We start from the raw sequence: 56859 nt of genomic DNA on the forward strand, positions 1-56859 counted from the left end.
TGGCCGACAATCTCTTCGGCTACATAGCCTTTGGCGCGCTGGGCGCCGGCGTTCCAGTTCACGACGTTGCCGTCGATATCCAGCATATAGATGGCGTAATCGGTGACGCCCTCCACCAGCAGACGGAAGCGCGCCTCCTGTTCCCGCTCTTTGCGCTGCTGCTCCTGCTGCCGGGTACAGTCGCGGCAGACCACAGCGAAGCCCACCAGCTGCGCCACATCATTGCGGATAGGATAGATCACCACATGCGCCCAGAAGGTGCTGCCATCTTTACGGCAGCGCCAGCCTTCGTAATCATAACGTCCTACGGTGGCGGCAATATCGAGTTCCCGCTGCGGCAGACCGCGACGACGATCCTCTTCGTTGTAAAACACGGCGGCATGCTGACCCATAATTTCTTCTGGCCTGTAACCCAGAACGTTCAGCCCGCCTTCATTCCAGCTGGCGACGGTTCCGTCCGGTTTGAGCATGGCGATCGCGTAGTCGATCACGCTTTGTACCAGCATGCGATAGATGACATCAGAGTTATTATCCATTGTTATTTGCCTGCTGCTCGGTAGCCTGGTCATGGCTTAGGAATGTTCTTAATACATCTGCGGAGACTACAGCGGAAATGGGCTGTGAAGACAAGTGTATTAAGAAGAATAACTAATCTTAACAGGGGAGTTATCGGCAGCGGCGAGCAAATGTTCAATGGTGTCGCGATCGGGGCGAGCGCGCGCGCCTAAGGCGCAGAGCGGGATTGCGGGAAGGGGGGGAAAAGCGCGAGACGGGCTCGCGCATCGTTATTCAGCAGCGTGTCTGAAGCACCTTCCCTTATGGCTGCGGCTGCATGGCGGCAATCGGCTGCCAGATTTCTGTCAGTGCGCCCTCTTTACCGGTGAAGGGATCCTGGGTCGGCAGAGGCACTTTTTTCACCTGCTCCTGCGCCATTTTCAGTTTCGCTGGCTCATCGCGCAGTGTCTCGGGCGACATGCCACGCGGATAGGCTCCGACCACCATAAAGTCTTCACTGGCGCTGACCTGCCGGTGGCCGACGCCCGCCGGGATCAGCACCGCATCGCCGGCGCGCAGCGTCACCATCCGGCCACTGTCACCGCCAAACAGCACTTCCGCCCAGCCTTCAGCCACACCCAGCAGCTCATGGGTGTTGGGGTGGTAGTGGGTGTAAGGGAAAATCGGATAGCGCCAGGCGGGTGGCCAGCCGTTTTCTTCGAAGGTTTTCTCAAACCATGCGGCGATCTCCTCCTCTTCCGGCACCACGCGTGGCCAGATAATCAGAGGTAACGGGTTATTCGGCACGCCGCCCGACGGAATGGCGAGCATCAGGTGCTGAGGATTGTCAGACGCCCCGGCCGAAAAGGTGCCGGCGGCAAAAGACATCATCAATAACAGACTGGAGGATGGGGTACGCATGCAGGTTCTCCGCTTTTTTTATCAGTGTGGCAAACCTGCGCCACAATGCAATGTGCGCCAGGCGACAGAATTGAGATAATTGACTGATATTGCTGACTAAAGCCAAATGCGGCGTTAACTACAGGGTGTTCCCCGCCCTGCACCACCACGGGAAGCGGTTCTGACTACGGTAAAATGTTGCAAAATGTCAGGCCGCCCGGAGCAGGACGCCGGTCACGGTTCAACTGTTATATAAAAATCGCACAGATCTGTTTCTGATATCCTTGACTGTTATCTGTTCTAATCGCTAGCAGATCACAGAGAGGTAACCAATGGACGCTATTAAACAAATCCTGATTGACGAGATCGCCACGCTTAACCGCGAAGAACGTCGCGACAATTTGCCGCGCTTCAGCCTCTCGTTTCTGAAAAACCATCCCGGCCTCTGGGCGGTGATGTACCTGTGCTATGGCCTGTGCGTTGCGCTGATTTTCACGACCGAGATGCTTGGCTGGCCCGCCTTCTGGTTTGCGACCATCTTTGTCCTCGTGATGAGCCTGCTGATGCTGATGGACATCAACCCGAAATATCGCTTTGAGGATATCGACGCCCTCGATCTGCGCGTCTGCTACAACGGCGAGTGGTATTACATTCAGCCGGTGCGCGAGCAGGCCGTTTCGCAGATTCTGTCGCTGCCCGAGACGCCGGAACGGGTGAAGAGCGGCATCCAGCGCCTGCTGTCGCAAAAAGGCGAAGTCGATTTTTATGATGTCTACTACCTGACCTGGGGCCATCAGGAAGCGGCGCGGGTTTAATCTGCCCCGCTTTCCGCCATTAACCGACCCAGCGTTTCGATTGCCGCCTCGGCCCGGCTGTCCCACGGCCAGGCGGTATTCAGCCTGAAGCAGTGACTGAACTGCTCGCCTGCCGAAAATAACTGTCCCGGTGCAATACTGATCCCCTGCGCCAGCGCGCGCTGATAAAGCCGGGTGGTATTGATCCGTTCAGGCAGCGTCACCCAGAGAAAATAACCGCCGAGCGCCTCGCTGAGTGTGGCCTGAGGTGGCAGCACCTTCAGGAGCGCCTGGCGCACCATCTGCTGTCGCTTCGCCAGGATCTGCCGCAGGCGCTTCAGGTGGGTGTCATAACGCCGTGTCGCCAGAAAATCCGCCAGCGCCAGCTGCATGGGCGCGCTGGTCGAGAGCGTGCTCATCAGTTGCAGCCGCTGAATGCGCTGCGCATGCTGTCCCGCCGCCACCCAGCCAACGCGAAATCCCGCCACCAGCGATTTTGAAAATGACCCACAGTGCAGCACGTTGCCCTGACGATCCCAGGCTTTGGCCGGCAGCGGTGCGACATCGCCTGTCCAGAGTTCGGCATAGACATCATCTTCAATCATCGGCACCTGATAGCGCGCCAGCAGCGCCACCAGTTGCTGTTTGCGTTCCGGGGTCAGGGTGACGCTGAGCGGGTTCTGCAGGGTGGTCATCAGCCAGCAGGCTTTAACCGGCCAGCGCTGCAGCGCCTCCTCCAGCTGGGCGAGATCGATGCCCTGTTTTGCATCCACCGGGATCGCCAGCGCTTTCAGCTTGAGCCGCTCAATCGCCTGCAGCGCGCCATAAAAACCGGGATGCTCAATCACCACGTAATCGCCCGGCTCGGTGAGGGATTGCAGGCTGAGATTCAGCGCCTCCAGCGCTCCGCTGGTGATGACAATTTCATCCGGTGACAGCGTGATGCCCTGACGCGCATAGCGCTGCGCCAGCAGCTGTCGCAGCGTGGCGTTACCGGGCGGCAGGTTATGCAGCGCATCGGTTGGCGTGAGGTGATGGGAGACATTCGCCAGCGAGCGCATCAGCTGACGCTGCGGAAACAGCGCGGGGTCGGGAAAGGCGGAGCCAAACGGCACAATCGCCGGATCGCGCGTTGCCTGCAGCACATCAAACACAAAGTCGTTGATATCCACCTGCTCGCTGATCGCCACGCTCATGGGCGCGGGTGCCAGCGCGCGGGGCGCGACGTAGTATCCCGACTGGGGACGGGAGACGATCCAGCCCTGGCTCTCCAGCAGCTCATAGGCGTGCAGCACCGTCATCAGGCTGACGCCCTGCTGCGCCACCTGCTGGCGCAATGAGGGTAAGCGTGTGCCCGGCAGCCAGATGCCGGCCTCTATCTGCTGCTGAATCTCATCCATCAATCGCTGGTATTTCGCCACGGCTCATCTCTCCTTGTCTGACCGCGTGACTTTACCACGCGCGGCGGCCAATGACAGGCGGCATGAACCGCTTAAACAGCCCCATTGCACTGACGCAACGCGCACGGGACGCTTTTTCAGCCCCGACGCGCGCGTCAGACCGCTGCCACCTCTGGCGTCAGCGGCCGATCGACATCCGCAATCAGGCCCGTGCTGGCCACCGTTTCTTCAGTTTCTGCCGCGACAAAGTCGGTCAGCTCCGGTACCCGCTCCGGCGGAACCGGCTTGCCCAGCAGATAGCCCTGCAGCGTATTGCAGCCCAGGCTGGTCAGAAATGCCTGCTGTTCGGCGGTCTCTACCCCTTCAGCCACCACTTTAAGTTGCAGCGACTGCGCCAGCGCCACGATGGCCGACACGATGGTGGCATCCTCTTTCTGATGCTGCAGCTCGTTCACAAAGGCCCGGTCGATCTTCAGTTCGCTGGCCGGTAATCGCTTCAGATAGAGCAGGCTGGAGTAGCCGGTGCCGAAATCATCAATCGAGGCTTTCACGCCCAGCCGGGTCAGCTCGGTCAGGATACGCACGCTCTCATCGGGATCGCGCATTGCGGTGGTCTCTGTCACCTCCAGGGTCAGCAGCTCGGCCGGAATCTGATGTTTTGCCAGCGCCTCAACCACCGTCTCCACCAGATTCGACTGCTCAAACTGCAACGCCGAGAGGTTAACCGCCACCGACCAGTGCGGGTGCCCCTGCAGATGCCACTGGCGCAGCTGGCGGCAGGCTTCCTGAATCACCCAGTTGCCGATATTAACAATCATCCCGGTCTTTTCCGCCATCGGCAGGAATTTATCGGGCGACAGCAGGCCATGCTGCGGATGCTGCCAGCGCAGCAGCGCCTCAAAACCGAGGATCGGACCACGCGGGGCGCAGAATTTTGGCTGGTAGAAGAGGCGCAGCTCATCATTATCCAGCGCCTGCCAGAGATCGTTATTCAGCTGCAGCTGACTCTGTGCCTGAATATTCATGGAGGGCTGAAAGAAGGTATACCCGTTGCGGCCATTATTTTTGGTGTGGTACATCGCCGCATCCGCATTGAACATCAGCTCCCGCTCATCCACTCCGTCGCCGGGATAGACGGCAATTCCGAGACTCAGGGAAACCACCAGTTCATAGCGGGAGATATCAAACGGGCGATCCACCGCTTTGACCAGCTTATCGGCGACGGCCGCGGCATCATTGGGATCGTCAATCTCCACCAGCAGCACGAACTCATCGCCGCCAAGCCGCGCCAGCGTGTAGTAGCCGGTCATCTGCTGGCTCATTCTCTCGGTTACGCCAACCAGCAGACTGTCACCAATATGGTGACCAAAGGCGTCGTTAACCGCCTTGAAGCCATCCAGATCCATAAACATCAGGGCGAACTGCGTCTGTTCACGGTTCGCTTTGTTGATCGCCTGCTCCAGCCGATCTTCCAGCAGGATGCGGTTTGGCAGCCGCGTCAGGTTATCGTGCAGCGCCAGCTGGGCCAGCTCGCGATTCGCCTCCGCCAGAGAGCTGGCGAGAATCGAGGTGCGCGCCTGCATCCGCGCATCCAGCATGGAGACCAGCAGGGTAATCCCCAGGATAGAGAGGGTGACCACGGTGACCAGAATCGCCAGCCAGTTGCTGTTGACGCCCTGCCCCACCGAATGACTGTGCGCGGGAAACTCGGCGGCCATCATGCCGGTGTAGTGCATGCCTGCAATGGCAAACCCCATCACCACTGCGGCGCCAATCCGCAGCAGCGTGACCCGGCTGGTCTGCCCTTCGCGCAGGTTAAAGGCGAGCCACAGCGCCGCGCCAGAGGCCGCCAGGGCGATGATTACCGACAGCCCCACCCAGCCCCACTGCCAGACGATACCGGGCGAGAACATCAGGGCCGCCATGCCGGTGTAGTGCATCGCCACCACGCCGCTGCCGAGGATCAGCGCGCCGCCCGCCAGCCGCGGCCAGGGCAGATCGCTATGGCAGACCAGCCACAGCGCAAATATCGACGCACACACCGCGATGGCGGCAGAGAGCGCGGTCAGTGAGGCGTTGTAGCTCATCACCATATCCATGTTCATCGACAGCATGCCGATAAAGTGCATCGCCCAGATGCCGATCCCCATGGAAAAACCGCCGCCGAACAGCCAGACCAGCGCGACTTTGCCGGTCGAATGCACCACCCGCCCTGCCATATCCAGCGCGGTAAACGAAGCCAGCATCGCGACCAGAATCGAGACGATAACAATAAAAGAGTCGTATGAGGTCACTAACATAGTGCATTCCCGCAAAAAGCCGTGCTTGTGGTTAGACAGAGGAGAGTGTTCTTTTTGTTATCGGCACCGCCTGGCGGTTAATGAGCCGCGCAGGCTGCGTGCTTTCACTTACTCTGATTGCTGAAAACTATCGTGACGTTCAGCCGGAGAGTGACGCCACCGGCTGTCGCCGTGAGGCGAAACGGAACGCGTCAACCCGATCCGCCGGGGTCGGTTTACCCAGCAGATACCCCTGCAGGGCATCAAAGCCTAAGCTGGTGAGTAAATGCTGCTGCTCTTCGGTTTCCACCCCTTCCGCCACCATCCGCAGGTTGAGACTCTGCGCCAGCGTCAGCATGGCGCTGACCACCGTTGCATCTTCACTGCCGGGCCGCAGGCAGTTGATAAAGCTGCGGTCGATTTTGAGTTCGCAGGCATCCAGATCTTTGAGATGCAGCAGGTTGGCATAGCCGATGCCAAAATTATCAATGGCGACGCTGATACCCGCCTGCTGCAGTTCGCGGATGCGCTGCTGGCTGAACAGCGGGTCGCGCATGGCTATCGTTTCGGTGATCTCCAGCATCAGCGCGCTGGCTGGCAGCTGGAAGTGCGCCAGCGTCCGGGTCAGCGTGGTCAGTAGATCGCGCTGATGAAACTGCAGGGCGGAGAGGTTCACCGACACCGTCCAGTCACTGTGGCCCTGATTGTGCCAGCTTCTCAGCTGGCGGCAGGTCTCCTCGATCACCCAGTTGCCAAGCGCGACGATCTGTCCGGTCTTTTCGGCGCGCGGCAGAAACAGCTCCGGCGTCAGTAACCCGCGCAGCGGATGCTGCCAGCGCAGCAGCGCCTCGAATCCCAGTAACAGGGTGCCGCCGGAACTGAATTTGGGCTGATAGAACAGGCGCATCTGCTGGCGCTCTATCGCCTCCCACAGATCGTTCGCCAGCTCCAGCTGATGCTGGGTCGCATCGCTCATCGCCGGTTCAAACAGGCACCAGCCATTGCGCCCGTTGTGTTTGGTGTGATACATCGCCGCATCCGCATTGAACAGCAGCTCATGCCGGTTTCGGCCGTGCAGCGGAAAGATTGCAATGCCGGCGCTGAGTGACACGTGCAGCACATAGCGGTCAAGTTCAAAGGGGGTGCTGATCACCTTAACCAGCTTTTGCGCCAGCTGACGGGCTGGCGTGATATCCAGCGCCTCTGCCATCAGCACAAACTCATCGCCGCCCAGACGCACCAGCAGCATCGTGGTCGTGAGCTGGCTGCGCAGCCGCTCCGCGACCGCGACCAGCAGGCGGTCACCGACGTGATGTCCCCAGGTGTCATTCACCGCTTTGAAGCCATCCAGATCCATATAGAACACGGCAAAGCGGCTCTCCTGCAGCATCGCCTGTTTAATCGCCAGATCGAGCTGCTGCTCCAGCATGACCCGGTTCGGCAGCGCGGTCAGGTTGTCGTGCATCGCCAGCTGGCGCAGCTCCTGGTTGGCACGATTGAGCCGCGCCGCCAGCCGTGCCGCGCGCAGCTGAGCGTCCAGCATGGAACTCAGCAGCGTGACGCTCAGAATAAGCAGGGTGATCAGCGTTACCCATACCGCCAGCCCCGGATTGCTGAGGCCATGCGGCTGCATGGTGCTGCTCGGGCTGAACCGTGCGGCGGCCATGCCCACGTAGTGCATACCGGCGATGGCGATGCCCATCACCAGGGAGGCCAGGCTGCGCATCAGCAGCAGATGCTGCTCCCCCTGGCGCAGATGAAACGCCAGCCACAACGCCAGCGCAGAGGCCACAAAGGCGATCAGCACAGAGAGGGCAACCAGCAGAGGATTCCAGTCAGGCCCCGGTTCAATCAGCAGCGCAGACATGCCGAGATAGTGCATGACCACCACCCCCGCGCCCAGGATCAGACTGCCGCGCAGCAGCCGGAAACGGGTGAGATGTACGCCTCCCACCGTCTGTCCGAAAGCCAGCATGGCGGCCAGAATCGCTACCAGCAGCGAGCCTGCCGTCAGCGGCACGTCATAGCGCATCGTCATCGGCATCATCATCGCCAGCATGCCGATAAAGTGCATGGCCCAGATGCCAATTCCCATGGCGGTGCCGCCGACCAGCAGCCAGAATCGGGCAGGCCAGCCCTGTGAAACCGCCACCCGTCCGGCGGTATCCAGGGCTGTAAAGGAGGCAACAAACGCCACGATCAGCGAAATGCCGATCAGGACGTTATCCCAGGTGATATGCAGCATGTGCCACTCCTCACCACCCGTGCTGAACGGGTGCTGTGTAAAGTCTGATAAGTCATCTGAAAACCCCCGCGGGGGTAAAAGTTATTTAATGCCGGTATTTCGCCAGGAATTATTTCCGGCAAAACCCGCCCGCCAGCGCTGGAGAACGATGCGCAGCATCCTGTTCCCGCATCCGCTAAGCGAGCCGGTAAATCGTTATTATGTCTGATTGATACAGCAACATATTACCGAAGCGGAAAGCCTGTACGCGAGGAAAAAAGCAGGGATTTCTGCTTTCCCGTTACGCTTACACGCCTTGCTATTACTGGGTTATCGGCTGAAGTGACCATTAGATTAGTGAAAAATAATCAGGAGCACTTCGCCAGACGCGTTAACTGTTCTATAGTAAGTAAAACTGATATAAATCAGCACCCTTAAGTCTGAGATTTTTCTTAATACAGCCCCGTTGCGGGCACTGCTTTATTTATTTTTTATTTTTGGGCCGAATCATTAATTAATACCAGGTGAAAAAGCACTGACTCCTGATAATCCGTAAGGAAATATTATGAAACTCAAGCTTTTTCTGTGTGCTGCTGCGGGATTAACGCTGTCACTTCCGACCTTAACCCAGGCGGCAACCACCTCCGGGACCATCAATGCCACCCTCACGCTGACCACCGGTTGCCTGGTCAACGGTCAGTCCGCCACGGCAGGCGTTAACTTCGGTACGCTGAACTTTGGTAGCAGCGCCGCCACCTTTGATACGCTGAACGCCACCCTGGTGGGCGCCGCCGGTAACGGCATCTACGTGCGCTGCACCACCGGTCAGGACTATAACGTGGTGGTGACCAGCAGCAACGCGGCGCCAGCGACTATCTATGGCACCGCCTCTGCGTCACCGCGCTATTTGCTGCTGGGATCGAACAATGCGCAGGGCATCGCCTATACCCTCTACAGCGATGCCTCCTTCACTACCGCGATCGCCAACAATACGCCGATTGCCGCCAGCGGCACCAACGATCCGACGCTGGGCACCAACTACGCCATCTATGGCCGGGTGGTCGGCGGCGGCTTTAACCCGCTGATTCCGGCCGGAACCTACACCGATACCATTAACGTCGCCGTGAATTATTAACTGCAGCCGCAGGTCAATGAGGGTGGTTCTCTGGCGATCCTGCCTGATGATCGCACGTGCTTTGCCTCTGCTGACAGGGAGCGTCAGCGCCTGGGGGCTGCCCACCAGCACCTTTCAGGTCTCCGCATCGATTGTGGCAGGCTGCGTGATATCCGGTACCAATACCGGCGTTTTCGGCACGCTCAATTTCGGCACGCAGTCTGGCGTGGCGGCAGCGACCGTTAACGCCAGCTTTCTGCAGAGCACGACCATCAATCTCGCCTGCACACCCGGCACCACGCTGAGCATGAGCATCAATCAGGGCAACAACTACACCACCACCCGCAACCTGAAGCTGCCCAATTTCAGCAATACCGTTCCCTATACGCTCTTTAGCAATGCCAGCCGCACCACGGTGATCCCGGTCAACCAGGCCGTGCCGCTGAGCTACAGCAATGCCGGTAACATTACGCTGCCGATCTATGGCCAGCTGCAACTTCCCGGCACCGCGCGCGCCGGCGTTTATACCGACACGCTGACCGTCACCCTGAGCTGGTGAGGCGATAAAAAACAAGGATATGATCATGAAGTCACTGTGCGCTCTGCTGCTGCTGAGCCTCACCCTGCTCTCTCCGGCCTTCGCCGCTAACTCGGTGATGATCTGGCCCATCGATCCCGCCATTAATCCTGACGAGAAAGCCAGCGAACTCTGGCTGGAAAATCGCGGTAACAGCACCACGCTGATGCAGATCCGCGTCTTCAGCTGGCAGCAGGTCAGCGGCAAGGAGCAGTATCAGACTCAGCAGCAGGTGGTAGCCAGCCCGCCGATGGTGCGGATGGAGCCGGGCCAGAAGCAGCTGGTCAGGCTGATTAAACAGACGCCGCCTGCGGCCGGTAAAGAGCTGGCCTATCGGGTGGTGCTGGATGAGATCCCGGCGCCGCGCAATCCCGGTGAGAATCAGGCCGGGCTGACGTTTCAGATGCGCTATTCCGTGCCGTTGTTTGTCTATGGCACCGGGCTGAACACCGACAGCGCCCGGCCGGAGTTGCGCTGGCAGCAGGTAAGCGACGGCGGCAAGCGCTGGCTTCAGCTGACTAACAGTGGCAGCGGCCACGCCCGGCTGAGCAATGTCACGATTGGCGGTCGCCGGCTGGGGGAAGGATTGTATGGCTATGTGCTGGCGGACAGCATGCATCGCTGGCCGCTCACCTCCCCGGTCAGCGGCGAGCTGAGCGCTGAGGTCAACAAGCGCCCGTGGCGCAGCGCGGCTCAGAAGTAAGTGCTGAATGAGACGCTACCCGCTTCATCCCTGTGCGCTGGCGGTTGCCAGCCTCTGCTACGCCTGCTCGCCGGATAGCGTGCTGGCGGAGACTTACTCCTCCCTGCCACCGCCGCCGAGCCTGCAGTCCCGCGACAGCGGCCAGCAATATATGCTGGAGCTGGTGGTGAATCAGCAGGCAGAGGGCAATATCGTACCGGCAGAGCAGCGCGACGGTCACTTCTGGCTGCGCAGTGGCGATCTGCAGCGTGCCGGTCTGCCGCGGGAAAAGCTGGGCCAGCAGCCGCAGGTCGATGTCAGCAGCCTGCCTCTGGTCAGGGTGGATTATGATGCTGCGCGGCAGCGGCTGCTGCTGACCGTGCCGCCAGAGTGGCTGCCCGGCCAGGTGATTGGCGAGGCGAAAAACGGGCCGCGCTATCCGGGACGGACCAGCAGCGGCGCGCTGCTTAACTACGATCTTTACGCCAGCCGCACCGACAACAGCGGCGCCCGCCTCTCCGCCTGGAATGAGCTGAGGCTGTTCGGGGAGGCCGGGCACCTCTCCAGCAACGGTGTCTGGCAGCAGCAGCTGGAAGGCAGTTCCTCTTATCAGGATGATGGCTACATCCGCTACGACACCTGGTGGAGCAACGAAGATGAAAATGCGGCGGTGAGCTGGCGGGTCGGGGATCTGGTCAGCGACTCGCTCGCCTGGGGCAGCAGCGTGCGGCTCGGCGGCATCCGCATCGGTCGCGACTTCAGCATCCGGCCCGATCTGGTCACCTACCCGCTGCCCGCCTTTTCCGGCCAGGCCGCCGTTCCCTCCACCGTGGATCTGTTTATTAATGGCTATCGCTCCAGCCAGGCGAACGTGCAGCCTGGCCCCTGGTCGCTGACCAATGTCCCGTTCGTCAACGGCGCGGGTGATGCGGTGATCACCACCACCGATGCAACAGGCCGACGCGTCACCACGACCATGCCCTTTTACGTCTCCAGTAACCTGCTGAAAGCGGGACTGTCGGATTACGCCTTTTCCGCCGGGGCGATCCGCGAGAACTACGGCATTAAAAATTTCGATTACGGACAGGCCGCTGCCAGCGGCGCGTATCGTTATGGCATGACCGACTGGCTGACGCTGGAGAGCCAGGCCGAGGGCAGTGAAAACCTGGCAATGGGCGGGCTGGGCGGCCAGCTGCGCGTCGGCAGCTGGGGGGTGGTAAACGGCGCGGTGGCGCAGAGTCAGCTGGATGGCGAGCGCGGCGGGCAATACAGCTGGGGCTATCAGTACAACAACCGCTGGTTCAATTTCGGCACGCAGCAGACCCGGCGCAGCCGCGACTTTGGCAACCTGGCGCTGGTCGGCAGCCGTGCCGGAAGTCAGGCAGATAGCCGCTACGCGCTGTCGCGCCGCAGTGCGCAGTACAGCGCCAGCGTCTCACTGAACCGTTTTGGCAGCGTCGGCGCCGCCTTTATTGATATTACCGACGGTCAGGGCGACCGCACCCGCCTGTGGAATCTCTCGTGGAGTAAAAACCTGTGGGGCAACAGCAGCCTCTATGTCTCCGCCAGCCGCGATCAGCAGGAGAAGAGCTGGACCGGCGCGATCTCGCTGGTGATCCCCTTTGGCGAACAGGGCAGCGCCGCCATCAGCACCGAACGCGACCGGCGCGGCCGCAACAGCCAGCGCGTCTACGCCTCACGCGCCATGCCCAGCGACGGCGGATTCGCCTGGGATGCCTCCTGGGCGAATCAGAGCGGTGACAGCGGCGACTACCGTCAGGGCAGCCTGCGCTACCGCAACAACCAGGTTGACGCCTCGGGAGGCTTTTATGGCGACGATGACAACCTCACGCAGTGGGCCGATCTCTCCGGCGCGCTGGTGCTGATGGACAACAGCGTCTTTGCCGCCAACGCCATCAACGACGCCTTTGTGCTGGTGAAAACCCGCTACCCCGACGTCAACGTCCGCTACGAGAATCAGTCGATGGGACGAACCAACCAGCAGGGCTATCTGCTGGTGCCCACCATCAGCAGCTACTACCCGGCTAAATATGATATCGACACCCTGGATCTGCCCGCCGATATGACCACGCCGCAGGTTGAGCAGCGCGTTGCCGTCCGGCGTCAGAGTGGCTATCTGCTCAACTTCCCGGTGGAGAAGCTGCGATCGGCCAGCGTGATTCTGGTCGATGCGCAGGGTCAGCCACTGCCGGTTTCAAGCCAGGTCGTGCGGCCCGATCATCCCACGGAGTATGTGGGCTGGGATGGGATTGTCTGGATGGAGGCGCTGACGGTCAGCAATCCGATCGCGGTGGTCACGCCCGACGGCCGCCGCTGTGAAACCGAACTGCACATCGCCAGCGGTCAGCCGCAGGCGCTGAAAACCTATGGCCCGCTGACCTGTCCGCTGCCTGAACCGGCCGCGGGCAGCGCCGCCACGCCCGCTGATACTTTCTCTTCCGGAGCGCGACCATGATAAAAATTGTGCTGAAATGGCTGATCCCTGCGGGCCTGCTGCTCTGTCTGCCGTCACTGGGTTATGCTGCCTGTACCCTTCCCGCCTCCACCGCCAGCTTCGGCTCCCTCACGACATTTGTGGCGAATACCACCGTGAACGCCACCACCACCAACGCCAACGTCAACTGTGGCTCGGGCAGCGCGCTCTCGCTGCTGGGTAATAACCAGATTACGTTTCAGCTGACCGGTGCGACAAACGTCAGCGGCACGCGCGGCACCCTGAAACGCAGCGGTGACACCGGCAGCGATAATGTGCCGGTGCGGCTCTGCACCGACAGCGCCTGCGCCAGTGAACTGACGATTGGCGGTGCGGCCTACGTCTACGGGTCACAGACGCTGGTCAATCTGGCGGGGGTGCTGGGCAGCCTCAACTTCGCCATCCCGGTTTACCTGCGCACCGTTCCCGGTCAGGTGGTGGCCGCTGGCACCTATCAGGTGACGCTGAACATGGCCGTGACGTATCGCGTCTGTACCAGTGTCAGCGTGGGAAACGTCTGCTTAAGCGAACAGAACGGCAGTGGCGTGATCCCGATAACCGTGACCGCTACGCTCACCAATGACTGCACCACCATTACCTCGCCCAACATCAGCTTCGGCAGCGCGCCGCTGGTCGGCAGCTTCTCTGCGGTGTCGCAGACCATCAATGTGCTGTGCAGCAAAGGCAGCACCTATACGGTTGGCCTGAGTAACGGCAGCTATCCGGTGAGCAGCGTGAGAAATATGGCGAGCGGAACGAATCGTCTGAGCTATGAGATCTACAAAGGCACGACCAGCAATCGCTGGGGAACCTCAGGGACGGAGCGCTGGAGCAGCACGACCTCGACCGCGGTCTCTGCGGATGGACTGACGCGCGGCTTTAACTACACCGCGCGCATCCTGACGACGCAGGCCACGCCGCCCGCCGGAAACTACAGCGACAGCGTGGTGGTCGATTTAGCCTTTTAGAGCGAGGCGCTGACCGGCGTACCGCTGTGGCGCAGCTGATACTGCTTCACCATCCGGCCAATCAGCAGGGTGCCGATCAGCCCGCAGATAGCCGCAAAGGTCAGCCAGACGCCCGGCATCGCCTTATCGCCGGTGGCGTGGATCAGGTAGCTGGAGATGGCAGGGGTAAAGCCGCCAAACAGCGCCGTCGCCAGGCTGTACGCCATGGAGAAACCGGCCGCGCGCACCTCAGCAGGCATGATCTCTGCCAGATAGACTACCATCGCCCCGTTGTAGCTGGCATAGAGAAACGACAGCCACAGCTCTGCTTCCAGCAGATGGGCGAAGCTGGCTGAGCCGACCAGCCAGTGCAGCACCGGCCAGGTGGTGACAATCATCAGCAGGGTACAGGCGATCAGCAGCGGACGACGCCCGATGCGGTCCGACAGCGCGCCCATCAGCGGCAGCCAGAAGAGATTGGAGACGCCGACGCAGAGCGTCACCATGAACGCCTGCTTATCACTCATCATCAGCACGGTTTTGCCAAAGGTCGGGGTAAAGGCGGTGATCATGTAGAACATCACCGTAGTAGTGACCACCATCAGCATCCCTGCCAGCACCAGCGCCCAGTTGCTGGCGACCGAGCGCATGATCTCCGTCATGCGCGGATGATGCTTGCGTTTGCTGAACGCTTCAGTCTCTTCCAGCGTGCGGCGGATATAAAACAGGAACGGCACAATCAGACAGCCCACCACAAACGGGATACGCCAGCCCCACTCCGTCACCGCCTCTTTCGCCAGCAGATGGTTCAGCATCAGACCCAGCAGAGCGGCGAAGATCACCGCAATCTGCTGACTGCCCGACTGCCAGCTGACGAAAAAGCCTTTACGCCCTTTCGGCGCCACTTCGGCCAGGTAGACCGACACGCCCCCCAGCTCAACGCCTGCGGAGAAGCCCTGCAGCAGGCGTCCCAGCAGGATCAGAATCGGCGCCGCAGCGCCCAGCGTGGCGTAACCCGGCACCAGCGCGATAGTCAGGGTGCCAATCGCCATCAGGCCCAGCGTCAGCAGCAGGCCTTTGCGGCGACCATGATGGTCGATGTACGCGCCCAGAATAATCGCCCCCAGCGGGCGCATCAGAAAGCCTGCGCCAAAGGTCATCAGGGTCAGCATCAGGGAAGCGAACGGGTCATCGCCGGGGAAGAAGGTTTTAGCAATGGCCGTGGCGTAGTAGCCAAAGACCATGAAATCGTACATCTCCAGGAAGTTACCACTGGTGACGTTGAAGATGGTTCGGGCGGCGCTTTTCGGGGGCTTTTGTAAAGACGGGGCGTGACTCATAACGGCTTCCTGTTGTTTTTTAGCCGTTTTAGCCTGCCTGCCGCGAGAATAATGTGACCTGGCTCACCATTGCACTTTACAATTCTATGTACATAAGTAACAACAAATTAACAATACGGACCAGCCAGCATAAGTGATCGGTGTCACGGCGGATCGGCCAGATATCATCTGGTCAGCAGAGGGCCATAAAAAAAGGCGACTGCCTCAGTCGCCTCTTTGTCGTGCCGGATAACACGCTATTTCTTCACGGTTTCCATACCCATCAGACCAATTTTCAGGTAGCCCGCCGTGCGCAGCTTATCCATCACGCTCATCAGCGTTTCATAATCGACCGACTTGTCGGCCTGGAAGAAAATGGTGGTCTCTTTGTTGCCCTGGGTCTGGCTGGTCAGCACATTCACCAGTGAGTCCGGCGTCACCGCGTCGTTACCGACGTAAAGCTGCTTATCCGCTTTAATCGACAGGTAAACCGGTTTTTCCGGACGCGGCTGCGGCGCGCTGGTTGAGGCGGGCAGATTGACGCGCACGTCGACCGTGGCCAGTGGCGCGGCCACCATAAAGATGATCAGCAGCACCAGCATGACGTCGATAAACGGCGTCACGTTGATCTCATGCATTTCACCATCGGTTTGCAGATCGTCGTTTAATCGCATTGCCATAAGAACTTACCCTAAGCGCAGTTTCTGAGCCGCTGCAGGACGCGGAACCTCAGTGGCCACGGTGCCCAGGTCGATGTCACGGCTCTGCAGCAGCATCACCTGTGCAGCGACATCACCCAGCGAGGCTTTGTAGTTGGCGATCATGCGGGCAAAGACGTTGTAGATAACCACCGCCGGGATCGCCGCGACCAGGCCAATCGCGGTCGCCAGCAGCGCTTCGGCGATACCCGGTGCCACCACCGCCAGATTGGTGGTCTGGGTTTTAGCGATACCGATAAAGCTGTTCATGATGCCCCAGACGGTGCCGAACAGACCGATAAAGGGCGCGACAGAACCGATGGTCGCGAGGAAGCCATTTCCGCGTCCGGCGTGGCGGCTGAACGCAGCAACACGGCGCTCCAGGCGGAAGCTGGTGCGATCTTTAATGCCGTTGGTATCTTCCACACCCGCCGACAGCGTCAGTTCATTCTGCGCATCGTTCAGCAGTACGACGCTGTGACTGTGATCGGTAAACGACTGGGCAATGCGGGCGGCGTCATTCAGACTGCGCGCTTCGCCCAGCGCCAGCTGCTCGCGCTTCAGGCGGCGCTTCGCGGCACTGAGTTCGGCATATTTGCCAAAGAATATCGCCCAGGTCACTACGGAGGCCAACAACAGGCCAATCATGACCACCTTTACCACGATATCGGCATGCTGATACATGCCCCAAACGGAGAGATCCGTTTGCATCAAATCACTGGCTACCACGCTGCTTCTCCAACTTCATATACAGGGATGCGGGACAAGCGCGAATAATAGCAAAATAATGGCGAATTGATAGTAGTTCTCATTACTATTTACAAACTCTGACCGCCCGCTTTGCCGTGACCCGCGCGGCTTTCAACCCGCTTTTTATCCTGCTCTCTGTTCTGATAATCGCCATTGAGTCTCAACCCTGCTGGCCGTTTCGTGGTAACGTGAGAGCTTAGTCAGAAGCGGCAAGGGCGACTCATGACCACCAGAAAAATTGATACCACGCTCGTCAGTGCAGGACGCAGCAAGCGTTATACCCAGGGTTCGGTGAACAGCGTGATTCAGCGCGCTTCCTCGCTGGTTTTTGATACGGTCGCGGAGAAAAAACGCGCGACCGCAGGACGGGCAAAAGGTGAACTCTTTTATGGCCGTCGTGGCACCCTGACGCACTTCGCGCTGCAGGATGCGATGACGGAGCTGGAAGGCGGCGCGGGCTGCGTCCTCTACCCCTGCGGTGCGGCAGCGGTGGCGAATGCGATCCTGGCCTTCGTCGAAGCGGGCGATCATCTCCTGATGAGCGGCGCGGTCTATGAACCGACGCAGGATTTCTGCACCAGAATTCTGGCGAAGATGAACGTCTCGACCAGCTGGTTCGATCACAGCATCGGCAGCGAAATCGGTGCGCTGGTCCAGCCCAACACCCGCGTCGTATTTCTGGAGTCCCCCGCCTCAATTACCATGGAAGTGCAGGATATTCCGGCGATTGTGGCGGCGGTGCGCGCCATCGCGCCAGAGGCGATCATCATGCTCGATAACACCTGGGCAGCCGGTATCCTGTTTGATGCGCTGGCGCACGGCGTCGATATCTCGATTCAGGCTGGGACCAAATATCTGATTGGACACAGCGATGCGATGATCGGCACGGCGGTCGCCAATGCGCGCTGCATCGATCAGCTGCGCGAAAACTCCTATCTGATGGGCCAGATGGTCGATGCCGATACCGCCTATATGGCGAGCCGCGGCCTGCGCACTCTGGGCACCCGTCTGCGTCAGCATGAAGAGAGCGCCCTGCAGGTTGCGGAGTGGCTGGCAGCACGGCCCGAGGTGGCCCGCGTCAACCATCCTGCGCTGGCGCAGAGCAAAGGCCATACGTTCTGGCAGCGCGACTTTAACGGCAGCAGCGGCCTCTTCTCATTCATTATGCAGGAAAAATTGAGCGCCCCGCAGCTGGCGGAATATCTCGATCACTTCCATCATTTCAGCATGGCTTACTCCTGGGGCGGCTATGAATCGCTGATCCTGGCCAATCAGCCTGAAGAACTGGCCGCGATTCGTCCGGCGGGCGGCGTGGATTTCACCGGTACGCTGGTCAGGCTGCACATCGGTCTGGAGCATGTGGGTGACCTGATCGCCGATCTGGAGGCCGGTTTTGCGCGTCTGACGCGCTGAGCAAAGAAAAAAGTAAACAGAAGATAAACCGGGTCGCGGCTGACCAGTGAGTTTGCCGGGCTATGACGGATTTGTTGTTAACATTTATCCCGTATCGTTCAGCGTGTCAGTGCAGTCACTGCGCGCGCGGAATGCAGACGAATAGTTCCTTGTGACGTGATGGAATCGCTAATGGGTGTTTTACACGAGATTGTCCAGGCGCTCTGGCATCAGGATTTTGCCGCGCTGGCAAATCCGGATGTGGTATGGGTGGTATATGGCGTGATGTTTCTGACGCTGTTTCTGGAAAATGGTCTGTTACCTGCCTCCTTCCTGCCGGGCGACAGCCTGCTGTTACTGGCGGGTGCGATGGTGGCCAAAGGGGTCATGGATTTTGTCCCCACGATGGTGATCCTCACGACCGCCGCCAGCCTCGGCTGCTGGCTGAGTTATCTGCAGGGGCGCTGGCTGGGCAATACCCGTCTGGTGAAGAGCTGGCTGATGCATCTGCCCGCGCAGTATCATCAGCGTGCCTGGAATATGTTTAACCGTCACGGCCTGATGGCGCTGCTGGTCGGCCGCTTTCTCGCGTTTATCCGCACCATTCTGCCCACCATGGCGGGAATTGCGGGCCTGCAGAACAGTCGCTTCCAGCTCTTTAACTGGCTCAGCGGCGTGCTGTGGGTCGGCATTGTGGTCGCCTTTGGCTATGGCATCAGCCAGGTGCCGTTTATCAAGCGTCATGAAGATCAGGTGATGGCGATCCTGATGGTGCTGCCGATGGTGTTGCTGGTAGTCGGCCTGTTCGGCAGCATTCTGGTGATCTGGAAAAAGCGTCGGCAGAAACAGGCCTGATCGCAGCACGCGGTGCCGGGATCTGCCGCCTCTCAGGCGGACGGATCCGCGACCGTCTGCCTGACCCGACTCACCTCTTCCCCCGGCGTTACGCCAAAGTAGCGCTTAAACTCCCGCGAAAACTGTGAAGGGCTTTCATAGCCAACCCGCACCGCCGCCGCGCTCGCTTTCAGCCCATCGTGCAACATCAGCAGCCGCGCCTGATGCAGACGATAGCGCTTGAGGTACTGCAACGGCGACGTCTGGGTGACCGCTTTAAAGTTATGGTGAAAAGCGGAAACGCTCATGTTCACTTCTGCCGCCAGTGCATCGACACTGAGGTTATCCGCATAGTGATTCTCAATCCGGCGCAGCGCACGCGCGATCTGGCTGAACTGGGTCTGCCGGCTCACCAGTGAAAGCAGCGCGCCGCCAATCGGGCCGGTCAGCACGTAATAGATAATCTCCCGCACAATGTGTGGTCCCAGCACCCGCGCTTCGCGCGGCTGAGTCATCACATCAAGCAGGCGTTCGGCGGCACAGAGCATCGGCTCCGTCAGCCACGCCGAGTGAATACCGGAGGTCAGCGGCTGCGGCTGAAACTGATCGTCATCGCCGATTTCGATCAGCAGATCCTGCAGGCTGGCGGTGTCCACATTGAGACACAGCCCGGCAATCGGGGTTTCCGGCGACGCCCAGGTTTCGCACTCCGCCGGCAGCGGCACGGTGAGCATCAGATATTTGCTGGCGTCATACTGAAAGACGGTGCTGCCAAGGTAGCCGGTTTTGCTGCCCTGAAACAAAATGACAATGCCGGGCTGATACATCATCGGCGTCCGGGGACGATACTGATTTGCGTAGATCAGCGACACATTTTCGACCTGACAGAGCCGGTCGCGACCCTGAGTCATTAAGTTAACTACCTGCTGTGCCAGCCGGTGACACAGTGCATCGTGCGCCATAGCGACTCCTTTACGGGTAAAAATCCAGTGTGCCGCGCGGATGTGCAAATCACCAGCGGGCTGGAGAATCAGGCAAGAATTTTACCGAATCAGGCAGGGCTTCAGAACGCGGGCGGATCGCTTCCCTGAGCAGGCTGAAAATTGTTGGCTAGACTTAAGCACAGTGAAATCTCACGGGTTAACCGCAACGGAAAGGAGCAACTATGGCAGACCAGCCCATTATTAAACTGCGCGATGGCAATATGATGCCGCAACTGGGACTCGGCGTGTGGCAGGCCAGCATTGAAGATGCACGTCATGCGGTGCTGAAAGCGCTGGAAGTCGGCTATCGCTCAATCGACACCGCCGCGGCCTACAAAAATGAAGAGGCGATTGGTCAGGCACTGCAGGAAACCGACGTGCCGCGTGAAGAGATTTTTGTCACCACCAAACTGTGGAATGACGATCAGCAGAACGTTCAGCAGGCGATGGAAACCAGCCTGCAAAAACTGCAGCTGGAACAGGTCGATCTCTACCTGATGCACTGGCCCTGCCCGGAAAAAGATCACTATGTGGATGCCTGGAAGAAGATGATTGAGCTGCAGCAGCAGGGACTGACGAAAAGTATCGGCGTCTGCAACTTCCATGAAGCGCATCTGAAGCGACTGATGGATGAAACCGGTGTTACCCCGGTGGTCAATCAGATTGAGCTGCACCCGATGCTGCAGCAGCGCACCCTTCACGCCTGGAACGCGATGCACCAGATTCAGACCGAATCCTGGAGCCCGCTGGCGCAGGGCGGCAAAGGGGTGTTCGATCAGGAGATCATCAAGTCGCTGGCGAAGAAGTATGGCAAGACCCCGGCCCAGATCGTCATCCGCTGGCATCTGGACAGTGGCCTGGTGGTGATCCCGAAATCTGTAACCCCAGCCCGTATCGAAGAGAACTTTAAGGTGTTCGACTTCCGTCTGGATAAGCATGAAGTGAGTGATATTGCGAAGCTGGACAGCGGCAATCGTCTGGGGCCGGACCCGGAAACTTTTAACTAAGCCCGGTAACGCACTGACCGCTCTGCGGCTGCAGAGCAGAAAGCGTGGGTCAGGCGGGTCTCCCCGCCTGACTCTGTGCGTTATGCAGAAGGCTGTACCACCAGCTGACCGGCCGTGCCACGATCGGCCAGTTCCAGCGTCTGGCTGTAATAGACGAACGGGAAATGGTCTGACGAACTCTGCGGGAAGCTGACCATCAGTTCCACACTGCCATCGACCCACACCGTATCTTTCCAGCCACGATCTTCGCCCATCGGCTGTGCGCCATTAACACTTTTAATCAGGAACATGACGCCCTGAATATGCAGCGCCTGTGGCCGGTCGGCGTGCAGGATCCAGCGCTCAAAGGTGCCCTGCTGCGCGGTGGTATCAATCCGGTTCATGTCCCAGAGCGCGCCGTTGATGCCCGGCATCGTGTCGCCGATACGGAATTCACGGGTGCGAACCGACGCCCCATCCAGAATCTGATCGGCCAGCAGCCGCATCGGCAGGTTATCGGTCACCAGCGGCAGTAAACCGGTGGGCCGCAGGGTCAGGATCAGGGTAGAGGTCAGAATCGATGAGGGCTCGAAGAAGCCGCGCAGCCGATCCATGATGCCCGCCGCCGTTCCCGCCGTAATCGACACCTCATCGCCCTGCGACATGTCTATCAGCACCTCCCGGCGTTCACCGGGTGCCAGCGAGAGACGCTGCACCGCCACCGGGGCAGAGAGAAAACCCTGATCGCTGGCAATAACCATAAACGGACGATTATCGCTGAGCACCATCTCGTAGCGTCGCGCATTTGAGGCGTTCAGCAGACGCAGACGCACCCAGCCGCGTGACACCTCGACGTAAGGATTGCGGACGCCATTCACCAGCAGCGTATCGCCCAGAAAGCCGCCATCCTGCGGCGGGTCGTAGACCGGCGTGGCAAAGTTATCGAGCCGCTTGTCCTGAATAATAATCGGGAAGTCATCCACGCCGTAGTGCTTTGGCAACGGCAGTTGCTTGCTGACGTCATCCTCCACCAGCCACATGCCCGCCAGTCCATTGTAGATATGCGGCGCCATGCGGTTTGGCGTGTTGGCGTGATACCAGCAGGTCGAGGCGGCCTGACGAATCGGCAGGACCGGTGCCCAGTCAACCCCGGCCGACATCATGCGCGGCGCGCCGCCCATCAGGGCGCCTGGCAGCTGCAGGCCGCTGACGGTCATGGAGACCGGTTCATTCAGCCGGTTGCTGTAGATCAGCTTAACGTCATCGCCGCTGTAAACCCGGACGGTCGGCCCCAGGTAGAGACCATTGATGCCCCAGACCGGTACTTTGTTGTTGTCGCCATTAAACGACCAGTGGCTGCGCTGCATCGTCAGGAACAGCGGCTGGCCGCGACGGGACTCCAGCAACGGCGGAACCGGAAGCGGTGTGTCGCCACTGGCAGAAGACGCGGCACGGGCCGCATGAGGGATGATACCGGCGCTAAGCGCCACTCCGGCAGAAAGCTGGATGAACTGACGTCTGCTGAAAGACATAAAACTTCTGACCCTTTACGCGTGGCGCTAACGCGCCGACCCTGTTTTTATTGCTCTGTTTTTGCTGTGCTGCGTTCACGACGGCGGGCAGTCACTGCCACGCCGTGTGGCATCCATGCAGGATAGTTCGGCGAACGGCTCGCCGGTCAGATTTTTCCGTTTTTTTCGCGTTCGGCCACTTCGGCGTTCAGCTCTTCCAGCTTCGCGGCCATCAGTTCGCGACAATGGGTAGCCAGCTTGCGCACCGAAACCGATTCGAACGCCTTTACGTCAACCGGAGGCAGCATCTCAACGATGACCAGGCCATTTTTCAGGCGGTTAAGGTTGATCTTGTCATGGGTGTTGGAGACCACAATCGGAATGATCGGCACGCCCGCCGCGACAGCAGCGTGGAATGCCCCGGTTTTAAACGGCAGCAGACCGCGGCCCCGACTGCGCGTGCCTTCCGGAAACATCCAGATGGAGATGCGCTTGCGGTTGAACTGATCCACCAGCTCACCGATGGTGCCGCGCGCTTTGGCACGGTCGTCACGGTCAATCAGCAGGTTGCCGGTCAGCCAGTAGAGCGGGCCAAAAAACGGCACCCACAACAGGCTCTTTTTACCGACCGTGACCGTCGAAGGCTGCACAATTTTGGCGGCGGTGACCATGTCGTAGTTGTTCTGGTGGTTCGCGATGTAGATCGCATTCCCGTAGTTCTCCGCCCCTGCCGGTTTACGCAGTTCGACTTTCAGGCCAAACACCGTCGATAAGCGGCCAAACAGATGGCCAAAGGTGGCGACGTGACGCGGATCGCGCGGTGAAAAAAGACACCAGACAGAGCCAAAGACACAGATCAAAATCGAATAGATGATGACAATAATGGTACGCAGAATCAGTAGCATAGTTCCCTCATTGAGCCACGGCTGACACGGGGTCAGCCGGGTTGTTTACGCTTCGCTATCCGGGCTCGCCGGACGCGCAGGCGCATCCAGTTCAACACGATCAATTTTTTGCAGGCCGCGCGGTAACAGCGTGCCGCGACGTCCGCGATCGGCGCGGAATTTCTGAAGCTCTTCACTGCGCAACAACATTTTACGCTTGCCGACGTGCAGCGTAATCGCGCTGCCCGGTGGCAGGATCATCAGCCAGGCCAGTTTGTCCTGACCGGCGGCCGCTTCCGCGGAAGGAATGGAGATGATTTTGTTGCCCTTGCCTTTCGACATCTGCGGCAGCTCTCCAACCGGGAACATCAGCATCCGTCCCGCCTGCGTGATCGCCAGCAGCATGTCATCTTCATGATACACGGCCATCGGCGTCATCACGCGGGCGTTGTCCGGCAGCGTCAGCAGCGCTTTACCGGCGCGGTTGCGCGACACCAGGTCGCTGAAGGTGCAGATAAAGCCGTAACCCGCATCCGAGGCCATCAGCAGACGCTGGTCATCAGCTTCCATCAGCACCTGTTCAACCACGGCGCCCGGCGGCGGCGTCAGCTTGCCGGTCAGCGGCTCGCCCTGTCCGCGTGCAGAAGGCAGCGACGTCGGGTCCAGGGTGTAGCTGCGGCCGGTGGAGTCGATAAAGGCCACCGGCTGATTGCTCTTGCCGCGTGCGGCAGCCAGATAGCTGTCACCCGCTTTGTAGCTCAGGCCCGCCGGATCGATATCGTGCCCTTTGGCACTGCGTACCCAGCCCATCTGCGACAGCACAATGGTGACCGGCTCAGACGGCACCAGCTCGGTTTCACTCAGGGCTTTGGCTTCTTCACGCTCACGCAGCGGCGAACGGCGCTCATCGCCGTAGCTGGCGCTGTCAGCCTGCAGCTCTTTCTTCAGCAGGGTGTTCATCTTGCGCTCAGAGGCCAGCGTGGCCTGCAGCTGATCGCGCTCTTTTTCCAGATCCGCCTGCTCGCCACGGATCTTCATCTCTTCCAGTTTTGCCAGGTGGCGTAACTTCAGTTCGAGAATCGATTCGGCCTGAGTTTCACTGATGCCAAAACGCGACATCAGCACCGGCTTCGGCTCATCCTCCGTCCGGATGATTTCAATCACCTCATCGATGTTGAGGAACGCCACCAGCAACCCTTCGAGAATATGCAGGCGACGCAGCACGCGATCCAGACGGTAGTTAAGACGGCGTTTTACCGTTTCGCGACGGAACACCAGCCATTCGGTCAGGATCTCATGCAGGTTTTTCACCGCCGGACGGTTATCCAGCCCGATCATGTTGAGGTTAACGCGGTAGCTTTTTTCCAGATCGGTGGTGGCGAACAGATGGTTCATGACCTGATCGAGATCGACGCGGTTGGATCGCGGCACGATCACCAGCCGGGTCGGGTTCTCATGATCCGACTCATCACGCAGATCCTCGACCATCGGCAGCTTTTTATTGCGCATCTGGTTCGCGATCTGCTCCAGCACGCGTGCGCCTGAAACCTGATGTGGCAGCGCGGTGATGACCACCTCGCCCTCTTCCTTTTTCCAGACCGCGCGCTGGCGGATGGAGCCACGCCCGGACTGATAGATTTTGCGGATTTCGTCACGCGGCGTGATGATCTCCGCCTCGGTCGGATAATCAGGCCCCTGAACAATATCGAGCAGCTGTTCCAGCGTGGTTTTTGGCGAGTCGATCAGGGCAATCGCCGCCTGCGCCACTTCGCGCAGGTTGTGCGGCGGGATGTCGGTCGCCATACCGACTGCAATACCGGTGGTGCCGTTGAGCAGAATGTTCGGCAGGCGCGCCGGCAGCATCTTCGGCTCCTGCAGCGTACCGTCGAAGTTCGGCTGATAATCGACCGTCCCCTGCCCCAGTTCGCTCAGCAGCACTTCAGCATATTTTGACAGGCGCGATTCGGTGTAACGCATCGCGGCAAACGACTTGGGATCGTCCGGCGCCCCCCAGTTTCCCTGGCCATCAACCAGCGGATAGCGGTAGGAGAAAGGCTGCGCCATCAGCACCATCGCTTCATAGCAGGCGCTGTCGCCGTGCGGATGGTATTTACCCAGCACGTCACCGACAGTACGCGCCGATTTTTTAAATTTTGCGCTGGCGTTCAATCCCAGTTCGGACATGGCGTAGACAATACGGCGCTGGACCGGCTTTAACCCGTCACCAATATAAGGCAGGGCGCGGTCCATGATGACGTACATCGAATAGTTTAAGTACGCGTTCTCGGTAAACGTATGCAGGGCAAGACGCTCTGCACCATCCTGAGTCAGTTCACTCATTAATTTCTCATCCTCACATCGTGGCCCACAACGGCGGGACACCCGGCGGTGGTTTGGCGAGGATAGTACCTTATTCGCTGGTGTTAGTCACAGGGGAAGCGCGGGTCTGCGCGCCGTGCACCCGCGCGATTTCAGCCGCCAGAGGCGTGCCAGTCAGCGACCGGCACGCCTCGCGTCGTCAGGCAGGAGCCGGTCAGCGCGCGGCACCCATCCACTGGCGGGCAATATCACGGTATTCCCCGGTCGCGGTGCTGAGGTGCAGCCACTGATCGACATAGAGCTTCCAACTGATGTCGTCACGCGGAATCATGTACGCCTTCTCACCATACTGCAGCGGCTTGTCAGCATTCAGGGCACAGAGCGTCGGATAGTGCTGCTGCTGATAGCGCGCTTCGGAGGCGTCAGTGATCATGACATCCGCCTTGTTGTCCACCAGCTGCTGAAAGATGGTGACGTTATCGTGGAACAGCGTCAGTGATGCGTTGGGCAGATGGCTGTGAACAAAGGCTTCGTTGGTGCCGCCTGCCGGTTCAATCAGGCGCACATCGGGACGGTTGAGCTGCTCAATCGTCTGAAAGCGCGCTTTATCGGCGCAGCGCACCAGCGGGATTTTGCCATCAACATCCAGCGGCTGGGCGAACCAGGCAGTCTGCTGGCGTTTCAGGGTGACCGAAATGCCCCCGACGGCGATATCACACTGCTTCGCCAGAAAGTCGGGCATCAGGGTTTTCCAGGTGGTCGGCACCCACTGCACCTTAGCGTTCAGCGAGGTCGCCAGCGCGTCAGCCATCGTGATATCCAGGCCCTCATACTGACCATCGGGACGCAGGAAGCTGTAAGGCTTGTAGTCGCCGGTGGTACAGACTTTCAGGACTTTAGAACTGAGGATAGTGTCGAGATGAGATTGAGCCTGGACAGCACCGCTGGCCAGCAGCAAAGCGAAGACGATTTTTTTCATTGGTGTTTTTTTCATGATGAGTTTGCCTGTTCATCGTGCCATAGACGGGCCGATTATTGCTGTCATAGCAAAAGTCTTGTGATCAACGTCCCATTTTTCTACGGCCGCAGCGCGCGTAAGCTGAGCCCCATATTCAGACAATGAGGTAAGCAGTTGATGAGCAAAATTTTAATTATCGATGGCGGCAAAACCTTTGCCCACTCTAAAGGCGAACTGAACCACACCCTGACCGATGTGGCGGCCAGTCAGCTGCGTGACATGGGACATGAGGTTTCTGTCACCGTCGCGGACAGCGATTATGTGGTAGCCGATGAAGTACAGAAGTACGTTGAGAGCGATGTGGTGATATATCAGATGCCGGGCTGGTGGATGGGTGAGCCCTGGACCGTGAAACGTTACATCGATGAAGTCTTCACCGAAGGCCACGGCTCGCTCTACGCCAGCGATGGTCGTACCCGCTCCGATGCCGCGAAAAAGTATGGTTCCGGCGGCCTGCTGCAGGGCAAAAAATATATGCTGTCACTGACCTGGAACGCGCCGCTGCAGGCCTTTACCGATCCTGAGCAGTTCTTTGAAGGCGTCGGCGTGGATGGTCTCTATCTGCACTTCCACAAAGCGAATCAGTTCCTGGGAATGGAAGCGCTGCCGACCTTTATCTGCAACGACGTGATTAAAGCCCCGGACGTGCCACGCGACATCGCCGCTTATCGGAACCATCTTAGCCAGGTTTTTGCCTAAGATAGAGGGTGGAGACTTACACTTTTCCCACGAAAGAGGAATTCGCGAATGTTAACTGTCGTAGCAGAAATTTGTGTCAAACCCGGACGCCGTCAGGCCGTGCTCGATGCCGTAAACAAGCTGATCCCGCAGGTGCTGGCAGAAGATGGCTGCCATCAGTATGACGCGCTGCTGGATCATCAGGCTCAGGTGCCGTGGAAGCAGAACTCCCCCGACTCTATTTTCATGCTGGAACAGTGGGAAACGCTGCGCCATCTGGAGCAGCATCAGCAGATGCCGCACATGGATGCCCATCGCGCGCTGATCAAAGATGACGTGGTGGATGTGAAGATTCTGGTGCTGGAACCCAGCGCCTGATTGTTGCTGATCTTTCTGCTCCGGGTCGTCAGTAAAGACCGCAGAAAACGTAAAGCAGAGAGCCTCTGGCAGCAACAGATTAGCGCAACACGCAGGGAACAGGGTCAGAAGAGGAAAGCGTCCCGCGGCCTGGGACAAAAACGCCGGGAGCGTTTTTGAACCACGCAAAGCGTTGGCCCGACAAGGGCGCACCTCAGGGAAGAGGTGCGTAATCGCGCGGGCCGAGCGTGCCAGGGATGGCGGCTTTTGCGTCTTTCCGATCTGACCCTGTTCCCTGTGCAGGCACGGTATCACAGCCAATCCGGCCAGATTTCTCATCTGAACCCCTGTCCCGCGACAGGGGTTTTTTCTTTCTGACAGACGGCTCAGAGCAGCTGTCGACGGTCAATCTCGCTGCGGAGAAAATCCAGGAAGCAGCCAATGCGCGAAGAGAGCGTGGTGTTTCGGTAGTAGACCGCATGCACCGGCAGTCGCAGCTCGCGGGTTTCCGCTGCCAGCACCGGCACCAGTCGCCCGGCGGCGCAATCTTCCCGACTGACAAAGTCGGAAAGGCGCGCAATCCCCTGTCCTGCCAGCGCCAGCTGCCGGATGGTCTCTCCGCTGGAAGCCGCGATCGTCGGCTTAACCCGCATAAATTCCCCTTCCGCCTGCCAGACCGGCCAGAGGTTATGGATCTCAGGATGACTGAAGCCAATGGTCTGATGCTGCGCCAGATCGGCAACGCTCTGCGGTGTGCCCGCCTTCGCCAGATAAGCCGGACTTGCCATCAGCCGGATCGCGCTGCTGCCCAGCATTCGGGCACGCAGCGTGGAGTCGCGCAGTTCACCAATGCGAATGGCCACGTCGGTCTGCTGCTCCAGCAGATCGATCAGGATATCGTCGGTATTCAGCTCAAGCTGGATCAGCGGATAGCGGGCGCGGAAATCCTCCACCAGCGGCACGATCACATGCAGCATAAAGGGCGTCGCTGCGTTGACCCGCAGTCGCCCTGACGGCATTTCACGCCGCAGGGCAATCTGCTCTTCAGCCTGTTCAACCGAGGCCAGAATCTGGCGCGCATGCTCCAGAAAGACCTGCCCCTCTTCGGTCAGTGCCAGCCGTCGGGTGGTGCGATGCAGTAGCGTGGTCTGCAGTTTACTCTCCAGCCGCGACAGTGCCCGACTGATACCGGAACTGGTCTGCGCCAGCTGAGAGGCCGCCGCCGTAATCGAGCCGCTGTCTACCACCGCCACCCAGGCGCGTAGCTCTTCCAGGGTAATTTTCACAAGGGTTACTGTCTCTGCTGAGTGGACTGGCTTTCCGGCCACCGTTCACGGGTGATGCGTCGGGCATAAAAGAACAGGACGCTTTCGCGTCCTGCTTTTTACACTTCGATGTCGGCCATATCGCCTTTTTCCTGCAACCAGTTGCGCCGGTCTTCGGAACGTTTTTTCGCCAGCAGCATATCCATCATGCGCAGGGTCTGATCCGCATCCTCGTCGCTGATGGTCAGCTGCACCAGACGGCGGGTATTCGGATCGAGTGTGGTTTCACGCAGCTGCAGCGGGTTCATCTCACCCAGCCCTTTGAAGCGCTGTACGTTAGGTTTACCCTTTTTGCGTTTCAGCTGCTCCAGCACGCCCTCTTTCTCATCTTCGTCCAGTGCGTAGTAGACCTCTTTGCCGAGGTCGATACGGTAAAGCGGCGGCATGGCGACGTAGACGTGCCCGCCTTTGACCAGGGAACGGAAATGCTTCACGAACAGCGCACAGAGCAGCGTGGCGATGTGCAGCCCATCCGAGTCCGCATCCGCCAGGATGCAGATCTTGCCGTAACGCAGCTGAGAAAGATCTTCGCTATCGGGATCGATACCGATCGCCACCGAAATATCATGCACTTCCTGCGACGCCAGCACCTCATCGGAAGAGACTTCCCAGGTGTTCAGGATCTTGCCTTTCAGCGGCATGATCGCCTGATATTCACGATCGCGGGCCTGCTTGGCCGATCCGCCTGCCGAGTCCCCTTCGACCAGGAACAGTTCTGTCTTATTCAGATCCTGGGCGGTGCAGTCCGCCAGCTTGCCCGGCAGCGCCGGCCCGCTGGTGAGTTTCTTACGCACCACCTTTTTGGCGGCCCGCATACGCCGCTGGGCGCTGGAGATCGCCAGTTCAGCCAGCAGTTCTGCCGTCTGGATGTTCTGGTTGAGCCACAGACTGAAGGCATCCTTCACCACGCCCGACACAAAGGCGGCACACTGACGTGATGACAGGCGCTCTTTGGTCTGACCGGCAAACTGCGGATCCTGCATCTTCACCGACAGCACATAGGCGCAGCGATCCCAGATATCTTCCGCAGAGAGCTTCACGCCACGCGGCAGGATATTGCGGTATTCGCAGAACTCACGCATCGCATCCAGCAGCCCCTGACGCAGACCGTTAACATGGGTTCCCCCCTGCATGGTCGGGATCAGGTTGACGTAGCTCTCCGTTAACAGCTCACCGCCTTCCGGCAGCCATAACAGCGCCCAGTCCACCGCCTCCACATCACCGGCAAAACTGCCGACAAACGGTTTTTCAGGCAGCGTAGGCAGGCCGTTCACGGCTTCACACAGATAGTCGGTCAGGCCATCTTCATAGCACCAGCGCTGTTCGGTGTTGTTGAGCTTGTCTTTAAAAATTATCTCAACGCCCGGACAGAGCACCGCTTTGGCTTTCAGCAGATGTGAAAGGCGCGAAACCGAGAAACGCGGGCTGTCGAAGAAGCTCTCATCGGGCCAGAAGTGGACGCGCGTACCGGTGTTGCGTTTTGCCACCGTGCCGGTCACGGTCAGATCCTGAACTTTGTCGCCATTCTCAAACGCCATGTCATAGATCTCGCCATTACGGCGCACCGTGACTTCGACACGTTTAGAGAGGGCGTTAACGACCGAGATCCCGACGCCGTGCAGGCCGCCCGAAAACTGGTAGTTCTTGTTGGAAAACTTGCCGCCCGCATGCAGGCGGCAGAGGATCAGCTCGACGGCTGGCACGCCCTCTTCCGGGTGAATATCCACCGGCATGCCGCGCCCGTCATCAATAACTTCCAGCGACTGATCGGCGTGCAGAATCACTTCAACCCGCTTCGCGTGGCCGCCCAGCGCCTCATCGACGCTGTTATCAATCACTTCCTGACCCAAATGGTTGGGCCGCGTCGTATCGGTGTACATCCCCGGGCGACGGCGAACAGGCTCAAGGCCAGTCAGGACCTCAATGGCATCCGCGTTATAATTTGATTGACTCATCGTAAATGTCTGTCAGATGGGTGAAATGGGGTGCGATTTCCGCGTTACTCAGGTGTGATTCAGACCAAGAAAGTCCAGAATCTGCGGGAAATGGCGCTCGAATCCAGTAAATGCATGATTTCCGCCCTCTTCTACCGTGTGGCGACACGCGCTGTAGTAGTCGAGCGCCTGACGGTAATCGAGAACTTCATCGCCGGTTTGTTGCAGCAGCCAGAGTAAATCGGGCGCTTCCAGCGGTTCGATCTGCATCACTTTCAGATCGTAAATGTGGCGTGACTCTAACACATATTGCTGGCCGGTGTAGGGATTCTGATTGTCGCCGAGGAAATCGGCCAGCAGCTCAAAGGGGCGTACCGCAGGGTTGACGACAACCGCCGGCAGCATAAAGCATTGTGACAGCCAGGTGGCGTAATAGCCCCCCAGCGACGAGCCGACCAGCCCCAGGGTTTCACCGCTGTGGCTCAGGACCAGCTCTTCCAGTAGGGCGGCAGCGTCCGCCGGAAAGGTTGGCAGCTGCGGCACAATCATCTTAATCGACGGATGATGCGTCTCTAACCATTGCCGGAACTGCGTCGCCTTCGCCGACTGCGGCGAGCTGTTAAAACCGTGCAGATAGAGCAGTGCCGCCACGCGTCAGTATCCTTCTGAGTCTAAATCGGGACGAAAAGCGTCGGTGTCGAGCCGGTTAACCTCGGTCTCTACGCCGCCATCCGGATGCAGGGTAAACCAGCGCCAGCCTGGCGCGACGGTATCAATCGCAAAGCTGGTGCAGTGGGGTTTGAACTGCACGCAGGTCGAAGGCGTCGCCAGCACCCGGCGGCCATGCCACAGCAGATCCAGCTCCTGATGAATATGACCACACACCAGCGTCCGGGCCAGCGGATAGCGCTGTAGCACCGCGTCAAGCTGATGGGAATTGCGCAGGCTGTGCTGGTCGAGCCAGGTGCAGCCTGAGGCCAGCGGATGGTGATGCAACAGGACCAGCGTATGTCGTTGAGGAAAGCGGGCCAGCGCGTTATCGAGCCACTCCAGCTGGTAGTCGCTCAGCATGCCGTGCGGCACACCGGGCACCTGGCTGTCGAGCAGGACGATCTGCCATTGTTCGCCCAGCAGCACCTGCTTGTGGGCATTGATGTGGGCGGCTGCCAGCGTATCGACCATCGCGGGCTGGAAATCGTGATTTCCCGGCAGCCAGACGCAGGGGCGGGGCAAACGTGAGATGCCCTCAGCAAAATGCTGATAGGCCTCCACTGAGTGGTCCTGAGCCAGATCGCCGGTGGCAATGATCAGGTCGTAGTCGCGCTGCTGCGCAGTAATTGCCTCCACGACCGCTTCATAGCTCGACCAGGTATTCACCCCAAGTAGCGACTCATGTTTTCCAGCGAACAGGTGGGTGTCCGTGATTTGTAAAATCCTGATTTCGGAACCGTTCGCCACAGGAAGAGTTAGCAGGCTATCCAAAGCGTTTCCTTCGTCTCCACGCCATTTACTGCATTATACGCATCAGCAGACCGGAACTGCCATTGCGCCATGTGCCAGGCAGTAGCGCAGCCAGTCTGCGAGAAACTGGTTTATCTGATGTTTTTCATCGCGCTGATGCAATTTTTTATTAGGATAATCATAGCGCGCTTTAAAGCGATAGATCTGTTGAGTTGAACACACTTCAGCGACCATCGCATCGTGATAGAGCCGTACCGACATCGAAGGCAGGCTCCAGTAACTCACGGCAGGCGCGACCTGGCGAATCTCCACCAGCGTGGTGTAGCGGGTCGACTCCTGGATGGTCAGCTGATAACGGGCGCCACTCACCTGATAGATCACCGATGCGCCCGCCTCATCGCTGCGCGGCAGCAGGCGGCGTAACTGGGCGAAATTGGTTTCGCAGAGCCGCATCATTTCGGGAAAATCAGGGGTATAGCGCTGTTTCATTTTTGTATCCACTCTTCACGTAGTTTTTCATGGTGCAACGCCAGCCATTGCAGGGCGATGACAGACGCCGCATTATCGATAATCCCCTCTTCCACCCAGCGATAAGCCTGTTCGCGGCTCACCACATGGACAAGAATATCCTCATTCTCTTCCTCCAGACCATGGCATCCCTCTGCCAGGCTGGCATCCACTTCCCCGATCAGCACCGACAGTCGTTCGCTGGTGCCGCCAGGGCTGGCCAGATAGCTCAGCATAGGCTTAATCCGGCCGACCTCTAATCCTGCTTCTTCCACGGCTTCACGACGCACGACCTGCTCAACAGACTCCCCCGGCTCGATAATGCCGGCGACCATCTCCAGCAGCCAGGGCGAGGCACTGCTGTCATAAGCCGGGATGCGGATCTGTTCAATCAGCACCACTTCATCACGTAAGGGATCATAAGGTAGCAGCACGGCGGCATGTCCGCGCTCAAAAACTTCGCGCTGCACTTCGCCGCTCATTTCGCCATTAAACTGGCGGTGGCGGAAGCGGTAACGTACAACGGAAAAAAAACCATCATAGACGGTTTCGCGTGTAATAATTTCTACATCGTTTTTTGTGAAAGTCACGGGGGATTTTTTTTCTTCCGGCATCATCAGGTTCCTTATGCAGATTGGGTGGAGCGAAAAAAGCCTCTGACCGTGCTCCATGTAGGGTGTTCTTTCTGAATTATTTACGTAAATTAGAGGGAGAAGGCACGTTCAGCCAACTTATCTCACAGTTGCCCTCTGCTAGAATCGGCGATAATTTTTGGCTTACCCGGCAGCGCACGCACTGCAATTTGCTGCAACAAAAGGAATGCAAATGAAAAAACTGCTCCCATTTTTTATTGGGCTGAGCCTGGGCGGTTTCAGCTTTACCGGCCAGGCCGAAGATCTGCTGCAGGTTTACCAGCAGGCACGTCTGAGCAACCCGGATCTGCGCAGCGCCGCAGCCGATCGCGATTCTGCTTTTGAGAAAATCAACGAAGCGCGTAGCCCATTATTACCACAGCTCGGCCTGGGTGCAGATTACACCTACAACAGCGGTTATCGCGATAACAGCGGACTCCATTCCAACACGACCAGTGGCTCGCTGCAATTAACCCAGACCATTTTCGACATGTCGAAATGGCGCGCGCTGACCCTGCAGGAAAAAGCGGCCGGTATTCAGGATGTGACCTATCAGGTTGCGCAGCAGGATCTGATTCTGAACACCGCCACCGCCTACTTCAACGTGCTGAAAGCGATTGATACGCTTTCTTACACCGAAGCGCAGAAACAGTCCATCTATCGTGAGCTGGACCAGACGACTCAGCGCTTTAACGTCGGCTTGGTGGCCATCACTGACGTTCAGAACGCCCGCGCGCAGTATGACAGCGTGCTGGCTAACGAAGTGACCGCGCGAAACAATCTGGATAACAACGTAGAGACGCTGCGTCAGATCACCGGCATGGACTACCTGTCGCTGGCGTCGCTGAATATCGACCGTTTCAGAACCGATAAGCCGGAAGCGGTCAGCGCGCTGCTCAAGCAGGCCGAGAGCCGTAACCTGTCGCTGCTCTCTGCACGTCTGAACCAGGATCTGGCCCGTGAGCAGATCCGCTCCGCGGAAACCGGTCATATGCCGACGCTGGATCTGACCGCCTCTACCGGCATGTCGAACAGCAAATATGGCGGCAGCCGTGCTAACCAGAGTGCAGGCTCTACCGACTCCATCACCGGTTCAAACCAGGTGGGTCTGAGCTTCTCCCTGCCGCTTTACAGCGGCGGCGGCGTGACCTCTCAGGTGAAACAGGCGCAGTACGGTTTCGTCAGCGCCAGCGAACAGCTGGAAAGCGCTCACCGCACTGCGGTGCAGACCGTGCGCTCATCGTTCAACAACGTGAACGCCTCGATCAGCAGCATCAACGCCTATAAACAGGCCGTTGTCTCTGCGCAGAGTTCACTGGATGCGTCAGAAGCCGGTTATCAGGTGGGTACACGTACTATCGTCGACGTGCTGGATGCGACCACCGTACTCTACAATGCCAAGCAGCAGCTTTCTGATGCGCGCTACAGCTACCTGATTAACCAGCTGAACATCAGCTATGCGCTGGGCACGCTCAACGAGCAGAGCCTGCAGAAACTGAACAGCCAGCTGGGTAAAGAGATCCCGACCTCTCCGGAAACCGTGGCACCGGAAAACGCGCAGCAGACCGCGCGCGTGGACAACGGTCCGGTCGCGACGGGCTCAGCAGAGGCTGCGCGTCCTGCCGCTGCCCGCCAGAAAAGCGGTAACCCTTTCGGTAACTAATCAGCACTGACGGGCTGCTTTGCGGCCCGTCTCTCTGTTGAACGTATAACTAAGTAAAGATCCCTGCGGCATCAGGCCTTCAGCTTCAATTTTACCCCCCCATCCCCTATTCTATGCGCTACCTTTGGGCACAGGATAATCATAATGAAACGCACAAAATCTATTCGCTATGCCGCTTTTCGTAAGAGCTGGCAGGCGCGCCATTTAACGCCTGTTGCTATTGCGGTTTCAGCGGTATTTATGCTGGCAGGCTGCGAGCAGAACGATGAAACGGTTTCGATGTATCAGAACGCCGATGACTGTTCTAAAGCCAATCCGGGTCAGAGTGCGCAATGTACCACCGCCTTCAATGAAGCCAAAAAAGAGGCGGAGCGCACCGCGCCAAAATATGCCACACGTGAAGATTGTGTCGCTGAATTTGGTGAAAACCAGTGTCAGCAGACCCCGGCTCAGGCGGGCGCCGGCACCACCAATGCTGAAGCCCAGCAGAGTGGCGGCAGTTTCTGGATGCCGCTGATGGCCGGTTACATGATGGGTCGCATGATGGGCGGTGGCGCAGGCTTCGCACAGCAGCCACTCTTCTCGTCGAAAAACCCGCGCAGTCCGGCAAACGGCCAATTTGTCGATGCCTCCGGCCGTAATTATGGTGCCGCCACCTCCGGCAAAACCATGAACGTGCCGAAAACGGCGCTGGCTCCTAAACCGGCGACGACCTCGACCATTACCCGTGGTGGCTTCGGTGAAACCGTGGCGAAGCAGAACAGCATGCAGCGCAGCAGCGCCAGCGGTACTTCCAGCCGCTCAATGGGAGGCTAATCCCCGATGGAACGCATTGCCATTTCAGAGCGTCCGGGCTGGCGCGAAAAAGCCACCGAGTTCGGTTTTCGTTTTCACACCATGCATGGCGAGCCCTACTGGTGCGAAGAGGCGTACTACCAGTTCACGCTGGCGCAAATCGATCATCTGGAAGAGGTGACGGCTGAGCTGCACCAGATGTGTCTGCAGGTGGTGGAAAAAGTGGTCAACAGTGAAGCCCTGCTGACCCGCTTCCGCATTCCCCGGCACACCTGGGATTTTGTGCGGGATTCGTGGCGTCAGCGTCAGCCCTCGCTCTATTCGCGCCTCGATCTCGCCTGGGATGGCAAAGGCGACATCAAGCTGCTGGAGAACAATGCCGATACGCCGACCTCGCTGTATGAAGCGGCCTTTTTCCAGTGGCTCTGGCTGGAAGACCAGCTAAATGCCGGACAGCTCCCGGCTGGCAGCGATCAGTTCAACAGCCTGCAGGAAAAACTGATCGAGCGCTTTGCCACCCTGCATCAGCAGCATGGGTTTAACCTGCTGCATTTCGCCTGCTGCCGTGACACCGAAGAAGATCGCGGCACGGTGCAGTATCTTCAGGACTGCGCGACCGAAGCGGGTCTGCCGGTTGAATTTCTCTACATTGATGAAATTGGCCTGGGAGAAAAAGGCGAGTTTACCGATGCCCAGGATCAGGTGATCAGCAACCTGTTTAAGCTCTATCCGTGGGAATTCATGCTGCGTGAGATGTTCTCCACCAAGCTGGCTGATGCTGGCGTGCGCTGGCTCGAACCGGCCTGGAAGAGCATTCTGTCGAACAAAGCCCTGCTGCCGATGCTCTGGGAGATGTTCCCGAATCACCCTAATCTGCTGCCCGCCTGGTTCGCGGAAGATGATGTCCCGCCGATGGAAAAGTATGTGGTTAAGCCGCTGTTTTCCCGCGAGGGCGCGAACATCCGCATCATCGAGAAGGGTCAGGAGATCGCCCGCGTCGACGGGCCTTACGGTGAAGAGGGAATGATCGTCCAGCAGTTTCATCCGCTGCCCAAGTTTGGTGACAGCTACACGCTGATCGGCAGCTGGCTGATTGATGATCAACCCGCCGGTATCGGCCTGCGTGAAGATCGCGAGCTGATCACTCAGGATCTTTCGCGTTTCTATCCGCACGCGTTTATCGGTTAACACAGCGCGACAAGAACAGGCCAGCCTCTGGCCTGTTTTCTCTCAGCAGCCCTAACCTGCCTGAACCGACAACATGCTGATGGCACCCATCTCCATACCCTCAACCGGCAGGGTGAGGGCGTCATCCGGCTGACGCGCACCCAGCACATAGAGCAGCGGCAGATAGTGATCAGGCGTCGGGTTCGCCAGCGCCGCATCAGGATGCGTCATAAAGTTTACCAGCGGATGAGAAGCGGCATCGCTCTGCACCTCAAGGTTATCGCGGACAAACTGCTCAAAGCGGCTGGCCCAGGGATAGACCTCGTCACCGCCTCCCCAGCGCACCTTACGCAGGTTATGCACTACGTTACCACTGGCGACGATCATCACGCCCTGATCGCGCAGTGCGGCCAGTTTCTGCCCCATCTCGAAGTGAAATGCAGCAGGTTTTGTGCCGTCGATGCTGAGCTGCACCACCGGAATATCGGCCTGCGGGTACATCTTAATCAGCACGCCCCAGGAACCGTGATCGAACCCCCATTCATGATCCAGCGTTACCGCCACCGGTGCCAGCTGCTCCACCAGCTGCTGCGCCAGCTCAGGCGAGCCCGGTGCAGGATAGCGGGTGTCAAACAGCGCCTGCGGAAAGCCGCCAAAATCATGAATGGTTCTGGGGGAGGCCATCGCCATTACCGCCGTACCGCGCGTATACCAGTGCGCAGAGACCGCCACAATCGCCCGCGGGCGTGGCAGAGTCTCACCTGCATGGCGCCAGGCGGCCGTATAACGGTTCTCTTCAAGGGCATTCATTGGGTTGCCGTGGCCCAAAAACAGCGCCGGCATGCGTAACTGGCTCATTCGTGATCCCCCGGGATCGGTTAGGTGATAGCCACTACGATACGCGCATTCCCGACGTTAGCACGCTGATAAGCGTGATGATGATTATCAGAAAATTTGAATAACTCAGAAAGGAAAACAGGTCACGATGCGTGACCTGTTTTTGACGGTCGGCGATTAGCTGGCGTGACGCGTCTCGTGTTCACGACGCCAGGCAATCAGATCTTCAATGGTCACCACCGGCATGTTGTGCTGACGCGCGAACGCAATCGCCTCAGGCGCATGCGCCATAGTGCCGTCGTCGTTGGTCAGTTCACACAGTACGCCTGCGGGCTTAAAGCCGGCCAGCGTCACTAAATCGATGGTCGCTTCGGTATGACCGCCACGGCTTAAGACGCCACCTTCACGCGCACGCAGCGGGAAGACATGGCCAGGGCGATGCAGATCGGTGGGTTTAGCGTCATCAGCAATCGCCGCACGGATCGTGGTAATACGATCCTGAGCAGAAACGCCGGTGGTAACGCCCTCTGCAGCCTCGATGGTCACCGTGAAGCCGGTGCCAAACGAGCTGGTGTTGTTCTCCACCATCATTGGCAGGTCGAGCTGCTGACGACGTTCTTCGGTCAGGCAGAGGCACACGATGCCGCTGCCGTGACGAATGGTCAGGGCCATCTGTTCAACGGTCATGGTTTCTGCGGCGAAGATCATATCGCCTTCGTTTTCACGATTTTCATCGTCGAGCACCATCACACCGCGTCCCTCACGCAGGGCGGCAATAGCACGTTCTACACGCTGTTGAGGCGTGCCAAATTCAGAAAGTAGCGTCTGATTCATGGTAATAAAAACCTTAAAATGTATGGGTTACCAGAATCAGGGCATGCTTAGGAGTGACGTCAAAAAGACGTGGCAATAACGTGATGCAGACACAATTGTCCGACAGGTGTCGTTACCCTCTCCCATCCGGACTGTAACCGTCGGCCCCGGAATTGCACCGGATCTGCTGTCCTTTACCCCGCTTTTCAGTGGAATAAAGCGCTCGCGGGCTTTCAGCCGAGGCTGATTTACCGCCGGTGGGGAATTGCGCCCCGCCCTGAGAATAAGCAAATTAACTATAACGCCGATCGTTTGTAGCGGCAATCATCAATAGCGCAATTGCTTTTGCATTTTCTGCGTTACCGATTTGAGGTTTATCCTTTTCATTTCTGGCATTACACTTAACACTTATTACGTTGGTAAACACGCTGACACAGCTCCCGTAACCAGGAAATCATCATGATCGACACGAAAAAAATTGAACAACTTGCCCGCCAGGTTCACGACGCGATGCCTAAAGGCGTTCGCGAGTTTGGCGATGATGTCGAAAAGAAAATTCGTCAGGTTCTCCAGGCGCAGCTGACCCGGATGGATCTGGTTAACCGTGAAGAGTTTGATGTGCAGACGCAGGTGTTACTGCGTACGCGTGAGAAAATGGCGGCACTGGAGCAGCGTCTGGCCCAGCTGGAAAGTCAGGGTTCATCAGCAGGTACGCCGCCGACCGCGACCGCACCGGTTGCCCCTGCTGCGCCGGTTACCCCGCCGTCATCCGTAGCAACTTCCCCTGCTGCAGCACCGGTATCAACACCGGCTGCCGATGTGGTGAACCCTGCTGCGGATAACAAGCCAGAATAAGCCGTTAAGCGGGAGCACGGCTCCCGCTTAATACCGCTGTCAGCTGCTGCGGATGGTTTTGATGATGTTGGTGGTTGAGATACCGTCTTCGAAGTTCAGCACCTGTACGTCGCCGCCATTTGCCCACACCTCTTTGCTGCCCGCGATATCTTCCGGCTTGTAATCGCCGCCCTTGACCAGCAGGTCCGGCAGAATGCTGGCGATCAGCCGCTGCGGGGTATCCTCTTCAAACAGCACCACCCAGTCGACCGCTTCCAGCGCACCGAGAACAATCATGCGATTTTCCTGCGGATTGACCGGACGGCTCTCCCCTTTCAGACGTTTGGTTGACGCATCGCTGTTAACCGCGACAATCAGCCGATCGCCGAGTTTGCGGGCGTTCGCCAGGTAAGAGACATGACCGGCATGCAGAATGTCGAACACCCCGTTGGTCATCACCACTTTTTCACCGCGGCGGCGCGCCATCTCAACGGCGGCTTTTAACTGCGCTTCCGTCATGATGCCGAACCCCTGCTCCGGTCGGGCATGAATAGCGTTTTCCAGCTCAACGGTACTGACCGTCGAGGTTCCTAGTTTGCCGACCACGACACCGGCTGCTGCATTGGCGAGGAAACAGGCTTCTTCCAGTGAATCGCCTGCCGCCAGCGCCGCCGCCAGTACGCCAATGACCGTATCGCCGGCACCGGTCACGTCATAGACCTCCTGCGCCTGAGTCGGCAGATGCAGCGGCGCTTTGCCTGGCTGCAGCAGCGTCATGCCATTCTCGGAGCGGGTCACCAGCAGCGCAGAGAGATCGAAATCGGCAATCAGCTGCATGCCGCGCGAGACAATCTCCTCTTCGCTTTTGCATTTGCCGACCACGGCTTCAAATTCTGAAAGGTTTGGCGTCAGCAGCGTCGCGCCACGGTAGCGGGCAAAATCGGTGCCTTTCGGGTCGATGAGAACCGGCACACCGGCGTCACGCGCCAGAGTAATCATGGTCTGCACGCTTTCCAGCGCGCCTTTGGCGTAATCGGATAGCACCAGCGCACCGGCAGCTACCAGGGATTCACGCATCTTCTGATGAATCGGTTCCGGATCGACCTGATCAAAGCCCTCTTCAAAGTCGAGGCGGATCAGCTGCTGATTGCGGGAAAGCACGCGCAGTTTGGTGATGGTCGGATGGCTTTTAACCGCCACGAAGTCACAGTGTACGTTGACATCTTTCAGCGTGCTGCTTAACACGCGCGCCGCATCATCTTCGCCGGTCAGGCCAATCAGGCGTGACGCGGCACCGAGTGCTGCAATGTTCATCGCCACGTTTGCTGCGCCGCCAGGACGCTCTTCAACCGTGTCCACTTTCACCACCGGCACCGGTGCCTCAGGGGAGATACGGCTGGTTGGGCCATACCAGTAGCGGTCCAACATTACATCGCCGACGACCAGCACTGAGGCTTGACCGAACGCGGGCAGAGTCACTTTCATTCCAGACACTCCAGACTGCATTAAAAATAGTGCGCGGATGATAGCACAGTTGCGATTTGTGCTATCAGCATCACGCCAGGATAGACGCAGGCGTTACCAGCCAGCGCTGCCAGCTGCTCAGCACCGTCTGCTGCTCCGCGCCATAGGCCTCTGGCTCCACGTGGCCAGGCAGCTCCTGCAGCGCGCGATGGTGCAGGGCGTCGCGCAGGGTAACGTAAGCCTGCGTCAGCGCCTCCGCTTCATCGGCTGCCATTTTGTGGTACGTCGCCATCAGCTCAAAAATGCGCACATTATCTGACCAGCGGGTGAGTTCAGGCTGCTCAGCGGCGTAGCGTAAGACAAGATATTGCGCGATGAATTCAATATCGGTGATGCCGCCCGCGTCCGTTTTAATATCCCAGCGACCTTTGTGCTTGTTGCTGAGGTGAGTGCGCATTTTTTCACGCATCTCACGCACTTCGGTCTGCAGGGCTTCCGCGCTGCGCGACTGCGAGAGGATCGCCCGGCGAATGGCATTGAAGCGTTCCCCCAGCGCCGCCTCGCCAAATACCACGCGCGCCCGGACCAGTGCCTGGTGCTCCCAGGTCCAGGCTTCGTTGCGCTGATAGTCGTCAAAGGCGTCAAAGGTACTGACCAGCATGCCCGCCGCACCGGAAGGACGCAGCCGCGCATCCACCTCATAGAGAATGCCGGAGGCGGTGCGGGTACTGAACAGATGCATGATGCGCTGAGCAAGACGCAGATAGAACTGACGGCCATCGATGCTGCGCTCGCCGTCCGTCACCGCGTCTGCCGGGCAGTCATGCAGGAAGACCAGATCGAGGTCGGAACTGTAACCCAGCTCCCAGCCCCCCAGCTTGCCGTAGCCCAGCACGGCAAAGCCGCGCTCATGTTCGCTGGTCAGGTGCGAGGGGCGGCCATAGCGCTGCACCATCATCGTCCACGCCTGCCGCACCACGGAGTCGATAATCGCCTCCGCCAGCCAGGTCAGGTGATCGCTCACTTTCATCACCGGCAGCGTGCCCGCGATGTCGGCGGCGGCAATACGCAGATGCTGAGCCTGTTTAAACTGCCGCACCGCTTCCAGCTGCTGCTCTTCATCCTCGGTGGGAATACGCAGCAGATACTGTCGCAGTTCGTCACGATAGGCGTCGGTGGCGGTGGGCTGATAGAGCGTGGCGGGCTCGAGCAGTTCATCCAGCAGCAAGGGGTGACGTGCCAGCTGGCTGGCCACCATCGGTGAGGCGGCACACAGCCGGATCAGATGCCGCAGCGCGCCATGATATTCGGTGAGCAGCTCCAGATAGGTGCTGCGGGTCAGCACGCCAAGCAGCAGCGGCGTCACGCGGCTGAGCGTGACCGCCGCATCTTCGCGCAGGCAGACTTCACTCAGCAGCCGCGGCATCAGCTGATCCAGCGCCTGACGACCACGCGGGCCGATGGTGCGCCGGCTGATGTCCTGACGAAATGCCTCCAGCGTCTGATGCAGCGACAGCCGCTGATCGTCACTGAGCTGCGGCACCAGCGGAGCCAGCTCGCTGTCCTCCAGCTGGTCCTGCCACAGAATCTGAAACTCCGCCAGCTCACGCTGGTCGTCGATGTCCGGGGTGTCCTCACCAATCAGCTCGTCGAAGATAGTGCGCACGGCCGCCATCTGGCTGTCGAGCTGCGTCATCAGCGTCGCCCAGTCGGCACAATCCATTGCCCATGCCAGCCGGGCGCGATGCAGCGCATCCTCCGGCAGGGTCTGTGTCTGCTCATCGGCCAGGCTCTGCAGCAGATTCTCAAGCCGCCGCAGAAACAGGTAGGCCTCGCGCAGCGCATCGACCTGTTCAGCAGGGAGCAGAGCCAGCGTTTTAATCGCCTCCAGCGTTGGCAGCAGCGCACGCAGCTGAAGTGAGCGCTCACGTCCACCGCGAATCAGCTGAAACACCTGCACGATAAATTCGGTTTCGCGAATGCCGCCCGCGCCCAGTTTGATGTTGTTTTTCAGTCCGCGTCGCCGCACTTCGCGGCTGATCATCCCTTTCATGTTACGCAGCGACTGGATCACGCTGAAGTCGATATAGCGCCGGTAAACAAAGGGCCGCAGCATCTGCTGCAGCTCAAGGCTCCAGCGATCCTGGTCATCGCCCATCAGCCGCGCCTTGACCATGGCATAGCGCTCCCAGTCGCGCCCCTGCTCCTGGTAGTAATCTTCGAGCGCGGCAAAGCTCATTACCAGCGGGCCGCTGTCGCCAAAGGGGCGCAGCCGCATATCCACCCGATAAACAAAGCCATCCATGGTGGGCTGATCGAGCACTTTGATCAGCCGCTGCCCCATACGGGTAAAGAACTGCGCGTTGTCGAGTTCACGTCGTCCTCCACGCGTGGTGCCGTTTTCTGGCCAGGCAAAAATCAGGTCGATATCAGAGGAGAAATTGAGTTCGCCGCCGCCCAGCTTGCCCATCCCCAGGATCAGCAGCGGCTGTGCCTCGCCATCAGCATTGCAGGGTGTGCCGAAGTCATGACAGCAGGCCTGATAAACCCAGTCACGCGCCCGGCTGATCAGCACTTCCGCTAACACGCTGAGCTGCTGCAGGCTCTGTACGGTCGAGGCCTGTTGCAGGGCCTGCATCCAGGCGACCCGCACCAGCATACGACGACGAAACAGCCGCAGTTCCCGCATCAGGCTCGCTTCACTGTCAACCCTACTCAGCGCCTGATTCAGCCACGCGGCATAGTGTTGCCACTCATCAGGCTGCGGCGGCTGGTCGCGTATCGCCTGCCACCAGTCGGGATGTTGTTGCAGGTTTTCCAGCACGAAATCACTGAAAGCCAGCCCGGCAGCCTCCTCCGGGCTGAGCGAGGCCAGCGGCACCCCAAGCTGTCGGGCGGCCTCTTCGGCCTGATTGCGTAACAATGCGGGAAGTGCTGACAACATAACGCCCTCCTTGATGGCGTGACCTGAAAGCGGTTAGCGGCCTGTGCCGCTGGTGAGCCAGAACGGCGACTGTTTCATTGCCTGCGAGGCCAGCCAGGCTAAGCCCGACTCCTGCTTTTCATGAATGGCTGACAGCAGCTGCTGCCAGGGTTCCAGCCAGCTGGCGACGGTTTCAGGCGCGTAGGATCCGGCCAGCAGGTGAACCGTCAGCAGCTGACGCGCCAGACGGGTCGCCTTGTCCTGATATTCGTTCGGCTGTTTCACCGTGCTGAAGGTCTCTCTCAGATCGGCATTCACGCGGCTCAGCATGATGTCGCTGAAGCGTTTAAAGGAGCCCTGTAGCTTGGCTTCCCCTTTGGCGTCAATCCACTGACGCCACTGAGACTCCGCCAGCCAGTGCGTCAGAGCCAGCTGGGTCTCAACGGAGAGGGAAGAGAGACAGAAGGCAGCAGCGGCCTGCTCTTCATTCACCAGCGTCTCTTCCAGCGTGGTCAGTTGCTGACGCAGCGCGCTGCTGGCTTTGCGTGGCACCAGCGCACCAAACAGGCTGAACGCCTGGCGCAGCAGATCCAGCGCTTCGCGCACCGCATCCTGTGCTGCCGCGTTGCCCCGCAGCCAGACCTCTTCATGATACTGCCAGTGGCTGAGGCCAGCCGACATGGCGGCGACCATCCCCTGCTCCACGGTGGCTTTAGCCCCCGCTTTGAGCAGCGGGAACGGCTTGATCAGGCGCGGCGGATTCCCCTGCGCCAGCTGATAACCCCGGGCAGCTTTACTCAGACTGCCCATCCGCAGTCCCCCCTGCGCCACCAGCTGCTGTGCAAAGGTCAGCAGATCCTGACGTTCGCCACGCTTCAGCTCAAGCTCGACCTCGCACAGCGGTTCGCTGAACTCACCGGCCGACACCTCGCCCTGGTCAAACGCCACTTCAATTTCGCTGTTTCCAGCGGTAATCAGCCAGATCTCGCGCTGGAAATGGGTGGTAAAAAGCGGCTGTAAGCGCGACTGGAGCGCCGCGACATCGGTGCCCTGCGGCCAGATCGTGGCGGGCAGGCGCGCAATATCGAGCACCGGTTCGCTGAGTTCAACGTTGTATTCCGGGCGCTGATGCAGTCCGCCCAGCGTCTGCCCCGCGGCCTTCAGGGTCATCTCATACTGTTTGTCGATGCCACGAATGCGTAAGCCCATGTCCCAGCGTCGCAGCTGGTTGTCATCGGTCTCAAAGTAGATGTTGGTCAGTTCACGGGCCGCCTGATGCTGATGCGGCAAAGTGGAGAAGTACTCAGCCAGTTTCCCGGCTGCCTGTGGAGTTGCAATGAACTTTAGTTCGATTTCGATGGTCATAATTTTTTATTCACTACGCCGCTGGCACTTAAGAGGGTTTTTCCTGCATATTTCAGGCGATTATCAGCAGGCTGTTTTCGCTGTCGCCTGAGGGCAAGGGGTTATGAGGCGAAGATTAATGCACAGAAGCGGCGCTGTCTCTGCTTTCTTTGCGCTTTGCAGACCTTTTCGCACTCCCATGAGACCAGGATAGTTCTCATTCAGATTTATGCGGGGCCTCTCCAGACTGTGCCGGTAAATTTTTAGTCAGATTAAGCCAAACGAAATCGAATGAAAAAAATCACACTCGCTGGAATCACTTTGCTGGCCCTCAGCACCCTTGCACCTGCCCACGCCGACGAAAAACGCTATGTCTCTGATGAACTCTCGACCTGGGTGCGCAGCGGCCCCGGCGACCAGTTCCGCCTGCTCGGTAAGCTGAACGCCGGGGAAGAGGTGCAGCTGTTACAGACCAACAATGATACTCATTATGGCCAGATCCGCGATTCGGAAGGCCGCACCACCTGGATCCCCCTGTCGCAGCTCAGCGCAAATCCGAGCCTGCGCACCCGGGTGCCGCAGCTTGAGCAGCAGGTCAAAGATCTGACCGCCAAGCTGGATAACATCGACAACAGCTGGAACCAGCGCACCGCCGAGATGCAGAACAAAGTCGCCAGCAGCGACGGTGTCATCAACGGGCTGAAAGACGAAAATCAGAAGCTGAAAAATGAGCTGATCGTCGCGCAGAAGAAAGTCAGCGCCGCCAATGTTCAGCTGGATGACAAGCAGCGTACCATCATCATGCAGTGGTTTATGTATGGCGGCGGCGTGCTGGGCGTCGGCCTGCTGCTGGGTCTGTTACTGCCGCACATGCTGCCGCGCCGCAAGAAAAGCGATCGCTGGATGAACTGACCGCATTCTGCCGGTTTTAAAGGGGGGGGATCAGACGATCCCCCCTTTGGCATGTCTGCAATCCGGGCAATCTGTGCAACAATAAAACCAGATGCACCGCTGATTTCAGGCGCGGGATGCGCCCGGCGTGCCGATCATTTCTTTTTCTCTGGAGTTTTACGTGAAGACGTTTCTTGTTGGCGGTGCGGTGCGTGATGCGCTGCTGAATCTGCCGGTTACAGACAAAGACTGGGTGGTGACCGGTGCCACGCCTGAAGCCATGCTGGAGCAGGGCTATCAGCAGGTCGGTCGCGATTTTCCCGTTTTCCTGCATCCTGTCAGCCGCGAAGAGTATGCGCTGGCACGAACCGAGCGGAAAAACGGGAAAGGCTATACCGGATTTGTGACCTGGTCTGCTCCCGACGTGACGCTGGAGCAGGACTTACAGCGGCGCGATTTGACGATTAACGCTATAGCGCAGGATGAGCATGGCAAGCTGGTCGATCCCTACAACGGCCAGCGTGATATCGCTCAGCGCCTGCTGCGCCATGTTTCTGCGGCTTTCAGTGAAGACCCGCTGCGGGTTTTGCGGGTCGCGCGCTTTGCGGCGCGTTTTGCTCACCTAAACTTTCGTATCGCCCCTGAAACCCGGCAGCTGATGCAGCAGATGGCGGAGAGCGGAGAGCTGGCAAATCTTACGGCTGAGCGGGTGTGGAAGGAGACGGAAAAAGCGCTCAGCACCCGTAATCCGCAGGTCTATTTTCAGGTACTGCGCGACTGCGGTGCGCTACAGGTGCTTTTCCCCGAACTGGACAATCTGTTTGGCATCCCTGCCCCTGCGAAGTGGCACCCGGAGATCGACACCGGCGTCCACACGCTGATGACGCTGGCGATGGCTGCCGCGCTCTCCGGAGAGATCGAGGTGCGCTTCGCCACGCTGTTCCATGACGTCGGTAAGGCACTGACGCCGCCTGAGCTTTGGCCCAGCCATCATGGTCATGGTCTGGCGGGTGTGCCGCTGGTTGAGGCGCTGTGTCAGCGGCTGCGGGTGCCCAACGCGATTCGCGATCTGGCCCTGATCGTGACCGAATTTCACGACGTGGTGCACACCATTGAGCGGCAATCCGCGGCGTCGCTGGTGGCGCTGTTCGACCGGATTGATGCGTGGCGCAAGCCGCAGCGCGTCGAACAGATGGCGCTGACCAGTGAAGCGGACGCACGCGGGCGTGCCGGGCTGGAGAGTATGGCCTATCCGCAGGGTGACTATCTGCGTCGCGCTTTTGCGCTGGCCCAGGCGGTTCCCACTAAAGCCGTGATCGAGGCGGGATTTAAAGGTGCGGAAGTGCGGGAGGAGTTAACGCGACGACGGGTTGACGCCGTCGCGCAGGGTCTGGCGATCGGGCAGACTGACTAGCAGTCTGCCTGCGGTTTACATGAAGACCATGTAGACCGCTGCCGCGACGATAAAGCGGTAGATGGCGAACGAGACAAAAGAGATGCGTTTGATCAACTCAAGGAAGGCTTTAATCGCAATCAGCGCCACGATAAATGCCGTCACAAAGCCCACCGCGAACATCGGGAAATCGGCCATCGTCAGGAAGCCGATGCTCTTGTACATATCCAGCACGGTCGCGCCCATCATCATTGGCACGGCCAGGATGAAGGAGAACTCCGACGCGGCATAACGGCTGACGCCCATCAGCATCCCGCCAGAGATAGTGGCACCGGAACGGGAGAAGCCAGGCCACAGCGCCAGGCACTGGAAGCAGCCAATCATAAACGCCTGACGATAGGTAATATCATCGACGCCCACGGCTTTCGGCTGTTTTGGCTTCAGGAACTCGGCGGCCAGCAGCAGCACACCCCCGACCACCAGCGCGTACATCACGTTGATCGGATTAAACAGCGTTTTAATCTGATCGTGCAGCACCAGACCCACAACCACCGCCGGTACCATGCCCAGCAGAATATGGATCAGCGACAGACGACCGCTGCCGACGCCCTCATGTTTCACTTCGCCAAAGTGGATGCCGATCAGCCCAAACAGACGGCGCCAGAACATCACCACTACGGCCAGAATCGATCCTAACTGGATCACAACTTCAAAGGTCTCGGCTTTTTCACCCTCAAAGCCCAGCAGGTGACCCACTATAATCATGTGCCCTGTGGAAGAGACCGGTAAAAATTCGGTCAGCCCTTCCACAACGCCCAGGATTGCAGCTACCCAAAGCTGATGAATATCTGCCATCAAATGTTCCCTCTATCCGTTTCAAAACCATTAAAAAGGCGGTAGCGCGCTGCTATCGCCTGAAATCATGCCGCTGTTAGCCTGAAGTAAACCTTAAGATCTAAACCGATTCGCCTGCTGTAACGTATCGGTACAGGCTATGACAGACAGTAATTTGGTTTGGTTTCATTGTGATGGCAATCACATCGTATTTATTTAGGAATAGTCCCGCGCTCGATTCGCACGCCAACCTGCGCCGCCTGGGCCACCGCGCCCGGTTTGCTGACCTTTATGCGTACGCCAGGCGAATTGAAACGGTTCATCAACAGATCCGCAATTTCTTCAGCAACCCGTTCCACCAGGGCGAAACGGCTGCCGGTCAGGTGCGTCAGAATGGCTGAGGAGACATCGGCATAGCTGAGGCAGTCCTTCACATCGTCGCTGCTGGCCGCCAGCCGGTTATCCCAGGCCATTTCGACATCGAGCACCAGCTTCTGCTGCATGCCCTGTTCCCAGTCGTAAACGCCAATGGTGGTGAACACCGTGAGTTGTTCTATAAATACGATATCCATGATAAGACTCTCTGTTTTTGGCTAAGCCGGATACCACTTCCGGCGGATTATGCGTATTATCCACGGTTGAAGAGATCAAAACGACCCTGAAGGGAACGGTACGGTGTTATGAGTGCTTTCGCGCTTGGTATGATTATTTTCGCGTATCTTTGCGGTTCGATTTCCAGTGCCATTCTGGTCTGTAAAGTCGCTGGCCTGCCCGATCCCCGCACGCACGGGTCCGGCAATCCGGGGGCGACCAACGTGCTGCGCCTGGGCGGTAAAGCCGCAGCCGCCACCGTATTAGTGTTTGATGTGCTGAAAGGGATGGTGCCGGTCTGGCTGGCCTGGCTGATGCACGTTCCCCCGCTTTATCTTGGCCTCACCGCGATTGCCGCCTGCCTGGGTCATATCTATCCGGTGTTCTTTCGCTTTCGCGGCGGAAAAGGGGTGGCGACGGCATTTGGTGCCATCGCGCCCATAGGCTGGGACCTGACCGGCCTGGTCACCGGCACCTGGCTGTTAACGGTTCTGCTCAGCGGCTACTCGTCACTGGGCGCTATCGTCAGTGCGCTGATCGCGCCGTTTTACGTCTGGTGGTTCAAACCGCAGTTCACCTTCCCGGTTTCCATGCTCTCCTGTCTGATCCTGCTGCGTCATCACGATAATATTCAGCGGCTGTGGCGGGGACAGGAAGGCAAGATCTGGAAGCGCAAAAAGAAATCTCAGCCATAAAAAAAAGCCGGCAAGCCGGCTTTTTTCACATCAGATGGCGGGCAGTTCCGCCAGCGGCCAGCGCGGTCGCACGCTGACGCCTAACCCCCCGCGCGTTCCTCCTTTCAGTCGCACCATGCCCGCATACGCGATCATCGCACCATTGTCGGTACAGAACTCAGGACGGGCGTAGAAGACTTCACCGCCGCGCTTTTGCATCATGATCGCCATCTGCTCGCGCAGCGTCCGGTTGGCGCTGACGCCGCCCGCAATCACCAGACGCTTAAAGCCGGTCTCATCCAGTGCGCGCTTACATTTGATCGCCAGCGTGTCCACCACCGCATCCTCGAAGGCACGGGCGATGTCGGCTCGGGTCTGATCGTCATCCGCATTAGCGCGAATGGTGTTCGCGGCAAAGGTCTTCAGCCCGGAGAAGCTGAAATCCAGCCCCGGACGATCGGTCATCGGACGCGGGAAGGTGAACCGCCCCGCCGTGCCCTGCTGCGCCATTTTGGAGAGCATCGGCCCACCCGGGTAGTCGAGACCCAGCAGCTTCGCCGTTTTATCAAAGGCTTCACCTGCCGCATCATCAATCGACTCACCCAACAGGAGATATTCCCCGATGCCGGTGACGCTGATCAGCTGAGTATGTCCGCCCGACACCAGCAGCGCGACAAACGGAAATGCCGGTGGATTCTCTTCCAGCATCGGAGCCAGCAGATGACCTTCCATATGGTGAACCGGCACCGCCGGCACTTTCCAGGCAAACGCCAGTGCGCGACCGATCGTCGCCCCGACCAGCAGCGCACCGACCAGCCCTGGCCCGGCGGTGTAAGCCACCGCATCGATCTGCTGTGGTGCCAGACCGGCTTCTTTCAGCGCCGCCTGAATCAGCGGCACGGTTTTACGCACGTGATCGCGTGAGGCCAGTTCCGGCACCACACCGCCATAATCTGCGTGCACTTTAACCTGGCTGTAGAGCTGGTTAGCCAGTAATCCGGCCTCGTCATCATAGATTGCGATGCCGGTTTCATCGCACGACGTTTCAATACCCAGAATTCGCATTGCATCACCTCATTCTTGCGGCGCGCAGTTTATCACAGCAATGGGAGATGCAGCGCGGCCATCCCGCGTAAAAAGTCATTTTCTGTCGGCTAAAGAGTGCGCTATACTCCCGCCCCTGGAAAAACCGGCAGCCGCACAGGCAAACGCTCCTGTTGGTTTCAAATTGTCCATGGTGCTTTACAAACCAACCTGGGTTGGAGTAAAATGCTGCACCATTTTGAAATGTGCTGGCGCCGCAGTCAGCAGCAAAACCGAATTTTATCGAGGTGAGAGTTACATGCCGGTAATTAAAGTACGTGAAAACGAGCCATTTGACGTAGCACTGCGTCGCTTCAAACGTTCTTGCGAGAAAGCAGGCGTTCTGGCTGAAGTTCGTCGTCGTGAGTTCTATGAAAAACCGACTACCGAACGTAAGCGCGCTAAAGCGTCAGCAGTTAAGCGTCACGCCAAGAAACTGGCTCGCGAAAACGCACGCCGCACTCGTCTGTACTAAGTCGTTCCGGAGGTTCGCCTCCACCGCGTGATTCACGCAGACAGAGTCAAGTAAAAGGCCGTGCTTTCCGAAAGGAAGCGCGGCTTGTTGCCGTTTATGAGCTGAAAAACCGGGGCGTATGGCTGGACGAATTCCACGCGTATTTATCAACGATTTACTTGCCCGCACGGATATCGTGGATCTTATCGATGCCCGCGTTAAGCTGAAAAAGCAGGGTAAGAATTTCCACGCGTGCTGTCCTTTCCACAATGAAAAAACCCCCTCTTTCACCGTAAACGGCGAAAAACAGTTTTATCACTGTTTCGGCTGTGGCGCACACGGCAATGCCATCGACTTTTTAATGAACTTTGATCGTCTGGAGTTTGTTGAGAGTATCGAAGAGTTAGCCACCGCCCACGGTTTAGACGTGCCTTATGAAGCAGGCAGCGGGCCCAGCCAGATGGAACGCCATCAGCGCCAGAGCCTGTATCAGCTGATGGAGAGCCTGAACGGTTTTTATCAGCAGAGCCTGCAGCAGTCCAGCGCGCAGCAAGCCCGCGACTATCTCGATCGTCGTGGTCTCAGCGCCGAAATCATCGATCACTTTGCGATAGGGTATGCCCCCGCCGGCTGGGACAACGTTCTCAAGCGTTTTGGCAAGCAATCCGAAGACCGCGAGTCACTGATGGAAGCGGGCATGCTGGTCAGCAATGACAAAGGCCGTACCTATGACCGGTTTCGCGACCGCGTCATGTTTCCGATTCGCGATAAGCGTGGCCGCGTCATCGGTTTTGGCGGACGTGTCCTGAGTAACGAAACGCCGAAATACCTGAACTCGCCGGAAACACCGATTTTCCATAAAGGCCGCCAGCTCTATGGCCTGTATGAAGCAGTAAAAAATCATCCTGAACCCGCCCGCCTGTTAGTGGTCGAGGGATACATGGACGTGGTTGCGCTGGCGCAGTATGGCATCGATTATGCCGTTGCGTCGCTGGGCACCTCCACCACGGCTGAACACATTCAGTTGCTGTTCCGCAGTACCGACACCGTGATCTGCTGTTACGACGGCGACCGGGCCGGACGTGAAGCAGCATGGCGTGCGCTTGAAACCGCATTGCCTTACATGAATGATGGTCGTCAGCTACGCTTTATGTTTTTACCCGATGGCGAAGATCCGGATACGCTGGTCCGCAAAGAGGGTAAAGCCGCTTTCGAGGCGAGGATGGAGCAGGCAATGCCGCTCTCTTCGTTTCTGTTTGATAGCCTGCTGCCGCAGGTGGATCTGAGCTCACGCGACGGTAAAGCGCGCCTGAGCACGCTGGCTTTACCGCTGATTACGCAGATCCCTGGTGAGACCTTACGTATTTATATGCGTCAGGAGCTGGGGAATAAACTGGGTATTCTCGATGACAATCAGCTTGAAAAGCTGATGCCAAAGCTGGCCACAAGCGGAACGGCGCCGGTTGCCCCGCCGCTTAAGCGTACCACCATGCGCGTGCTGATTGCGTTACTGATTCAGAACCCGCAGCTGGCGTCGATGGTCCCTTCGCTTGACGGGCTGTCTGAGTCAAAAATGCCGGGTTTACCGCTGTTTATTGAATTAGTCGGTCGCTGTAATGAGAATCCTGGATTGACCACCGGACAGCTACTAGAGTTATATCGCGGAACAAATTTTAGTCAGACGCTTGAAACGCTGGCGATCTGGAACCACATGATAGTAGATGAAGAAGCCGAAGCGGTGTTTCAGGACTCGCTGGCCAGCGTCTACGACTCAGCTCTGGAAGAGCGTCTGGAGTTTCTGATAGCGCGTGAACGCACCCAGGGACTGAGCGCCGACGAGCGCCGTGAGCTCTGGACACTCAGTCAGGCGTTTGCCCGAAAATAATTTAGCACGCTGCCCGTTCTGATGGAGGGCGGCGTGGCTGTTTTAAGGCCGTGGGCGTTAAGCCAGGCCTGTACTACCAACGATTTATACACGCGGCTTAAGTGCCGATTACTAATGGGCAAAGCCCACGCCGCGACGAAGGCAGCGGCAAGAATTAAAGGCCTTCACTGCTATTGTTGGCTCGCTGCCGACCGACACCAATCTAATTAACAGAAGTGTGGATACCGTCTTATGGAGCAAAACCCGCAGTCACAGCTCAAGCTTCTTGTCACCCGTGGTAAGGAGCAAGGCTATCTGACCTATGCTGAGGTCAATGACCATCTGCCGGAAGATATCGTCGACTCCGATCAGATCGAAGACATCATCCAGATGATTAACGACATGGGTATTCAGGTGGTTGAAGAAGCCCCTGATGCCGACGATCTGATGCTGAACGAAAACAGCTCCGATACTGACGAAGATGCCGCGGAAGCTGCCGCTCAGGTGTTATCCAGCGTTGAATCTGAAATCGGGCGTACGACTGACCCGGTTCGCATGTACATGCGTGAAATGGGTACCGTTGAACTGCTGACGCGCGAAGGCGAAATTGACATCGCGAAGCGTATCGAAGACGGTATCAACCAGGTTCAGTGTTCCGTTGCCGAATACCCTGAAGCGATTACTTACCTGCTGGATCAGTACGACAAAGTTGAAGCAGGTGAATCACGCCTTTCCGATCTGATTACCGGTTTCGTCGATCCTAACGCAGAAGAAGATCTGGCCCCAACGGCTACGCACGTGGGCTCTGAGCTGTCTGAAGCCGATCGTAACGACGACGAGGATGAAGACGAAGACGAAGACGACAACTCCGAGGACGATAACTCTATCGACCCGGAACTGGCGCGCGAGAAGTTCTCGGATCTGCGCAAGCAGTATGAAACCACCCGCAGCGTGATCAAAAGCAAAGGTCGCAGCCATGCCGCCGCCGTTGCTGAAATCCAGAACCTCTCTGACGTCTTCAAACAGTTCCGCCTGGTACCGAAGCAGTTCGATTACCTGGTAGGCAGCATGCGCACCATGATGGAACGTGTCCGTACTCAGGAACGTCTGATCATGAAGCTCTGTATCGAGCTGTGCAAAATGCCGAAGAAGAACTTCATCACGCTGTTCACCGGCAACGAAACCAATGAAAGCTGGTTCAAAGCGGCGCTGGCGATGAACAAGCCGTGGTCTGAAAAGCTGCTGGAAGTGCAGGATGACGTTATGCGTTCCCTGCAGAAGCTGGCGCAGGTCGAAGAAGAGACCGGCCTGACCATTGAGCAGGTTAAAGATATCAACCGTCGCATGTCGATCGGTGAAGCCAAAGCGCGTCGCGCCAAGAAAGAAATGGTGGAAGCGAACCTGCGTCTGGTTATTTCAATTGCCAAGAAATACACCAACCGCGGTCTGCAGTTCCTCGACCTGATTCAGGAAGGTAACATCGGCCTGATGAAAGCGGTAGATAAGTTTGAATATCGCCGTGGTTACAAGTTCTCGACCTATGCGACGTGGTGGATCCGTCAGGCGATTACTCGCTCTATCGCGGACCAGGCACGTACCATCCGTATTCCGGTGCATATGATTGAGACCATCAACAAGCTCAACCGTATTTCGCGCCAGATGCTGCAGGAGATGGGTCGCGAGCCGACGCCGGAAGAGCTGGCTGAACGCATGCTGATGCCAGAAGATAAAATTCGCAAAGTGCTGAAAATCGCTAAAGAGCCGATCTCGATGGAGACGCCGATTGGTGATGATGAAGATTCACATCTGGGCGATTTTATCGAAGACACCACGCTGGAGCTGCCGCTGGATTCTGCTACCTCAGAGAGCCTGCGTTCTGCCACCCATGACGTGCTGGCTGGCCTGACCGCGCGTGAAGCGAAAGTGCTGCGCATGCGTTTCGGTATCGATATGAACACCGACCATACGCTGGAAGAAGTGGGCAAACAGTTTGACGTTACGCGTGAGCGTATTCGTCAGATTGAAGCGAAAGCCCTGCGTAAACTGCGCCATCCGAGCCGCTCGGAAGTGCTGCGTAGCTTCCTCGACGATTAAGTCCGATAAAAACCCCGGTTCGCCGGGGTTTTTTTTGCCTGCTATTTACCTGCCTTGCTCTCCCCCGGATGCAACTCCCGGTAAAGCTGACGATAGGCTTCGACCATCTCCTCCAGTGAGGCGCGATTAAGGCCGCTGGGATTCGGCAACACCCACACCTGGGTTTTCCCCATAAAGACGGGCTGCTTACCCCATTCCACTTTGCGCTGCTGAAAGGCATGACGAAACGCATCCTTACCCAGGATGGCGAGCGCGGCGGGCTGGTAATTCAGCACCTTTTCCATCAGGCGTCTGCCGCCCTCACGTAGTTCATCCGTGGCAAGCTGACTCGCCTGCACCGTGGGTCGCTCAACCAGCATGGTGATACCGCAGCCGGTTTCGGTTAAGCGCTGCTCCTCTTCCGGTTTCAGCTGCTCCCGGGTGAACCCGGCCTGATGGATGACTTTCCAGAACCGGTTGCCGGGATGCGCAAAGTGAAAGCCCTGATGGGCGGTTGACTGGCCGGGATTAATGCCGCAGAACAGCACATCAAGCCCCGGAGTGATAATGTCGCGGATAGCGTGTTCACTCATGCCTTTCCCGCCCTGCTGTCGCTACGCTGTGGCGTAAGCGCTCTGCTGCTCTGCTTCTCCATAGAACGTCCTGTGCTCTCTGCCACGTAATCTCTGGCTAAGATAGTAGTGATTACGCTCAGTACATTCCAGCCTTCAGGACTCAACGCGTTCCGCTATCGACGTGACAGAGGCAGCACACGACTGCTGCAGCCTGATGTCCAGTTTCGCTAAAGGCATGGCGTAGCATTTTCCACGCTGTTTTAAAACTTCGCTAACGCCGTTCGCCAGTTTTGTTATAGAAATCAGCAGGTAAATCGCTGCTGTTTATTTCAGCAACCGATGGCGGAGTGCTGGATCGCCCTGAAGAGATACTTTATAATCCCCGCTCCGCTGGCCCCTTAGCTCAGTGGTTAGAGCAGGCGACTCATAATCGCTTGGTCGCTGGTTCAAACCCAGCAGGGGCCACCAAATTTAGTCATAAAAAACATATACTTAAGCCGCTCATTGAAGCGGCTTTTTTGTTCCTGGCTTTTCGAGTGGCGGCAAAATGGCGGCACATTTTCACCGCCACCGCCTTCCCCCGACTGATTCGCCAGACAAACTCACCTCAAAAGGACGTTTGATAATGCGATTACATTTGGCCCTGATCAGCTCAGCGTTGATATTTTTTCCAGTTGCTGCGGCGCAAGCTTCAGACGTAAGTACCCTCAAAAACAAACTTAAGCCCTGGCAACCAACGGAAATCAGCCTTAAGGATGACCAGCTAACTGTTGTTATACCCGCCGCCAGTATTGATGATGAAACTTATAAAGTAATCACCTCCAGCGGGATATGTTCCCCTATCTGGACAAAAGACGTTCCTGCTGATTACCTGAAAAAAATTAAGGCAATCAACGTGACCAACAAATTTAAAGCCAGCGGATATTCTTTTGAAAACCCGCTATCAACCTGTAATGAAATGGGTAAATTGATGGATAAGCCCGCAATGGCATTGCTGCTAGGCAATACTCACATTTTCAAGGGCAGCGAATAGCGCGCACAAAAAACCCCGCTAATGCGGGGTCTTATGGACTGCTCAAGTTAGTGCAGTAAG

At 58.2% G+C, this 56859-nt stretch carries 51 protein-coding genes, 1 tRNA gene and 1 riboswitch (2 of these 53 cut by a window edge); of the genes, 23 read left to right on the forward strand and 29 right to left on the reverse strand.

Features of this window, described 5'->3' with window-relative positions; genetic code table 11:
• A protein-coding gene (locus F3I47_RS15880; protein ID WP_009087225.1) for a bifunctional diguanylate cyclase/phosphodiesterase crosses the window boundary here: on the reverse strand, positions 1-536 show its beginning. 2320 nt of this gene lie to the left of the window's left edge; only the first 536 of its 2856 coding nucleotides appear in the window; its start codon is at positions 534-536; its stop codon lies off the left edge, out of view.
• Positions 537-816: 280 nt separating this feature from the next.
• A complete protein-coding gene (locus tag F3I47_RS15885; RefSeq protein WP_009087226.1) occupies positions 817-1416 on the reverse strand; it encodes a cupin domain-containing protein in 600 nt (199 codons plus the stop codon).
• Positions 1417-1727: 311 nt separating this feature from the next.
• On the opposite strand from F3I47_RS15885, the gene F3I47_RS15890 reads away from it, so the two are divergent.
• Entirely contained in the window at positions 1728-2210 is a 483-nt protein-coding gene (locus tag F3I47_RS15890) for a YlaC family protein (protein ID WP_046102548.1), read from the forward strand.
• On the opposite strand, the gene F3I47_RS15895 is transcribed toward F3I47_RS15890, so the two are convergent.
• The 3 genes from F3I47_RS15895 to F3I47_RS15905 form a co-directional block, all read right to left on the reverse strand.
• Entirely contained in the window at positions 2207-3610 is a 1404-nt protein-coding gene (locus F3I47_RS15895; RefSeq protein ID WP_140924944.1) for a PLP-dependent aminotransferase family protein, read from the reverse strand. The two genes, F3I47_RS15890 and F3I47_RS15895, sit on opposite strands and share 4 nt — an antisense overlap.
• A 134-nt stretch (positions 3611-3744) precedes the next feature.
• A complete protein-coding gene (locus F3I47_RS15900) occupies positions 3745-5889 on the reverse strand; it encodes a bifunctional diguanylate cyclase/phosphodiesterase (RefSeq protein WP_150030409.1) in 2145 nt (714 codons plus the stop codon).
• A gap of 139 nt (positions 5890-6028) precedes the next feature.
• A complete protein-coding gene (locus F3I47_RS15905) occupies positions 6029-8113 on the reverse strand; it encodes a bifunctional diguanylate cyclase/phosphodiesterase (RefSeq protein WP_058956421.1) in 2085 nt (694 codons plus the stop codon).
• A 544-nt stretch (positions 8114-8657) separates the two neighbouring features.
• Between F3I47_RS15905 and F3I47_RS15910 the strand changes: the two genes are divergently transcribed.
• Genes F3I47_RS15910 through F3I47_RS15930 form a run of 5 tightly spaced genes read left to right on the forward strand, consistent with a single transcriptional unit; the run spans position 8658 to position 13927 of the window.
• On the forward strand, positions 8658-9227 hold the full coding sequence (locus F3I47_RS15910; protein WP_150030407.1) for a spore coat protein U domain-containing protein: 570 nt from the start codon (positions 8658-8660) through the stop codon (positions 9225-9227).
• A gap of 46 nt (positions 9228-9273) precedes the next feature.
• Entirely contained in the window at positions 9274-9765 is a 492-nt protein-coding gene (locus F3I47_RS15915) for a spore coat U domain-containing protein (protein WP_140029529.1), read from the forward strand.
• Between the two features lie 25 nt (positions 9766-9790).
• Positions 9791-10486, forward strand: a complete 696-nt coding sequence (locus F3I47_RS15920) for a molecular chaperone (RefSeq protein WP_150030405.1) — start codon at positions 9791-9793, stop codon at positions 10484-10486.
• A 7-nt stretch (positions 10487-10493) separates the two neighbouring features.
• Positions 10494-12941 (forward strand): fimbria/pilus outer membrane usher protein, encoded by a 2448-nt coding sequence (locus F3I47_RS15925; protein ID WP_150030403.1) that lies wholly within the window; start codon positions 10494-10496, stop codon positions 12939-12941.
• A complete protein-coding gene (locus F3I47_RS15930; protein WP_190311371.1) occupies positions 12938-13927 on the forward strand; it encodes a spore coat U domain-containing protein in 990 nt (329 codons plus the stop codon). Before F3I47_RS15925 ends, F3I47_RS15930 begins: the two co-directional genes overlap by 4 nt.
• On the opposite strand, the gene F3I47_RS15935 is transcribed toward F3I47_RS15930, so the two are convergent.
• The 3 genes from F3I47_RS15935 to exbB all read right to left on the reverse strand — a co-directional run bounded on the left by F3I47_RS15935 (position 13924) and on the right by exbB (position 16634).
• Positions 13924-15246, reverse strand: coding sequence for an MFS transporter (locus F3I47_RS15935; RefSeq protein WP_046102555.1), 1323 nt, complete (start codon positions 15244-15246; stop codon positions 13924-13926). The two genes, F3I47_RS15930 and F3I47_RS15935, sit on opposite strands and share 4 nt — an antisense overlap.
• A gap of 236 nt (positions 15247-15482) precedes the next feature.
• A complete protein-coding gene (gene exbD / locus F3I47_RS15940; protein WP_009087249.1) occupies positions 15483-15905 on the reverse strand; it encodes a TonB system transport protein ExbD in 423 nt (140 codons plus the stop codon).
• A 6-nt stretch (positions 15906-15911) separates the two neighbouring features.
• Positions 15912-16634: a tol-pal system-associated acyl-CoA thioesterase gene (exbB, locus tag F3I47_RS15945; protein WP_009087251.1), complete on the reverse strand. Its 723-nt coding sequence runs from the start codon at positions 16632-16634 to the stop codon at positions 15912-15914.
• A 261-nt stretch (positions 16635-16895) separates the two neighbouring features.
• Here exbB and metC point away from each other — a divergent pair, with 261 nt between their 5' ends.
• Both metC and F3I47_RS15955 read left to right on the forward strand, forming a co-directional pair.
• Positions 16896-18086 (forward strand): cystathionine beta-lyase, encoded by a 1191-nt coding sequence (gene metC / locus F3I47_RS15950; protein WP_150030402.1) that lies wholly within the window; start codon positions 16896-16898, stop codon positions 18084-18086.
• 171 nt (positions 18087-18257) lie between these two features.
• Positions 18258-18920 (forward strand): DedA family protein, encoded by a 663-nt coding sequence (locus tag F3I47_RS15955; RefSeq protein WP_009087255.1) that lies wholly within the window; start codon positions 18258-18260, stop codon positions 18918-18920.
• A 32-nt stretch (positions 18921-18952) separates the two neighbouring features.
• Here the strand turns inward: F3I47_RS15955 and F3I47_RS15960 are convergent, their stop codons facing one another.
• A complete protein-coding gene (locus F3I47_RS15960) occupies positions 18953-19861 on the reverse strand; it encodes an AraC family transcriptional regulator (RefSeq protein WP_009087257.1) in 909 nt (302 codons plus the stop codon).
• A gap of 203 nt (positions 19862-20064) precedes the next feature.
• Between F3I47_RS15960 and dkgA the strand changes: the two genes are divergently transcribed.
• Positions 20065-20889 carry a 2,5-didehydrogluconate reductase DkgA gene (dkgA, locus tag F3I47_RS15965; protein ID WP_009087259.1) on the forward strand — a complete coding sequence of 275 codons (825 nt, stop codon included), beginning with the start codon at positions 20065-20067 and terminating at the stop codon, positions 20887-20889.
• Between the two features lie 80 nt (positions 20890-20969).
• On the opposite strand, the gene ftsP is transcribed toward dkgA, so the two are convergent.
• From ftsP to F3I47_RS15985, 4 genes are all read right to left on the reverse strand, one after another.
• Positions 20970-22400 (reverse strand): cell division protein FtsP, encoded by a 1431-nt coding sequence (gene ftsP / locus F3I47_RS15970; RefSeq protein WP_009087261.1) that lies wholly within the window; start codon positions 22398-22400, stop codon positions 20970-20972.
• A 146-nt stretch (positions 22401-22546) separates the two neighbouring features.
• The gene (locus tag F3I47_RS15975) at positions 22547-23284 is read right to left on the reverse strand and encodes a 1-acylglycerol-3-phosphate O-acyltransferase (RefSeq protein ID WP_140924931.1); all 738 of its coding nucleotides are present in this window, start codon (positions 23282-23284) and stop codon (positions 22547-22549) included.
• Positions 23285-23329: 45 nt separating this feature from the next.
• A complete protein-coding gene (parC, locus tag F3I47_RS15980) occupies positions 23330-25603 on the reverse strand; it encodes a DNA topoisomerase IV subunit A (RefSeq protein ID WP_150030401.1) in 2274 nt (757 codons plus the stop codon).
• A 193-nt stretch (positions 25604-25796) separates the two neighbouring features.
• Positions 25797-26561, reverse strand: a complete 765-nt coding sequence (locus tag F3I47_RS15985; protein ID WP_111208169.1) for a transporter substrate-binding domain-containing protein — start codon at positions 26559-26561, stop codon at positions 25797-25799.
• A gap of 156 nt (positions 26562-26717) precedes the next feature.
• On the opposite strand from F3I47_RS15985, the gene F3I47_RS15990 reads away from it, so the two are divergent.
• The gene (locus F3I47_RS15990; RefSeq protein WP_009087272.1) at positions 26718-27299 is read left to right on the forward strand and encodes an NAD(P)H-dependent oxidoreductase; all 582 of its coding nucleotides are present in this window, start codon (positions 26718-26720) and stop codon (positions 27297-27299) included.
• 48 nt (positions 27300-27347) lie between these two features.
• Positions 27348-27656, forward strand: a complete 309-nt coding sequence (locus F3I47_RS15995; protein WP_009087274.1) for a putative quinol monooxygenase — start codon at positions 27348-27350, stop codon at positions 27654-27656.
• A 365-nt stretch (positions 27657-28021) separates the two neighbouring features.
• Here F3I47_RS15995 and F3I47_RS16000 read toward each other — a convergent pair whose 3' ends face one another.
• The 6 genes from F3I47_RS16000 to nudF all read right to left on the reverse strand — a co-directional run bounded on the left by F3I47_RS16000 (position 28022) and on the right by nudF (position 33476).
• Entirely contained in the window at positions 28022-28921 is a 900-nt protein-coding gene (locus tag F3I47_RS16000) for a LysR substrate-binding domain-containing protein (protein WP_009087276.1), read from the reverse strand.
• A gap of 98 nt (positions 28922-29019) precedes the next feature.
• Positions 29020-30915, reverse strand: a complete 1896-nt coding sequence (gene parE / locus F3I47_RS16005) for a DNA topoisomerase IV subunit B (protein ID WP_009087278.1) — start codon at positions 30913-30915, stop codon at positions 29020-29022.
• 48 nt (positions 30916-30963) lie between these two features.
• Entirely contained in the window at positions 30964-31545 is a 582-nt protein-coding gene (gene yqiA, locus F3I47_RS16010; protein ID WP_009087280.1) for an esterase YqiA, read from the reverse strand.
• Between the two features lie 3 nt (positions 31546-31548).
• Positions 31549-32376, reverse strand: coding sequence for a 3',5'-cyclic-AMP phosphodiesterase (gene cpdA, locus F3I47_RS16015; protein WP_058956430.1), 828 nt, complete (start codon positions 32374-32376; stop codon positions 31549-31551).
• Positions 32377-32418: 42 nt separating this feature from the next.
• Positions 32419-32844 (reverse strand): DUF1249 family protein, encoded by a 426-nt coding sequence (locus F3I47_RS16020; protein ID WP_009087284.1) that lies wholly within the window; start codon positions 32842-32844, stop codon positions 32419-32421.
• Entirely contained in the window at positions 32841-33476 is a 636-nt protein-coding gene (gene nudF, locus F3I47_RS16025; RefSeq protein WP_009087285.1) for an ADP-ribose diphosphatase, read from the reverse strand. Before nudF ends, F3I47_RS16020 begins: the two co-directional genes overlap by 4 nt.
• Positions 33477-33687: 211 nt before the next feature.
• Between nudF and tolC the strand changes: the two genes are divergently transcribed.
• The 3 genes from tolC to F3I47_RS16040 all read left to right on the forward strand — a co-directional run bounded on the left by tolC (position 33688) and on the right by F3I47_RS16040 (position 37140).
• Positions 33688-35157 (forward strand): outer membrane channel protein TolC, encoded by a 1470-nt coding sequence (tolC, locus tag F3I47_RS16030; protein WP_058956432.1) that lies wholly within the window; start codon positions 33688-33690, stop codon positions 35155-35157.
• 144 nt (positions 35158-35301) lie between these two features.
• A complete protein-coding gene (locus F3I47_RS16035; protein ID WP_009087289.1) occupies positions 35302-35973 on the forward strand; it encodes a DUF1190 family protein in 672 nt (223 codons plus the stop codon).
• Between the two features lie 6 nt (positions 35974-35979).
• On the forward strand, positions 35980-37140 hold the full coding sequence (locus tag F3I47_RS16040) for a glutathionylspermidine synthase family protein (protein WP_046102560.1): 1161 nt from the start codon (positions 35980-35982) through the stop codon (positions 37138-37140).
• Between the two features lie 51 nt (positions 37141-37191).
• Here the strand turns inward: F3I47_RS16040 and ygiD are convergent, their stop codons facing one another.
• Both ygiD and ribB read right to left on the reverse strand, forming a co-directional pair.
• Positions 37192-37977 carry a 4,5-DOPA dioxygenase extradiol gene (gene ygiD, locus F3I47_RS16045; RefSeq protein WP_150030400.1) on the reverse strand — a complete coding sequence of 262 codons (786 nt, stop codon included), beginning with the start codon at positions 37975-37977 and terminating at the stop codon, positions 37192-37194.
• Positions 37978-38133: 156 nt separating this feature from the next.
• On the reverse strand, positions 38134-38790 hold the full coding sequence (ribB, locus tag F3I47_RS16050; protein WP_009087293.1) for a 3,4-dihydroxy-2-butanone-4-phosphate synthase: 657 nt from the start codon (positions 38788-38790) through the stop codon (positions 38134-38136).
• Positions 38791-38900: 110 nt separating this feature from the next.
• Positions 38901-39058, reverse strand: a riboswitch (FMN riboswitch).
• 170 nt (positions 39059-39228) lie between these two features.
• On the opposite strand from ribB, the gene F3I47_RS16055 reads away from it, so the two are divergent.
• Positions 39229-39624: an accessory factor UbiK family protein gene (locus F3I47_RS16055; RefSeq protein ID WP_150030399.1), complete on the forward strand. Its 396-nt coding sequence runs from the start codon at positions 39229-39231 to the stop codon at positions 39622-39624.
• A 39-nt stretch (positions 39625-39663) separates the two neighbouring features.
• On the opposite strand, the gene hldE is transcribed toward F3I47_RS16055, so the two are convergent.
• The 3 genes from hldE to F3I47_RS16070 form a co-directional block, all read right to left on the reverse strand.
• A complete protein-coding gene (hldE, locus tag F3I47_RS16060; RefSeq protein ID WP_009087295.1) occupies positions 39664-41088 on the reverse strand; it encodes a bifunctional D-glycero-beta-D-manno-heptose-7-phosphate kinase/D-glycero-beta-D-manno-heptose 1-phosphate adenylyltransferase HldE in 1425 nt (474 codons plus the stop codon).
• Positions 41089-41158: 70 nt separating this feature from the next.
• Positions 41159-44011: a bifunctional [glutamate--ammonia ligase]-adenylyl-L-tyrosine phosphorylase/[glutamate--ammonia-ligase] adenylyltransferase gene (glnE, locus tag F3I47_RS16065; RefSeq protein WP_150030398.1), complete on the reverse strand. Its 2853-nt coding sequence runs from the start codon at positions 44009-44011 to the stop codon at positions 41159-41161.
• Between the two features lie 33 nt (positions 44012-44044).
• Positions 44045-45355 (reverse strand): inorganic triphosphatase, encoded by a 1311-nt coding sequence (locus tag F3I47_RS16070; protein ID WP_058956435.1) that lies wholly within the window; start codon positions 45353-45355, stop codon positions 44045-44047.
• A 270-nt stretch (positions 45356-45625) separates the two neighbouring features.
• Here F3I47_RS16070 and F3I47_RS16075 point away from each other — a divergent pair, with 270 nt between their 5' ends.
• Positions 45626-46246 carry a TIGR04211 family SH3 domain-containing protein gene (locus tag F3I47_RS16075; RefSeq protein WP_009087298.1) on the forward strand — a complete coding sequence of 207 codons (621 nt, stop codon included), beginning with the start codon at positions 45626-45628 and terminating at the stop codon, positions 46244-46246.
• Positions 46247-46406: 160 nt separating this feature from the next.
• The gene (locus F3I47_RS16080; protein ID WP_140924917.1) at positions 46407-47639 is read left to right on the forward strand and encodes a multifunctional CCA addition/repair protein; all 1233 of its coding nucleotides are present in this window, start codon (positions 46407-46409) and stop codon (positions 47637-47639) included.
• A gap of 15 nt (positions 47640-47654) precedes the next feature.
• Here the strand turns inward: F3I47_RS16080 and bacA are convergent, their stop codons facing one another.
• Both bacA and folB read right to left on the reverse strand, forming a co-directional pair.
• Positions 47655-48473: an undecaprenyl-diphosphate phosphatase gene (bacA, locus tag F3I47_RS16085; RefSeq protein ID WP_009087300.1), complete on the reverse strand. Its 819-nt coding sequence runs from the start codon at positions 48471-48473 to the stop codon at positions 47655-47657.
• 191 nt (positions 48474-48664) lie between these two features.
• Positions 48665-49024 carry a bifunctional dihydroneopterin aldolase/7,8-dihydroneopterin epimerase gene (gene folB, locus F3I47_RS16090; protein ID WP_009087301.1) on the reverse strand — a complete coding sequence of 120 codons (360 nt, stop codon included), beginning with the start codon at positions 49022-49024 and terminating at the stop codon, positions 48665-48667.
• Between the two features lie 108 nt (positions 49025-49132).
• Here folB and plsY point away from each other — a divergent pair, with 108 nt between their 5' ends.
• The gene (gene plsY / locus F3I47_RS16095; protein ID WP_009087302.1) at positions 49133-49738 is read left to right on the forward strand and encodes a glycerol-3-phosphate 1-O-acyltransferase PlsY; all 606 of its coding nucleotides are present in this window, start codon (positions 49133-49135) and stop codon (positions 49736-49738) included.
• Between the two features lie 30 nt (positions 49739-49768).
• On the opposite strand, the gene tsaD is transcribed toward plsY, so the two are convergent.
• A complete protein-coding gene (gene tsaD, locus F3I47_RS16100) occupies positions 49769-50782 on the reverse strand; it encodes a tRNA (adenosine(37)-N6)-threonylcarbamoyltransferase complex transferase subunit TsaD (RefSeq protein WP_150030397.1) in 1014 nt (337 codons plus the stop codon).
• Between the two features lie 277 nt (positions 50783-51059).
• On the opposite strand from tsaD, the gene rpsU reads away from it, so the two are divergent.
• The 3 genes from rpsU (at position 51060) to rpoD (ending at position 55212) form a co-directional block, all read left to right on the forward strand.
• Entirely contained in the window at positions 51060-51275 is a 216-nt protein-coding gene (gene rpsU / locus F3I47_RS16105) for a 30S ribosomal protein S21 (protein WP_001144069.1), read from the forward strand.
• A gap of 118 nt (positions 51276-51393) precedes the next feature.
• Positions 51394-53139, forward strand: a complete 1746-nt coding sequence (dnaG, locus tag F3I47_RS16110; RefSeq protein WP_150030396.1) for a DNA primase — start codon at positions 51394-51396, stop codon at positions 53137-53139.
• A 231-nt stretch (positions 53140-53370) separates the two neighbouring features.
• On the forward strand, positions 53371-55212 hold the full coding sequence (rpoD, locus tag F3I47_RS16115) for an RNA polymerase sigma factor RpoD (protein ID WP_009087305.1): 1842 nt from the start codon (positions 53371-53373) through the stop codon (positions 55210-55212).
• Positions 55213-55253: 41 nt separating this feature from the next.
• On the opposite strand, the gene mug is transcribed toward rpoD, so the two are convergent.
• Positions 55254-55784 carry a G/U mismatch-specific DNA glycosylase gene (gene mug / locus F3I47_RS16120; RefSeq protein ID WP_150030395.1) on the reverse strand — a complete coding sequence of 177 codons (531 nt, stop codon included), beginning with the start codon at positions 55782-55784 and terminating at the stop codon, positions 55254-55256.
• Between the two features lie 374 nt (positions 55785-56158).
• Between mug and F3I47_RS16125 the strand changes: the two genes are divergently transcribed.
• Positions 56159-56234: transfer RNA gene (locus tag F3I47_RS16125), tRNA-Ile, on the forward strand.
• Positions 56235-56313: 79 nt separating this feature from the next.
• Positions 56314-56799, forward strand: coding sequence for a hypothetical protein (locus tag F3I47_RS16130; protein WP_223813779.1), 486 nt, complete (start codon positions 56314-56316; stop codon positions 56797-56799).
• A gap of 47 nt (positions 56800-56846) precedes the next feature.
• Here the strand turns inward: F3I47_RS16130 and F3I47_RS16135 are convergent, their stop codons facing one another.
• Positions 56847-56859, reverse strand: the final stretch of a protein-coding gene (locus tag F3I47_RS16135) for an ogr/Delta-like zinc finger family protein (protein ID WP_010678536.1). Its footprint extends 206 nt past the window's final position; only the last 13 of its 219 coding nucleotides appear in the window; its start codon lies off the right edge, out of view; the stop codon is at positions 56847-56849.

Source organism: Pantoea sp. M_10 (genome assembly GCF_008631515.1).
Taxonomy (GTDB): Bacteria; Pseudomonadota; Gammaproteobacteria; order Enterobacterales; family Enterobacteriaceae; genus Pantoea; species Pantoea anthophila.

What these genes read in the sequence shown, in the direction of transcription:
- F3I47_RS15885 (WP_009087226.1), bottom strand. Translation starts at nt 1,416, where the DNA reads ATGCGTACCCCATCCTCCAGTCTGTTATTGATGATGTCTTTTGCCGCC.
- F3I47_RS15890 (WP_046102548.1), top strand. Translation starts at nt 1,728, where the DNA reads ATGGACGCTATTAAACAAATCCTGATTGACGAGATCGCCACGCTTAAC.
- F3I47_RS15900 (WP_150030409.1), bottom strand. Translation starts at nt 5,889, where the DNA reads ATGTTAGTGACCTCATACGACTCTTTTATTGTTATCGTCTCGATTCTG.
- F3I47_RS15905 (WP_058956421.1), bottom strand. Translation starts at nt 8,113, where the DNA reads ATGCTGCATATCACCTGGGATAACGTCCTGATCGGCATTTCGCTGATC.
- F3I47_RS15910 (WP_150030407.1), top strand. Translation starts at nt 8,658, where the DNA reads ATGAAACTCAAGCTTTTTCTGTGTGCTGCTGCGGGATTAACGCTGTCA.
- F3I47_RS15915 (WP_140029529.1), top strand. Translation starts at nt 9,274, where the DNA reads ATGATCGCACGTGCTTTGCCTCTGCTGACAGGGAGCGTCAGCGCCTGG.
- F3I47_RS15920 (WP_150030405.1), top strand. Translation starts at nt 9,791, where the DNA reads ATGAAGTCACTGTGCGCTCTGCTGCTGCTGAGCCTCACCCTGCTCTCT.
- F3I47_RS15925 (WP_150030403.1), top strand. Translation starts at nt 10,494, where the DNA reads ATGAGACGCTACCCGCTTCATCCCTGTGCGCTGGCGGTTGCCAGCCTC.
- F3I47_RS15930 (WP_190311371.1), top strand. Translation starts at nt 12,938, where the DNA reads ATGATAAAAATTGTGCTGAAATGGCTGATCCCTGCGGGCCTGCTGCTC.
- F3I47_RS15935 (WP_046102555.1), bottom strand. Translation starts at nt 15,246, where the DNA reads ATGAGTCACGCCCCGTCTTTACAAAAGCCCCCGAAAAGCGCCGCCCGA.
- exbD (WP_009087249.1), bottom strand. Translation starts at nt 15,905, where the DNA reads ATGGCAATGCGATTAAACGACGATCTGCAAACCGATGGTGAAATGCAT.
- exbB (WP_009087251.1), bottom strand. Translation starts at nt 16,634, where the DNA reads ATGCAAACGGATCTCTCCGTTTGGGGCATGTATCAGCATGCCGATATC.
- metC (WP_150030402.1), top strand. Translation starts at nt 16,896, where the DNA reads ATGACCACCAGAAAAATTGATACCACGCTCGTCAGTGCAGGACGCAGC.
- F3I47_RS15955 (WP_009087255.1), top strand. Translation starts at nt 18,258, where the DNA reads ATGGGTGTTTTACACGAGATTGTCCAGGCGCTCTGGCATCAGGATTTT.
- F3I47_RS15960 (WP_009087257.1), bottom strand. Translation starts at nt 19,861, where the DNA reads ATGGCGCACGATGCACTGTGTCACCGGCTGGCACAGCAGGTAGTTAAC.
- dkgA (WP_009087259.1), top strand. Translation starts at nt 20,065, where the DNA reads ATGGCAGACCAGCCCATTATTAAACTGCGCGATGGCAATATGATGCCG.
- ftsP (WP_009087261.1), bottom strand. Translation starts at nt 22,400, where the DNA reads ATGTCTTTCAGCAGACGTCAGTTCATCCAGCTTTCTGCCGGAGTGGCG.
- F3I47_RS15975 (WP_140924931.1), bottom strand. Translation starts at nt 23,284, where the DNA reads ATGCTACTGATTCTGCGTACCATTATTGTCATCATCTATTCGATTTTG.
- parC (WP_150030401.1), bottom strand. Translation starts at nt 25,603, where the DNA reads ATGAGTGAACTGACTCAGGATGGTGCAGAGCGTCTTGCCCTGCATACG.
- F3I47_RS15985 (WP_111208169.1), bottom strand. Translation starts at nt 26,561, where the DNA reads ATGAAAAAAATCGTCTTCGCTTTGCTGCTGGCCAGCGGTGCTGTCCAG.
- F3I47_RS15990 (WP_009087272.1), top strand. Translation starts at nt 26,718, where the DNA reads ATGAGCAAAATTTTAATTATCGATGGCGGCAAAACCTTTGCCCACTCT.
- F3I47_RS15995 (WP_009087274.1), top strand. Translation starts at nt 27,348, where the DNA reads ATGTTAACTGTCGTAGCAGAAATTTGTGTCAAACCCGGACGCCGTCAG.
- parE (WP_009087278.1), bottom strand. Translation starts at nt 30,915, where the DNA reads ATGAGTCAATCAAATTATAACGCGGATGCCATTGAGGTCCTGACTGGC.
- F3I47_RS16020 (WP_009087284.1), bottom strand. Translation starts at nt 32,844, where the DNA reads ATGAAACAGCGCTATACCCCTGATTTTCCCGAAATGATGCGGCTCTGC.
- nudF (WP_009087285.1), bottom strand. Translation starts at nt 33,476, where the DNA reads ATGCCGGAAGAAAAAAAATCCCCCGTGACTTTCACAAAAAACGATGTA.
- tolC (WP_058956432.1), top strand. Translation starts at nt 33,688, where the DNA reads ATGAAAAAACTGCTCCCATTTTTTATTGGGCTGAGCCTGGGCGGTTTC.
- F3I47_RS16035 (WP_009087289.1), top strand. Translation starts at nt 35,302, where the DNA reads ATGAAACGCACAAAATCTATTCGCTATGCCGCTTTTCGTAAGAGCTGG.
- F3I47_RS16040 (WP_046102560.1), top strand. Translation starts at nt 35,980, where the DNA reads ATGGAACGCATTGCCATTTCAGAGCGTCCGGGCTGGCGCGAAAAAGCC.
- ygiD (WP_150030400.1), bottom strand. Translation starts at nt 37,977, where the DNA reads ATGAGCCAGTTACGCATGCCGGCGCTGTTTTTGGGCCACGGCAACCCA.
- ribB (WP_009087293.1), bottom strand. Translation starts at nt 38,790, where the DNA reads ATGAATCAGACGCTACTTTCTGAATTTGGCACGCCTCAACAGCGTGTA.
- F3I47_RS16055 (WP_150030399.1), top strand. Translation starts at nt 39,229, where the DNA reads ATGATCGACACGAAAAAAATTGAACAACTTGCCCGCCAGGTTCACGAC.
- hldE (WP_009087295.1), bottom strand. Translation starts at nt 41,088, where the DNA reads ATGAAAGTGACTCTGCCCGCGTTCGGTCAAGCCTCAGTGCTGGTCGTC.
- glnE (WP_150030398.1), bottom strand. Translation starts at nt 44,011, where the DNA reads ATGTTGTCAGCACTTCCCGCATTGTTACGCAATCAGGCCGAAGAGGCC.
- F3I47_RS16070 (WP_058956435.1), bottom strand. Translation starts at nt 45,355, where the DNA reads ATGACCATCGAAATCGAACTAAAGTTCATTGCAACTCCACAGGCAGCC.
- F3I47_RS16075 (WP_009087298.1), top strand. Translation starts at nt 45,626, where the DNA reads ATGAAAAAAATCACACTCGCTGGAATCACTTTGCTGGCCCTCAGCACC.
- bacA (WP_009087300.1), bottom strand. Translation starts at nt 48,473, where the DNA reads ATGGCAGATATTCATCAGCTTTGGGTAGCTGCAATCCTGGGCGTTGTG.
- folB (WP_009087301.1), bottom strand. Translation starts at nt 49,024, where the DNA reads ATGGATATCGTATTTATAGAACAACTCACGGTGTTCACCACCATTGGC.
- plsY (WP_009087302.1), top strand. Translation starts at nt 49,133, where the DNA reads ATGAGTGCTTTCGCGCTTGGTATGATTATTTTCGCGTATCTTTGCGGT.
- tsaD (WP_150030397.1), bottom strand. Translation starts at nt 50,782, where the DNA reads ATGCGAATTCTGGGTATTGAAACGTCGTGCGATGAAACCGGCATCGCA.
- rpsU (WP_001144069.1), top strand. Translation starts at nt 51,060, where the DNA reads ATGCCGGTAATTAAAGTACGTGAAAACGAGCCATTTGACGTAGCACTG.
- dnaG (WP_150030396.1), top strand. Translation starts at nt 51,394, where the DNA reads ATGGCTGGACGAATTCCACGCGTATTTATCAACGATTTACTTGCCCGC.
- rpoD (WP_009087305.1), top strand. Translation starts at nt 53,371, where the DNA reads ATGGAGCAAAACCCGCAGTCACAGCTCAAGCTTCTTGTCACCCGTGGT.
- mug (WP_150030395.1), bottom strand. Translation starts at nt 55,784, where the DNA reads ATGAGTGAACACGCTATCCGCGACATTATCACTCCGGGGCTTGATGTG.
- F3I47_RS16130 (WP_223813779.1), top strand. Translation starts at nt 56,314, where the DNA reads ATGGCGGCACATTTTCACCGCCACCGCCTTCCCCCGACTGATTCGCCA.